Genomic DNA, 57671 nt, shown 5'->3' with positions numbered 1-57671 from the left:
AATACATAATCAAACGATCCATTCCAATTCCCATTCCGGATGTTGGCGGCATACCGTATTCTAATGCTCTTAGGAAATCCTCATCAATAACTCCGTTAGCTTCATCATCACCTTTTTCAGCCAAACGCATTTGTTCTTCAAAGCGCTCACGCTGATCAATAGGGTCGTTTAACTCAGAATAAGCGTTTGCAATTTCTTTACCGCAAACCATTAATTCAAAACGCTCAGTAAGTTCCGGATTATCACGGTGTTCTTTACACAAAGGCGACATTTCTTTAGGGTAATCCGTGATGAAAGTGGGCTGAATATAATTTCCTTCACATTTTGCTCCAAAAATTTCATCAATCAATTTTCCTTTTCCCATCGTTTTATCAACGTCAATTCCCATGCCTCTGGCAGCGTCAAATAATTCTTCTTCTGTTTTACCTGAAATATCAAAACCAGTAAAATGTTTGATAGAATCTGTCATGGTTACACGGGCATACGGCGCTTTAAAGTTAATTTGGTGTTCACCAAAAGTAACTTCGCTGGTTCCGTTTACTGCAACTGCACAATGCTCAAGAAGGCCTTCTGCAAATTCCATCATCCAGTTGTAGTCTTTGTAGGCTACATATATTTCCATTGCGGTAAATTCAGGATTATGGGTTCTGTCCATACCTTCATTTCTGAAGTTTTTCGAGAATTCATAAACACCTTCAAAACCACCAACAATTAATCTTTTCAAATACAATTCGTTTGCAATACGCATATAAAGCGGAATATCAAGCGAATTATGGTGTGTGATAAAAGGTCTCGCTGCAGCTCCACCAGGAATCGATTGTAAAACCGGTGTCTCGACTTCAAGATATCCTGCATCGTTAAAATAACCACGCATTGCAGTATACAATTTTGTACGTTTGATAAAGTTTTCTTTCACCTGTGGATTCACGGTTAGATCTACATAACGCATTCTGTAACGTAATTCAGGATCATTAAAAGCATCGTGAACGTTTCCGTCTTCATCTACTTTTGGTAAAGGTAACGGACGTAATGTTTTACTTAAAAAAGTAAATCCGTCAACACGAATACATTGCGCGCCAACTTTAGTCGTAAATAATTCACCTTCGATACCAATAAAGTCACCTAAATCAGTCAGTTTTTTAAATACTGTGTTGTATAAAGTTTTATCATCGCCTTCGCACAAAACATCGCGATTCACGTACAATTGTATACGGCCTTCACTATCCTGCAATTCAGCAAAACAAGCTTTACCCTGATCTCTCACGCTCATCAAACGTCCGGCAACAATAACCTTCTTACCTTCTTCAAAAGACTCCTTTATTTGCTTTGAAGTATGATTTACTGGAAAAAGATTAGCAGGATAAGGATTGATTCCTAAGTTGCGTAAGTTTTGAAGTTTTTCTCTTCTGATGATTTCTTGTTCTGATAATGCCATTTTGTGCTCTTTTTTAAGTGTGCAAAGATAAAGAAAAGAATGTAGATTTTAGAATGCTGGTTTTAGATTTTTTGTAGCAGCAATTTATTGCATTTCAATCACCTTTTGTCCCACTATTCGTTTGTATCTTTTTTGCAGAAAAAGCAAAAAAGGATACCACTTCTATCGGGGCTAGAGTAGAGGTTTTGGTTTTTAAAAGACATTTTGGTTGGATTCGTTCTACTAAATAAATAACAAATGAAATGTTTTTGTAAGAAATTAAATAAAAACCTCAGTATCTTAGCCTCTCAAAAACTCAGAGCCTTTTAAAGAAATGAAATACATATCTGCCTTAATAATTCTAATTCTCCTAACAAGTTGTCAGATCACAGAAACCCTCACAATCAAACAAGATGGAACCGGAACTATTGAAGTCGTCGAACTTCGGGATGAAAATAGTTATATGCAGGTGGCGGGAGAAAACTATTCCCGAGAAGAAGCATTTCAGGATACTACTTATGTCTTTCAGGAATATATCGCAAAATACAACAAGACATTTCTAAAATATACGCCTGAGGAACAGCAATTATTTAAAAGGTATGCGAATGTAAAAGCACATCTTAAAAAAAATTCGTTCGAAAAAGAATTCCGAAATGCATTTACTCAAAACTTCAATAAAGTTGCAGAAATTGCAGATTTATACAAAACCGAAGATTATGCAAATGATCTTAAAAACAACTATGCTTTAACTGCTGAAAATCATTATTACAAAATAGATTATTCTTTTGACGGAAAAGTTTTTAAACGTTTGGTTTCGATCACAAATCCAGGGCAGCTTCAAAAAGAAAAAGATCAGGTTAAAAATATTGATCCTAAATATGTCTCCTTAAAACTGACACAATCGTATGTTTTACAATATCATTTTCCTCATAAAATAAAATCAGTTTCAAACGAAAAAGCTGTTCTTAGTTCAGATAGAAAAACAATGACAGTAGCATTTAAGCTTTCAGATTGTATGCAAAATCCTGAAACAACAAATCTGGAAGTGGTTTTAGAGTGAAAATTATTATGGGCCACAGATTCGATGGATTTAAACACGCTAACCACAGGTTATTTCAGGCTAATCATTATCAAAAGTTTCAAAGTTTGATAAGATGCATCAATTCAAAAATAAATTTAGTGTTGAATCTGTTTCAACCCGTCAGATCCTTGGACCATTTTAGCGTAAGCAATTAAACAAACCAGCAATAAAAAAATAAAAATAGTCTTCGTATCTTTGATAAAAATTAGCCCTATGAAATTATACAAACTACTTAGTTTTTCTTTTTTGTTAGCAACACTAACGAGTTGCACTTTAACCGAAAATATTTATGTAAACGATAACGGAAGCGGAAAGTTTTCTGTTGATATGGACGGTTCCTCTTTAATGGCGATGGCTGGAGATCAACTGGGGGCGGATGCCAAAAAAAATATAGATTCAACTTTTACCTTCAAACAATTATTTGAAGAGAAAAAAGACAGCATTGCAAAATTGTCTCCCGAAGCCCAAAAAGAGCTTAAAAAACTGGAAAATTTTGTAGTAAATACAAAAATGAATGCGGATAAAAAAGAGTTTTTAATGACAGTTTCTACTGATTTTAAAAATGTAAATGAATTACAAGATGCCTTGCAATCCTTAAACGCGCTTCAAAAATTAGAAGGAGGAACAAATAGTTCTACCCCTTTTGCAAAAGGATTAGGAGATAATAATAGTAAATTAAGTTACGCTTACGACGGAAAGAAATTTACACGTAAAGCAGTAATCGATAAGCAAAAATTAGCTGCAAAAGCAAAAGATTCGACAGCAGATATGTCTAAAATGATTTTTGCGTCTTCTACCTATACTATAAAATATCATTTTCCTAAGAAAATTAAAAAAGTATCGAATCCAAATGCTTTGTTCAGCGAGGATCGAAAATCAATTACAATTCAATACCCTTTTACGGATTATATGGAGAATCCTGACAAACTTAACTTTGAGGTTGAGTTTGAAAAATAATTAAAATGAATAAAACAATTCAACTTCAGGATTTAGGAAGTAAAGATTATAAATCGACCTGGGAATATCAGGAAGAACTTTTCAAAGACATAGTCGACTTAAAAATCAAGAACAGAAGAGAGGAACTTGATGTACCAACCCCTAATTATTTGCTTTTTGTAGAACATCCGCATGTATATACTTTAGGTAAAAGTGGTGATCTGAAAAATTTATTATTAAACGAGAAACAGCTCGAAGCCAAAGGAGCTACTTTTTATAAAATCAATCGTGGTGGGGATATTACATACCATGGCCCAGGACAAATTGTTGGGTATCCAATTCTGGATTTAGAAAACTTCTTTACAGATATTCATAAGTACTTGCGTTTTCTCGAAGAAGCAATTATTCTTACTTTAGAAGAGTATGGTTTGAAATGTGGAAGAAGTGAAGGCGAAACCGGAGTCTGGCTGGATGCGGGAACTCCCTTTGCCAGAAAAATTTGTGCACTTGGCGTGCGTGCTTCACGCTGGGTAACCATGCACGGATTTGCCTTAAATGTAAATGTAGATTTAGGTTACTTTGATAATATTATTCCGTGTGGAATTCGCGGCAAAGGTGTTACCTCATTACAGGTAGAACTTGGTGTCGAAAAAGTGGATGAAGCCGAAGTAAAAGCCAAAATAGTAAAACATTTGACCCATTTGTTTGAAGCAGAATTTATTTAAACAATCCTCAAAAATATAAATAGTATTAAAAATGCTGAAGGAAATATCAATTTTATAATTGTTTTTCTTCAGCTTTTTTTTAATCTCTATATTATAGACTGGTTTTAAAAATCTAAAGAAAGTTGTTCTGGCAGAAGTCTAAAACTCATCCTATGGTATTTTGTTGTGCCATATTTTTTGATGGCTTCGCGATGCTCTTTGGTTGGGTAGCCTTTATTTTTTTTCCAGTTGTACATTGGGAATTCTTCATGAATTTGGTCCATATATTCGTCACGATATGTTTTTGCCAAAACAGAAGCTGCGGCAATACTAATATATTTTGAATCTCCTTTTATGATACTTTGATTGGGAATAGATTTTAGCAATTCGATTTCTGTTGCAGAGAATTGTTTGCCAAAATTATTTTTCATGCCCAGTTTAGCATTCAATAAACGGTTACCGTCAACAATAATAAATTCAGGAATCTGATTTAATTTTAGGATACATTCCTGCATTCCTTTCATCGATGCGTTTAGGATATTTATTTCGTCAATTTCGTTGGGATGCAAATGCGTAACCGAAAAACAAAGCGCATGTTGTTCAATAATTGGTTTTAAAAATACTCTTGTTTTTTCAGACAGTTGTTTGCTGTCATTTAAAATTAAGTTCTCAAAATCAGCAGGTAAAATTACAGCCGCTGCTGTTACAGGACCGGCTAAACATCCTCTTCCGGCTTCATCTGTTCCTGTTTCTAAATTAAAACCTGAGAAATTTTTTGCAAGCATCTTCTTTTTTTTTCTTTGATGTACAAATATTATAAAATTTTTTAAAACAATTTTTGGAGATTCTTTGATAATAGTTTTGGATTTGTCAAAAAAATAAAAAAGCTATTAATTTTAATGATGTTCGTAAAAGTAGATGTTGTTTTTTATGAGGTTTATCATTTGTTTTGTGTAATTGTTAAAATAGTGTTAAGTGTTGAATTTGCGTAAATTTAAATTTTGAGCAAATTTTAAGGAATATTGCTATTAAAATTGAGGAAAGTAATGGTTTTTAGGATAGATATTAATAGATGTTTAATAATTTAGATTAAAATTAAGTTAAAATATTTTGGTGTTTTAAGAAATAATTAAGATGTTTGCCGCATACTAATTCAAAATAAATTAAAATGAAATTAAAATTACAATGGATTTGTACGCTCTTAGTAGCGTTGTCTATGCAGTTTTCTTTCGCTCAGGAGAGAACTGTCACTGGAAAGGTCTCTGATAAAACAGGCGTCATTCCAGGAGTAAATGTTGCTGTGAAAGGATCAAAGACAAATACTCAAACAGATTTCGACGGAAGTTATTCTGTAAAAGCAAAAACAGGAGATGTGTTAGTGTTTTCATACGTTGGTATGAATAACAAACAAGTAACTGTTGGTACTTCAAACACAATAAATGTTGCATTGGAGTCTGAGGCCCAATTAATGAATGAGGTTGTGGTTGTTGGTTACGGTGTGCAAAAAAGAAAGGAAGTAACCGGTTCTATTTCTAAAATTGCCGGAAAAGACATTGCTAACTTGGTAACTCCAAGTTTCGAGGGTGTTTTAGCTGGTAGAGCAACTGGGGTTCAGGTATTAACTAATACTGGTATTCTTGGTGTTGCGCCAAAAATTAGAATTAGAGGTGTTGGATCTATTTCTGGAAGCACAGAACCGTTAATCGTTGTAGATGGTGTGCCTATTTACTCTGGTGATATTGGAGGAGTTTCTTCTACAAATGGTTTAGCAGATATTAACCCGGAAGATATCGAATCTTTTGACGTATTAAAAGATGGTGCTGCAACCGCTATTTACGGTTCCAGAGCTGCTAATGGAGTTATCTTAATTACTACTAAAAGTGGAAAAAAAGGTTCTTTAAAAGTATCATATTCAAGTGTTTTTGGTGTTGCTAGTGCTGCTAAAACGTATGATTTATTACAAACGCCTGATTTCTTAACTATTTCTAACGAAAAAAGAACTAATAGAGGTCAAACTCCTTGGGCTGTTGGAAATGCATATAATACAGATTGGCAAGCTGCAATTTTTAGAAATGCTCCACAGATTACGCATAATCTTAATTTTAGCGGTGGATCAGAAAAAACAAAATATTATTTGTCTTTAGGTTACTCTGATTTAGATGGTATCAATTTAGCTAACGATATGAAAAAATATTCTGTTAGAACTAATATTGATCAGGAAATTAACAAATGGTTAAGTGTTGGTACAAATTTAAGTGTAAGCAGAACTGAATATAACGGATTGAATGTTAGTCCAAGTGGTTTATCAGGTAACGTTTTTAATGCAATCAGACAATTGCCAAATACACCAATTTATGATGCTCTTGATCCAACTGGATACAACCTTTCCGCAAATAATGCGACTGTTGGTCAATGGGATAATACAGATCCTGCAGGAGATAATATTACAAATATTCTTTATGTTCTTGATCATAATAAATACAAATCAACAACAACCAGAATATTGTTAAGTGCATTTGCAAATGCAAAAATTACTTCTGATTTGAGTTATAAATTGCAAGTAAGTGGTGATAACGCTATTACAGATGGTTATCAATATTGGAATCCAATTCACGGTGATGGTCGTGGAACAAACGGATATTTGTACCAGGATAATACAAATCTTTTGAGATGGAACTGGCAAAATATCCTGAACTATAAGCATACTTTTGCTGAAGATCATAATTTTGGTGTAACAGGTGTTGCTGAATACCAAAAATCAAAATCTAAAAATTTCTGGGGTAGTGGAACTGATATCTTAAGTGATTTCTATGATCAAAATTTAGTTACAGGTACTTATAGTACTAAAGATTCTGGTGGTGGTGCTTCTGAAAAAGGAATTATCTCTTACCTGGGACGTTTTACATACAACTTTAAAGAAAAGTATTTTATACAAGCTTCTTTAAGACGTGACGGAATTTCTCAATTCGAGAAAGATGTTAGATACCACAACTTCCCTGGAGTTTCAGCTGGTTGGACAGTTTCTAAAGAAAGTTTTATGGAAGGAATCAGCAACACAATTTCTGATTTGAAATTTAGAGGTTCTTACTCTGAGGTTGGTAACGTTGATATTTTAAATTCGGCACCTTACCCTTCAAAAGGTCTTTTGGTTGGATCTCCTTATGGTCCTAACAATGGTCTTGGTTATTATCAATTTGGTAACGAAACATTACAATGGGAAACAAGTAATAAAATTGACTTTGGTGTAGATTTAGGCTTGTTCAACAATCGTTTAACTCTAGCTTTTGATTATTATAAAAATGATATCGATGGATTAGTTTTAGCAGCTCCAGTTGCTCCGTCTTTAGGTATTCCTAACAGTATAGTTAACTCAAACGTTGCTAAAATGTACAACCAGGGTTACGAATTTTCTGTTAGTTTTAAAGCAATAAATACAGCAAACTTTTCTTGGGATGTTTCTTCTAACTTAACACTTACTAAAAACGTTGTTACTGGTTTAGTTCAAGGACAAGATATTGTAGGAGGTTCATCAGCTTTTGGCTCATCTACCGATATTGCTAACATTGCACCAAATATTATTATCAGGCAAGGTGAATCTATCAACTCTTTATACGGATATAAATATTGGGGTGTTAACAAAGCAAATGGTAACCCGGTCTATTACAAAGCAGATGGTAGTTTAGTACAAGGTAATATTAATACGTCAACCTATGCTGTATTTGACCCTAGTAATCCAGCAGCAGCTGGTGCAGCAGCATCATTAGGGGCTGCTGACAAGGCTATCTTAGGAAATACTTTACCAACATATTACGGATCATTTACATCTACTATGAAATATAAAAATGTTGATTTTGGTTTCATGTTTAGATTTAGTGGAGGAAATGAAATTTTCAATGCTACAAGAAGAGAGTTAATGAACCAAAACTTTAACAATAACGGAACTGAGATTTTAGGAAGATGGCAAAGTGTTGATAATCCTGGAGACGGATGGACACCAAGATTATACGCTTCTTCGAATACATTTACAAACCTTTCAGGAAGTGCATCTTCTCGTTTTGTTGAAAAAGGAGATTTTATCTCACTTGATAATATTAGTTTAGGGTATACATTGCCTAAATTAGTATTGGATAAATTAGGAGTTGATAACTTTAGAATTTTTGCTCAGGCACAAAATATCTGGTTAATTTCAGACTATAAAGGTATTAATCCTGAAATGGAAACAAATGGAGTAGACATTAACGGTACTCCACGTTCTAAAGTGATCTCAATGGGAATCAATGTAAGTTTATAAAAAAACATATGAAAAATATAATAAAATCAATTTTACTTTCTGTAGTTGTACTCGGGATGAGCTCATGTACAGAGGAAAAGCTATTGGATTTGAAACCAATAAATAATATTTCTGATGCAGATGCATTTACAACTCCTGCTTATATAGCTGCTTATATGAATGGTGTTTATAATGCTGCTGGAATTGGACAGTATAACGCTGCATCTAATAGTCCAAATGGTGGTAGAGGTTACGTTTGGGGAGCTGCTTTTATTGAGCAAGGAGAAACTAGAGGTGAAGATGTTGTTAACATGGCTACTTTTTACCAGTTAACTTATACTGCTACTTATGATCCAACAACTGCTAATAACGTTTATTACTGGGTTGATGGTTACAGATTAATCAACAGATGTAATCTTATGATCGAAGGCGCTACTAGTGCAGTTGCGAATAAGGTTATTACACAGGCAGTTGCAGATGATTATATTGGACAGGCTAAGTTTTTAAGAGCAATTACTCATTTTGAGATACTTACCAATTTTGCAAGACCATACAATTTTACTGCGGGTGCTACACATCCAGGTATACCTTACAGAGAGGTTGGTGTTAATACAGTTGCAGAAATAAATTCTGAACTTTTAAAACCAAGAAATACTGTTGCTGAAGTTTATACAAAAGTTTTAGCAGATTTAACAGATGCTGAAAAGTTAATATCTTCAAATGGTTTTGCTGGTGGTAGAGTTGTTGCTAAAGCAACAAAATCTGCTGCGATAGCTTTCAAAACAAGAGTTTATCTTCAAAAAAGAGACTGGGCAAATGTAATTGCTGAAGGAATTAAATTAAATGGTCTTTATGCTTTAACGACTGATCCATATGGTCCTTTTGTATTGGCTAGTAATTTAACAAATACAGAGTCTATTTTTTCTATTCAGCACTCTTCTACCTCTAATCCAGGTGTAAATGCGTCTTTAGCGAGTGTGTTAAAAAACAGAGCCTTAGTTTGTATTAGCCCAATTCTTTGGAGAGATCCACAATGGTTGGCAGATGATAAAAGAAGAGAAGATGGGAAATTTATTTATACTGCAGCAGGTATTAAATATACAAATAAGTACACGGATGTTGTTAATCAGTCAGATGCTGCACCAGTTATCAGATATGCTGAAGTAGTATTGAATATGGCAGAGGCTCAGGCACGTTTGTCAAATTTACCAACAGCTTTAACTTTGTTAAACTCGGTAAGAAATAGATCTTTGGCTTCTCCGACTACTCAGGCATATACTGCTGCATCTTTCCCTACTGATGCAACTATGGTCGCTGCTATTCTTAAAGAAAGAAGAATTGAGTTTTTACAAGAAGGACGCAGATGGTCTGACATTCATAGATTGCAAGGAGATCCAATAGCAGCTGTAGCTATTGATGGAATTCCTGCAAAAGTGGCTAATGCTACACCTACTGTAACTGCTTTTGTTTTGGGAAATAGTTATGTTATAACTACTCCTGTTGCTGCTGTTCCGGGTACTGATTATAAATTCTTATGGCCAATACCACAAACTGAAATAAATACTAATCCAAATGTAGCTCAAAATACAGGCTGGAATTAGAGAAAATAAATATTTTGATTTTTTTTGAAAACCCTCAATCACTTTTCTGGTTGGGGGTTTTTGCTTCTATGATGTGGTCTGAAAAAACACCTCAATAACAATGATTTGTTTTTTTATACGTTTTTATCTTTTACCTTTGCTGGACAAATTTTGCCAAAATAATTCTATATAAAGCGATCAAATGAGAATATTCTTTTTTCTATATCTATTAGTTGTACCAACTTTATTGTTTTCTCAGGAAAAAACTACTTCTAAAAAAAGTTTAGATATGAATACTAAATATTCAAGTATTACAGATACATTAAAAAAGAAAAAAGCAAAAATTGCCACCATTGATCAATATCAGATTATTACGCTGGAACATGATACGACCTATGTTGATACTTCGTTAACCATAAAAAGCGCCTATAAACAAAACCATATCAGAAAGGATGATTTCGGGCTTTTACCTTTTTCAAATATTGGACTACCATTTAATACTTTACAATACAGTTTAACTAATTTTTCTCCTTATCCCGAAATTGGTTTTAGCGGGATGCATTATAATTATATAGAGGCGGATCAAATTCATTATTATTCAGTAGCTACTCCTTTTACAGAATTGTTTTTTAATACCACAATAAATAAAGGTCAAAATGTTGATTCTTTTATTACATTAAACACTTCAAAAAATCTTAATTTCTCTATTGCTTACAGAGGTTTACGTTCAGAAGGGGATTATATAAATCAGTTGGTTAGTTCGGGAAATTTTAGATTTACAACGAGTTACGCTACAACAGACAGGCGGTATGCTATAAATGGACATTATACGTATCAGGATAATTCAAATGAAGAAAATGGAGGAATTACCTCGCCACAAGATTTTGAAAGTGATAATAAAGATTATAAAAACCGTCAGCGATTACAAGTTTATTTAACAGATGCAAAAGCATTTTTAAAAGGAAGACGCTTGTTTTTTGATCATGCTTTCAGAATAAATCCAACTGATGGTAATAATAATTTGTATGTTACACATCAATTTAATTACGAGAGTAAATTTTTCGAATACAATCAGGCAACGGTACTCTCTACTGTTGGTACTACTCCCGTACAACGATTTGGAGATTCGTATGTGACAAGTGGTATAAATGACCAGACAAAATATGAAAGACTATATAATAAGGCAGGGGTTGCATATGAAAATTCGCTTTTAGGAAAATTTAATTTTTTTGTAGATGATTACAGATCAAATTATGAGTATGGAAGGGTTATAGTAGGTACAGAAAAAGTTATTCCGAATAATTTATATCTTCAAATTAACAATTTTGGAGGACAATACGAATATCAGAAAAACAAGTGGAACGGACGTTTTCTCTATTCGCGATCCATCACAAATCAATCACTTTCAAATTTAGATGCTAAATTGAAATATGATTTTAGTGATAAAATTCAGTTTGATTTCAGATACCGTAACATTAATAAGTTACCCAATAATAACTACAATTTATACCAAAGTAGTTATGTGCAATATAACTGGTCGAATAACTTTAAAAACGAAAAGATTAACTCGCTTAGTGCAAGTGTTGCTACTCCGTGGTTAAATGCTGAAGTACAATATACGGTTTTAAATGATCATTTGTATTTTGCAGATGCTTCATCACCGGCGCAGATTGCGGCCAACACACAAATTATAAATCCTGCTCAATACGGAAATGCAATTAATTACCTGGAAATAAAAGCAAGTCGTGAATTTAAGTTTGGTCATTTTGCATTAGATAATACACTTTTGTATCAAAAAGTAGATCAATCAGATTTAATTTTAAATGTCCCGGATTTTGTTACAAGAAATACATTTTATTATACAGGATATTTGTTTAAGAAAGCATTGTTTATGCAAACCGGAATCGTTTTTAATTACTTTACAAAATATTACGGAAATGATTATAACCCGGTTGTCGGAGAGTTTTTTGTGCAAAATAATAAAGAAATTGGTGGTTATCCATTATTCGATTTATTCGTTAATGCCAGAATTCGCCGAACCCGAATTTATTTTAAAGCCGAACACATAAATGCTATTTTCTCTAAAAGCGATTATTATGCGGCACCTAACAATCCTTATCGTGATTTTGTTATTCGATTTGGTTTAGTTTGGAATTTCTTCCAATAAAGATTAGGAGACTTTATTTATATAAAAAATCAAATATTAAAATTTAAATAGAAATGGACTTTTCAAATAACATTTTAGAAACAATTGGTAATACACCATTAGTAAAACTCAACAAAATTGTTGCTGAAATTGATGCGTTAGTATTGGCAAAAGTCGAAACTTTTAATCCTGGAAATTCTGTAAAAGACAGGATGGCCGTAAAAATGGTTGAAGATGCAGAGGCAGATGGCAGATTAAAACCCGGAGGAACTATTATTGAAGGTACTTCTGGTAATACAGGTATGGGATTAGCGCTTGTGGCTATCATTAAAGGATACAAATTGATCTGTGTAATATCAGACAAGCAATCTAAAGAAAAAATGGATATTTTGCGTGCAGTTGGTGCCAAGGTTGTAGTTTGTCCTACAGATGTTGAGCCAACAGATCCACGTTCATATTATTCTGTTTCTAAACGTCTGGCTGAGGAAACGCCTAATTCATGGTATGTAAATCAGTATGATAATATGTCCAATTCTTTGGCACATTACGAGCAAACAGGACCGGAAATCTGGAAACAAACTGACGGAAAGATTACTCATTTTGTGGTGGGAGTAGGGACTGGAGGAACTATTTCAGGAGTTGGAAGATATTTAAAAGAGAAAAACCCAAATATTAAAATTTGGGGAATTGATACTTATGGTTCTGTTTTTAAAAAATACCATGAAACTGGAATTTTTGACGAAAATGAAATCTACTCTTATATTACGGAAGGAATTGGAGAAGATATTTTGCCTAAAAATGTTGACTTTTCTTTAATTGACGGATTCACCAAAGTAACAGATAAGGATGCAGCTGTTTACACCAGAAAGATTGCTCTCGAAGAAGCTATTTTTGTTGGGAATTCTGCCGGAGCTTGTATAAAAGGATTGTTGCAACTTAAAGAGCATTTTAAGCCTGATGATGTTGTTGTAGTGCTTTTTCATGATTCAGGAAGCCGTTACGTAGGTAAAATGTTCAATGATGACTGGATGCGTGAACGTGGATTCTTAGAAGAGAATATTACAAAAGCAGAAGATGTTATCAAAGATCATATTGATAAGGAATTGATTGTGGTTCGTACAGAAGAATTAGTTTCGCACGCAATTGAACGTATGCGTAAATATAAAATTTCACAAATTCCGGTTGTAGACATTAACGGATTTGTTGGTTCTGTTGACGAAACAGATTTGTTTAGAAGTTATGTTGCAGATAAAAATGTAGCCGAAAAACCAATAAAAGAAGTAATGGGAAAACCTTTCCCTATCGTAAAGTTAGGAACACCAATAGAAGAAGTTTCTAAATTATTTACAAAAGAAAATGATGCTGTTTTAGTTGATCTTGGAAATGGAAACCATCATATTATTACGAAATATGATATCATTGGATCTATAAAATAAAAGAGTTTTAGTAATTTACAAATCCATAAATCTAGTTAGAAGAAATTAGATTTATGGATTTTTTAGCTTAATATATTTAAAAATGAATTTTACCGCAATAGATTTTGAAACTGCCACAGGGTATCACCCTTGTTCTGTTGGAATTGTTACTGTAGAGAATGGAATTATTGTAGATGAGTTCGTTACTTTGATTAAGCCTCCTAAAAATGAGTACAATCCGTTCACGATTCGCGTTCATGGAATTTATCCGAGTGATACCGTAAATGCTAAATCTTTTGCACACGTTTATCCTGAAATCGAAAAAAGATTAAAAAATAAGGTAGTGGTCGCACATAACGAAAGTTTTGATCGAAATGTTTTAATTAAATCTATGGCACTTTACGGTTTGCAGTATGAAGATTTGAATATAGCACAAAAATGGGAGTGTACGGTTAAGATATACAAAGCAAAAGGATTTAAGCCGACCAAGTTAAGTGACTGCTGTCGTGAAATGAAAATTCAGTTAAACCACCATGAAGCACTATCTGATGCGAGAGCATGTGCAAAACTATATCTTTTGAGATAAAAAACAAAAAATATTTTGTAAGATTAGTATTATTTAATTATTTTAGACTTTTGTAAATTAAAAGTAAAAAGCCTAAAAATGAAAGAAGATTTTCTTCATTATCTCTGGAAGTTCAAGAAGTTTGATACATTGAATTTAAGAACTGCCCGAAAAGAACAGATCACCATTATCAAAACAGGAGATTATCCGGAACTTTCAGGGCCTGATTTTTTTAATGCTCAAATTACGATAGGAGATCAAAAATGGGCTGGGAATGTCGAAATTCATTTAAAATCTTCGGATTGGTATGTTCACGGTCATGAGAATGATAGTGCCTATGATAATGTGATTTTGCACGTCGTTTGGGAAAATGATACCGATATATTTGGTAAGGACAATAGGGAAATTCCAGTTCTGGTTCTTAAAGATTATGTCTCATCTGAAATTCTTTCCAGCTATAATTCTTTAATAGTTCCCAAAACCTGGATATTTTGCGAAAAAAATATTGCAGAAATTGATAGTTTTATTTTTAAGAACTGGCAGGAGAGATTATTTTTTGATCGCTTAGAACGCAAATCAAAATTTATTCACAACTTATTAGAAGAAACGAATCAGGATTGGGAAGCTGTTTTGTTTTGCCTACTAGCAAAGAACTTTGGTTTAAATACTAATGGTAACTCCTTTTTACAAATTGCGAAATCTATCCCATTTACAATTATAAGGAAAGAAAGTTTTGAAGTCGAAAATCTGGAAGCCTTATTTTTTGGTGCTTCGGGTTTATTAGATGAGGAAAAAGAAGATGTTTATTTTATCGATTTAAAACTAAGGTATTATTATCTTCTAAATAAATACCAATTAGAAAAACAGCATATAGATACAGTACAATTTTTCAAGCATCGTCCTGATAATTTTCCAACTATTAGAATTTCACAATTGGCTAATTTATATCATAAGCATCAAAATTTATTTTCAAAAATAATTACATTAAAATCAGTTAAAAGTGTGTGGGAACTATTAAGCATTTCTTCAAGCTTGTATTGGCAAAATCATTATCAGTTTGATAAAGAGAGTGTGAAAAAGCCAAAATCTTTGTCAAAATCTTTTATAGATTTAATAATTATCAATACTATAATTCCAATTCAATTTACGTATTCAAACATCATGGGTGAATGTATTGCTGAAGATTTGATCGCATTTATGAATGAGGTTGTTCCTGAGAAAAATGCGATTATAGATAAGTTTGAATCTTTTGGAATTTCTTGTAAAAATGCTTTTGAAACACAAACATTATTAGAACTTAAAAATGAGTATTGTAATCAAAAGGCATGTTTAAAATGTGCTTTAGGAATCGAGTTGCTTAAGAATAAGTAGAATTAGATAATTAGAAAATGTGACAATGATATAATTTTGTATTTTTGTGTTCCTATGTAAAGGCGAATGTCTTTCGAAGAGGAGTTGAATGTTATTCTGAGTGAATTCAAAGGACAAATCTAAAATCTTAAAAAATGTCGGCAATCTTAAAACTTAAGTTTTTCTTCGAGAAATATGGATTTCATGTTTCATCACGTCTCGCTGATAAACTAGGGATGCGGGTAACGAGTGTGCGATTATTTTTTATCTACATTTCATTTGTTACTGCAGGTTTGGGTTTTGGAGTCTACCTGACTTTGGCATTTTGGATTCGATTAAAAGATTTAATTCGTGCAAAACGCACTTCGGTTTTTGATTTATAAAAGTAAATTTTAATCATAAAAAAAGGGGATGTAAAGTAGTTAGTTACTTTACATCCCCTTTTTTTATAAGGTGATATTTATCTTGACTTATTAAAACTATAAGTAAATATTAATGCATGAATAGCTGCAAATATTAAAGAGAAATAATATAAGAAAGTTCCATCAACGTTTGCATCTAAATGGTTGATATATGCCACAACTACCAATGCAATTACCATTGCGTATCCTGAATAAGCAATAGTTTTATAATTACCTACGCTAAAAGTACCTTTATTTAATACACTGTTTTTCATTCCGTAGAATAAGTATAAATCAAAACCAATCATCATCCAGGCAATTAGCCTGATCCAGGTATCTAATGGTAAGAATACCATCATAAATAAGCATACTAATACTCCTGCAATAGGTACAAAAGGTACAAGTGGTGTTCTGAAAGCTCTTGGAGCATCCGGCATTTTTTTACGCATGATTAATACACCAATACAAACAAGAATAAAAGCGAATAACGTACCAATACTAGTCATTTCTCCAACTACTCTCGCAGGAACAAATGCAGCAAAAAGGCTCACAATTACCATAAACAGTAAGTTGTTTTTTGCCGGCGTTCTGAATTTAGAGTGCACTTCAGAGAATACTTTTGGCATTAAACCATCTTTACTCATAGAGAAAAATACCCTGCTTTGTCCCATTAACATTACTAAAATTACAGAAGCATAACCGCCTAAAATAGCAAGTAGAATAGCATTATTTAACCATGGATAAGCCGGAGTAATCATCCCGTTTGCTCCCACATGTCCCATTGATTCAACAGCAATTGCTACAGGTGCAATTCCGTCTTTACCGGCAAAAGCCTGATAATTTACAACTCCTGTCATTACGTGGGCAAAAAGAATATATAAAACAGTACAAATAGCTAATGACAATAAAATTCCAATAGGCATATCTCTTTTAGGGTTTTTAGCTTCTTGTGCTGCAGTAGAAACCGCGTCAAAACCAATGTAAGCAAAAAATACAATAGCGGCTGCTCTAATGATTCCGGAAAAACCAAATTCTCCAAATTTACCGGTATTTTCAGGAATATATGGAGTGTAATTTTCAGGTCTGATATATTGCCATCCTACGGCGATAAAAACCAAGACAACAGTAACTTTTAATAAAACAATAATACCGTTTACAAAAGCCGATTCTTTTGTTCCTCTAATTAATATTAATGACATTATCATTACAATTACGACAGCAGGAACGTTAATTATACCCCCTTCAAAAGGAGAGAGCATGTATGCCTCATTAATATGAATACCATAACCGCTGAGAAATTTGCCAAAATACCTGGACCAGCTTATCGAAACTGTTGCTGCTCCTACAGCATATTCAAGAACTAAATCCCATCCAATTATCCAGGCAACAAATTCTCCCATTGTTGCAAATGAATAGGTATACGCACTTCCTGCTACCGGAATCATTGAAGAAAATTCAGCATAGCATAAACCAGCAAAAACACATCCAAATGCCGCTACAAGAAATGAAATCGTTATTGCCGGACCTGCATTCATAGAGGCTGCAAGACCAGTAATCGAAAATAAACCAGCTCCAATAATAGCTCCAATTCCTAAAGCAACCAATCCGGGTGCTGTTAATGTTTTCTTTAATCCTTTTTCGGAATCAGCGGCTTCGGCCAAAAGCTGATTTAGTGGTTTTCTTTTCCAAATTGACATATATGTGGTTTTTATTATTATTAAGCTCCAAATGTATAGTTTTTTATAAAAAATAAAAACAATAATTGAGTTTTAAGTTATAAAAAAAGAGTTTTTAACTTTTTAAGACTAAATTCTCTTTTAATAGTAGGATTAGCGCCAAATATCGAATTATAAAATTGTAATTTAAGATGTAAATATTTTTTAACAATGCATAATTTGTAGTAAAATATTTATAAATTTATGTTATTAAAAAAGCTTCAATTAAAATAAATGCATTTCAAAACATGAATTTCAGCGCTACAAAATCGTATTTTAGATTTACAACTCAACAACGTACAGGAATTTTTTTACTTTTTGTAATTATAATAGTATTGCAGGCTATTTATTTTTTCGTCGATTTTAATTTGCCTGAAAAATCTTTTCCGGAAAAAGAGCAATGGATGTCTTTACAATCGGAAATAGATGCTTTGAAGCTTGCAAAATCAAATGTGAAACCCAAAGTATATTCTTTTAATCCAAATTTTATTTCAGACTATAAAGGGTATAAACTAGGAATGTCAGTCCAGGAAATGGATCGTTTATTGGCTTTTCGCAAAGAGAATAAATATGTGAGTTCTGCAAATGAGTTTCAGCAAGTAACAAAAATTTCAGACTCCTTATTGAATGTGATGGCTCCGCTTTTTAAATTTCCGGATTGGGTTCAGAATAAATCAAATGTCAAAACAGAAAGAAAAACATTTGTTCAGAAAGAAAGTTTTAAAAAAGAAAAAATAGTAGTTTTAGATATCAATCAGGCAACACAAGAAGATTTGGTTAAAATTTATGGTATTGGTGAGGCTTTATCTTTACGAATATTAAAACAAAAAGAAATTTTAGGATGTTTTGTTTCTATGGATCAAATGAATGAAGTTTGGGGACTTTCACCAGAAGTAATCAATGAATTAAATACCCATTTTAGAGTCATAATACCTTCCGGTTTTAAAAAGATTGCTATAAATGAGGCGTCCTTAAAAGAGTTATCTCAGTTTTCTTATTTCAGATATACCTTAGCAAAACAAATTGTAACCTACAGAAGTATGAATGGAAATATTAATAATATTGAGGATTTATCAAAAATTAAAGGTTTTCCTGTTGATAAAGCAAAAATAATTAGTTTATATTTGGAGTTCTAAAACAAAAGCAGTTAACAATGAATTTTGAATATAACGAAACGCAGTCAATGATTGCTCAGTCTATAAAAGATTTTGCCGAAAAAAATATCAGACCAAATATTATGGAATGGGATGAGGCTCAAATTTTTCCAATTCCCTTATTTAAAAAATTAGGCGAAATGGGATTTATGGGAGTTTTAGTTCCCGAAGAATATGGAGGGTCAGGATTGGGCTATCATGAATATATTACAGTTATTGAGGAAATTTCAAAAGTAGATCCATCAATTGGTTTATCTGTCGCGGCTCATAATTCATTATGTACCAATCATATTTTAACTTTTGGAAATGAAGAACAAAAGCAAAAATGGCTGCCTAAATTAGCTACTGCTGAATATATAGGAGCTTGGGGCTTAACTGAGCATAATACAGGATCTGATGCTGGCGGAATGAATACCACAGCAGTAAAAGATGGGGATCATTGGATTGTAAACGGAGCTAAAAACTTTATAACGCACGCAATCTCTGGAGATATTGCAGTTGTAATTGTGCGTACCGGAGAAAAAGGAGACTCAAAAGGAATGACCGCTTTTGTTTTCGAAAAAGGAATGAAAGGCTTTACATCAGGAAAAAAAGAAAATAAGTTAGGAATGCGTGCCAGTGAAACCGCAGAGTTAGTATTTGATGGTTGTCGTGTTCCGGATGCAAATAGATTAGGAGATGTAGGGCAGGGATTTGTTCAGGCAATGAAAATATTAGACGGAGGCCGAATTTCAATTGGAGCACTGTCATTAGGAATTGCAAAAGGGGCTTATGAAGCAGCTCTTAAGTATTCAAAAGAAAGACATCAGTTTGGGCAACCTATTAGTAGTTTTCAGGGAATTTCATTTAAATTAGCTGATATGGCTACTGAAATCGAAGCGTCAGAACTGCTACTGCACAAGGCTGCTTTTTTAAAGCAACAACATAAACCGGTTACAACGCTTGGAGCAATGGCAAAAATGTATGCTTCAGAAGCTTGTGTGAAAATTGCAAACGAAGCTGTTCAGATTTATGGTGGCTATGGTTATACAAAAGATTATCCGGTAGAGAAATTCTACAGAGATTCTAAGTTGTGTACTATAGGAGAGGGAACTACCGAGATTCAAAAGGTAGTGATTTCCAGGAACTTATTAAAAGAGTAAAATGATAATTTGGGCGTGCCCTTAAAAAAGTAAAAAAAAGCCATTCACTAAACGTTGATTGGCTTTTTTTACTTTTTTAAGGTCGGGCTTTACATTTCAATCTTTTATGTTCTTAAAGAAAGAACATAAAAGGATTTCCATTGCAATCCCTCACGCGCTCCCCGGTAATATAGAAGTTTAGTGAATTGGTAAGTTCTTTTTTTATTAATATAATTGATTTATTGTACAGGTTTTGCGAGTGCAAGACATTATAAAGTCTATTTTCTATACTCTTTTCTCTATTCTCAAAAAAAATATATAATTCATAACTGATAATCCATAATTAATATATACTTTTGCAGCCTTAACGAGAGGAGGTGTCAATATTATGTTAATTATACCAATTAAAGACGGAGAAAATATCGATAGAGCATTAAAGCGCTATAAAAGAAAATTTGATAAAACAGGAACTGTTCGTCAACTAAGAGCACGTACTGCTTTTATTAAACCTTCTGTTATCAAAAGAGCACAAATTCAAAAAGCTGCTTACATCCAAAACATGAGAGATGGTTTAGAGAGTTAGTATTAGCTTTTCAAAAATAATGACCGTTAGTTATCAAAATTTGATACTAACGGTTTTTTTATGCTTAATTTTGAAATAAATAATATTCTTTAATGTAATATAAATGGTGTGTGAGTTTGTGTTAATGAAAAGTGTGTATTCTTATGAAGTCAAATAAAGAAGCATTTCGTGATTATCTTCAGTTAGAAAAAAAATATTCCCCGCATACGGTCAATGCTTATTTGAATGATATTTTGTTTTTTGAAATATTCAATAAAGTTCATTTCGAGCAGGAAAATATCGAGCACGTCAATTATAGTCAAATCAGGAGTTGGATTGTTTCTCTTGTGGATGAGGATATTTCTAATGTCTCGGTGAACAGGAAGATGTCTTCTCTGAAAGCATTTTATAAATTCCTTTTAAAAACCAAACAAATAGAAGTTAGTCCCATGTTGAAGCATAAGGCATTGAAAACGCCTAAAATTGTTCAAATTCCATTTTCTGAAAAAGAGCTGTCGGATTTAATGCAGCAGTTCGCTAATCCTTCTGGATTTGAAGAGGTAAGGGATAAGCTTATTGTAGATCTTTTTTATACAACAGGAATGCGTCGGGCAGAGTTGATACATCTTATGAGGTATAATGTCGATTTATCGTCTAATATAATTAAGGTTTTAGGAAAACGAAATAAAGAACGTATTATTCCTGTATTGCCAATTGTTGCTGAGCAGTTTAATTTGTATTTGCAGGAAAGAGCTTCAGTTGAAAATATAGTAGATGAAGATTATTTCTTTATTTCAGGAAAAGGGTTAAAATTGAGTGAATCTTTTGTGTATCGATTAATAAATTCATACTTTAGTAAAGTCTCCGAAAAGGTAAAAAAAAGTCCTCATGTGCTTCGGCATACTTTTGCGACTCACTTATTAAATAACGGAGCAGATTTAAATTCAGTTAAAGAATTATTAGGACATTCAAGTTTGGCGTCTACGCAAGTTTATACTCATAATAGTTTGGCAGAGCTTAAAAAGGTATATGGTAATGCGCATCCGAGAAATAAATAATAGTTCTGAAATGTTTAACCCTAAAATTTGTATTATGAAGGTAGATGTTCATGCAGTTAACTTTACTGTTGACAGAAAATTAGTGGATTTTATTCAGGAAAGAATGGATAAATTAGAAAAGTATTATGATCGGGTTGTTTCGGCTGACATTTTTTTAAAAGTCGAACGAACAAGTGATAAGGAGAATAAGGCAGTAGAGATTAAGATTAATGTTCCTGGAGATGATTTTTTGGTTAAGAAACAATGTAAAACGTTTGAAGAAGCGGTTGAGCTTTCGGCAGAATCTTTAGAACGTGTATTGGTAAAAAGGAAAGAAAAAATAAGAGCACACATATAATTGAAAATTTTTTTGAAAAAATGTTTTGATTAAAAGATAAAATAGCTACATTTGCAGTCCGTTAGAAATAGCGGACTTTTTTATTGATATTGCCAGCGTAGCTCAGTTGGCTAGAGCAGCTGATTTGTAATCAGCAGGTCGTGGGTTCGAGTCCCTCCGCCGGCTCTAAATATTTCAAATGCGATTTGAAATTGTTCATGTAATTATTGATAAGAAAAATGGGGAGATACTCAAGCGGCCAACGAGGGCAGACTGTAAATCTGCTGTGTGAACTTCGCAGGTTCGAATCCTGCTCTCCCCACAAAAAAAGAAGTTAAGGTTTTGGATTGTAGATTTTAGTTTTAAACTAAGATTTAAATTCAAGAATCTAAAATCAGAACTCTCTGCCGGTGTAGCTCAGGGGTAGAGTGCTTCCTTGGTAAGGAAGAGGTCTCGGGTTCAATTCCCGACATTGGCTCAAGTAAGTAGGAAATTGAAAATTAATATATAACTAAGATTAAAAATTAAGTAAAATGGCAAAGGAGAATTTTAATCGTTCCAAACCGCACTTAAACATAGGTACAATTGGACACGTGGATCACGGGAAAACTACATTAACTGCAGCAATTACAAAAGTATTGTCTGATGCTGGTTACTGTCAAGCAAAATCTTTTGATCAAATCGATAACGCTCCAGAGGAGAAAGAAAGAGGTATTACTATTAATACATCACACGTAGAGTATGAAACAGCTAATCGTCATTACGCTCACGTTGACTGTCCAGGTCACGCGGATTACGTAAAGAACATGGTTACTGGAGCTGCTCAAATGGACGGAGCTATCTTAGTAGTTGCTGCTACAGATGGTCCAATGCCACAAACTCGTGAGCACATCCTTTTAGGTCGCCAGGTTGGTATTCCTAGAATGGTAGTTTTCATGAACAAAGTAGATATGGTTGACGACGCTGAGTTGTTAGAGCTTGTTGAAATGGAAATTAGAGATTTATTATCTTTCTACGAATATGATGGAGATAATGGTCCTGTTGTTCAAGGTTCTGCTTTAGGAGGATTGAATAATGATCCTGCTTGGGTTCCTAAAATTATTGAATTAATGGAAGCTGTTGATGCTTGGATCGAAGAGCCAATCCGTGATACTGCAAAACCATTCTTGATGCCGGTTGAAGATGTATTTACAATTACTGGTCGTGGAACTGTTGCTACAGGTCGTATCGAAACGGGTATTGCTAATACAGGAGATCCAGTTGAAATCATTGGTATGGGAGCTGATAAATTAACTTCTACTATTACAGGAGTTGAGATGTTCCGTAAAATTCTTGACAGAGGAGAAGCTGGAGATAACGTAGGTTTATTGTTAAGAGGTGTTGATAAAGAATCTATCAAAAGAGGAATGGTTATCATTAAGCCAGGATCAGTAAAACCACACGCTACTTTCAAAGCTGAGGTTTATATCTTGAAAAAAGAAGAAGGTGGACGTCATACTCCATTCCATAATAACTACCGTCCACAGTTCTACGTACGTACAACTGACGTAACAGGAGTTATTACTTTACCAGAAGGAGTAGAGATGGTAATGCCAGGAGATAACTTGACAATCAATGTATCTTTATTAAGCCCAATCGCGATGAGCGTAGGTTTACGTTTCGCTATCCGTGAAGGTGGTAGAACTGTAGGTGCAGGTCAGGTTACTGAAATCGTAGGATAATCCTATAAATATTATAAAAGCCAGTTGGTTTTCTTAACTGAAATCACTGGCTTTAATTACGGGCGTAGTTCAAGGGTAGAATAGCGGTCTCCAAAACCGTTGATGGGGGTTCGAATCCCTCCGCCCGTGCAATAAAAAATATATCAAATGACAAAAGTTACGAATTATTTATCAGAGGCTTTCGAAGAGTTAAAGTCAAATGTTACTTGGCCTGCTTGGGCTGAGGTTCAAAAATTGACAATTGTTGTAGCTGTATTTTCGGTTTTATTCGCTTTGGCAACATGGGGAGTAGACGAATTTTTTGCAAAAGCTTTGGCTGGATTTTTTAACTGGTTAAAAGGATAATTTTTTTGTGATGGCAGATAATAATGTGAAAAAATGGTACGTAGTTAGAGCGGTAAGCGGACAAGAAAATAAAGTCAAAGCTTACATCGAAACTGAGATTGCCAGACTAGGTATGGGTGATTATGTTTCCCAAGTTTTAGTGCCTACAGAAAAAGTAGTTACTGTAAAAGAAGGAAAGAAAATGTCTAAGGATAAAGTTTATTTCCCTGGGTATGTTATGATCGAAGCCAACTTGGTTGGTGAGATACCTCATATTATTAAGTCTATTACTAGTGTAATTGGATTTTTAGGTGAGATCAAAGGTGGTGAACCTGTTCCTTTGAGACTTTCTGAAGTAAATAGAATGTTAGGTAAAGTAGATGAGCTAGCTGTAAATACAGATACTCGTGCTATTCCTTTCAACTTAGGTGAAACTGTTAAAGTGATCGATGGTCCTTTTAACGGATTTAATGGTACAGTTGAAAAAATCAATGAAGAAAAGCGTAAACTTGAAGTGATGGTTAAGATTTTCGGAAGAAAAACACCATTAGAATTGAGCTTTATGCAAGTTGAAAAAGTATAATTTTTGTTACATCTATAATAACCACTATAATCGCTTCCTATGATTATGGTGTTAAATTTTTTAAAAAATGGCTAAAGAAATTAGTAAGGTAGTTAAACTACAAGTTAAGGGAGGTGCTGCGAATCCGTCGCCACCGGTTGGACCTGCTTTAGGAGCTGCTGGGGTTAATATCATGGAGTTCTGTAAGCAGTTTAATGCTAGAACACAAGATAAACCTGGCAAAATATGCCCAGTACAAATTACTGTGTATAAAGACAAATCATTTGATTTTGTTGTAAAAACTCCTCCAGCTGCTGTCCAATTATTGGAAGCTGCAAAGCTAAAGTCTGGATCAGGTGAACCAAATCGTAAAAAAGTAGCTAGTGTTACTTGGGACGTTATCAAAGCGATTGCTGAAGATAAAATGGTAGACTTAAATGCATTTACAATCGAATCTGCAATGAGCATGATCGCTGGAACTGCTAGGTCTATGGGTATAACTGTATCAGGAGATGCTCCTTTTTAATTAAGAGAAAGAAATGGCAAAATTAACAAAAAAGCAAAAAGAGGCTGCTTCAAAAATTGAAAAGAACAAACTATACTCTTTAAAAGATGCAGCTGCATTAATTAAAGTTATAGCTTCTGCAAAATTTGATGAGTCTGTTGATATCGCAGTTCGTTTGGGTGTAGATCCAAGAAAAGCGAATCAAATGGTTAGAGGTGTAGTTACATTACCTCACGGAACAGGTAAAGATGTTAAAGTATTAGCATTAGTTACTCCGGATAAAGAAGCGGAAGCTAAAGAAGCTGGAGCTGATTATGTAGGTCTTGACGACTATTTACAAAAAATTAAAGATGGTTGGACGGATGTTGATGTAATCATCACTATGCCAGCTGTTATGGGTAAATTAGGTCCATTAGGTCGTATTTTAGGACCTAGAGGTTTAATGCCAAACCCTAAAACAGGTACTGTGACTATGGATGTTGCAAAAGCTGTTGCAGAGGTTAAAGCTGGTAAAATTGACTTTAAAGTTGATAAAACTGGTATCGTACATGCAGGAATTGGTAAAGTTTCTTTTGGAGCTGAGCAAATTTATGACAATGCACACGAAATTATTCAAACATTAATCAAACTTAAACCAACTGCTGCTAAAGGTACCTACATTAAAGGTATTCACCTTACAAGCACTATGAGTCCTGCAATTGCATTGGACCCTAAAGCAGTATAATTGGTAGTTAATAATTTTTAGTATGACTAGAGAAGAAAAATCAATCGCGATTGAAGATTTAACTGCACAGTTAGCTGGTACAAATATTATTTATGTATCTGATATTTCTGGATTAAATGCAGAAACAACTTCAAACTTGAGAAGAGCTTGCTATAAAGCAGGTATTAAATTAGAGGTTGTAAAAAATACTTTGCTTGCAAAAGCAATGGAAGCTTCTGCTAATGATTATGGTGATTTACCTTCAGTATTGACTGGTAATAGCGCTATATTTATTTCAGATGTTGCAAATGCACCTGGAAAAATAATTAAAGATTTCAGAAAAAAATCGGCTAAACCTGTATTAAAAGGAGCTTACATTAACTCTGAAATTTATATTGGGGATGATCAATTAGATGCATTAGCAACTATTAAATCTAAAGAAGAACTTCTTGGAGAACTTATTGGATTATTGCAATCACCAGCACAAAGAGTTATCTCTGCTTTACAAAACCAATTCGCAAACAGCGAAGAGGCTGAGACTGAAGCATAATAACAAATGCAAGGAGGTTTATTTCCTTGCTGCTTAAATAGCGCACAATAAATAAATTATATTTTACAAATCATTTTAAACGATAGAAAAAATGGCAGATTTGAAACAATTCGCAGAACAATTAGTTAACTTAACAGTTAAAGAAGTTAACGAATTAGCAACAATATTAAAAGATGAGTATGGTATCGAGCCTGCTGCTGCAGCGGTTGTAGTTGCTGCTGGTGGTGGAGAAGGTGCTGCTGAAGAAGCACAAACTGAATTTACAGTTGTATTAAAAGAAGCTGGAGCTTCTAAATTAGCAGTTGTAAAATTAGTGAAAGAACTTACAGGTTTAGGACTTAAAGAAGCTAAAGATGTAGTTGACGGTGCTCCAAGTAACGTTAAAGAAGGTGTTTCTAAAGAAGAGGCTGAAGGTCTTAAAAAATCATTAGAAGAAGCTGGAGCTGTAGTTGAACTTAAATAAGTTTACTCGGTTTTAAGAACTAGGTTTAGGTCTTGAGTTAACACTCAATGGCCTAAACCATTTTTCGTATAATAAAATAGATCAAGTTTTATTATCAAATAGTTTAAAATACGAAAAAGTTTTTGATCAATACGAAGAAAAAAAATTAAGCCAATTTTACCGGATTATTTTTAAAGATGTATTGATTACAAAAAGAAGGTATCAATTAAACATTGTGTTTTTACACAAAAAACTACTTTTTTTTAATCAAAATTTTGTCCATTGATGATAACAAATCAGACTGAAAGATTGAATTTTGCCTCTACAAAAAACATACCTCAATATCCGGATTTTCTTGATGTTCAGGTAAAATCGTTTAAAGATTTTTTTCAATTAGAAACAAAATCTGACGAAAGAGGCGACGAAGGGTTGTACAACACCTTCATGGAAAATTTTCCAATTACAGATACAAGAAATAACTTTGTATTGGAGTTCCTTGATTATTTTGTAGATCCTCCACGTTACACCATTCAAGAATGTATAGAGAGAGGTCTTACTTATAGTGTGCCTTTAAAAGCCAGGTTAAAACTATACTGTACAGATCCAGAACACGAAGATTTTGAAACTATTGTACAAGATGTTTATCTTGGAACAATACCTTATATGACTCCAAGCGGTACTTTTGTTATCAATGGTGCTGAGCGTGTGGTAGTATCTCAACTACACCGTTCTCCTGGGGTTTTCTTTGGACAATCATTCCACGCAAATGGAACAAAACTTTATTCTGCCAGAGTAATTCCTTTTAAAGGATCCTGGATAGAATTTTCTACAGATATCAATAGCGTTATGTACGCTTATATCGATAGAAAGAAAAAATTACCAGTTACTACTTTGTTCCGTGCAATTGGATTCGAAAGAGACAAGGACATCCTTGAAATTTTCGACCTTGCTGAGGAAATTAAAGTTTCTAAAACAGGAATTAAAAAATATATTGGAAGAAGACTTGCTGCGCGTGTATTGAACACTTGGCACGAGGATTTCGTTGATGAAGATACCGGTGAGGTAGTTTCTATCGAACGTAACGAAATCATCCTTGATAGAGATACTATTATCGACAAAGATAATGTTGAAGAAATCATTGATGCTAACGTAAAATCAATTTTGTTGCATAAAGAGGATAATAATCAGGCAGATTATGCTATTATCCACAATACGTTACAAAAAGATCCAACAAACTCTGAAAAAGAAGCTGTTGAGCATATCTACAGACAATTGCGTAATGCAGAACCGCCTGATGAAGAAACTGCTCGTGGTATTATAGATAAATTATTCTTCTCTGACCAACGTTATAACTTAGGTGAAGTTGGTCGTTACAGAATGAATAAAAAACTTGGTTTAGATATTCCAATGGAAAAGCAAGTGCTTACCAAAGAAGATATCATTACCATTGTAAAATATTTGATCGAATTGATCAACTCTAAAGCAGAGATTGATGATATTGATCACTTATCAAACCGTCGTGTTAGAACAGTTGGAGAACAATTGTCTCAACAATTCGGTGTTGGTTTAGCACGTATGGCAAGAACTATTCGTGAGAGAATGAACGTTAGAGATAACGAGGTGTTTACACCAATCGATTTGATTAATGCTAAAACATTATCGTCGGTTATCAACTCTTTCTTTGGTACGAACCAGTTATCTCAATTTATGGATCAAACGAATCCATTAGCTGAGATTACGCACAAAAGAAGACTTTCTGCACTTGGACCTGGTGGACTTTCGAGAGAGAGAGCTGGATTTGAGGTTCGTGACGTTCACTATACACACTATGGTCGTTTATGTCCGATTGAAACTCCAGAGGGACCAAACATTGGTTTGATTTCATCTCTTGGTGTTTATGCAAAAGTTAACGGAATGGGTTTCATCGAAACTCCTTACCGTAAAGTTACAGATGGTGTAGTTGATTTAGTTAGTACACCTATCTATTTAAGTGCTGAAGAAGAAGAAGGAAAAATGATTGCTCAGGCAAACATTGAAATGGATGAGACTGGTAAAATCACGGCAACAAATGTTATTGCCCGTGAGGAAGGTGACTTCCCGGTTGTTGAACCTTCTGCAGTACATTATACAGACGTTGCACCTAACCAGATTGCTTCGATTTCGGCTTCATTAATTCCTTTCCTGGAACATGATGATGCGAATAGAGCCTTGATGGGATCTAACATGATGCGTCAGGCGGTTCCTTTGATCCGTCCGGAAGCACCTATTGTTGGTACAGGTTTAGAGCGTCAAGTGGCTTCAGATTCCAGAGTATTGATTAATGCTGAAGGAGATGGAACTGTAGAATATGTTGATGCAAACATCATTACTATCAAATACGACCGTACTGAAGACGAAAGAATGGTAAGTTTTGATGCTGATGAAAAAACATACAACTTAATTAAATTTAGAAAAACCAATCAGGGAACAAGTATCAACTTGAAACCAATCGTAAGAAAAGGTGACAGAGTTGTTCTTGGACAAGTATTATCAGAAGGATATGCGACTCAAAATGGTGAATTAGCTTTAGGTAGAAACTTAAAAGTTGCGTTCATGCCATGGAAAGGGTATAACTTTGAGGATGCGATTGTAATTTCTGAGAAAGTAGTTCGTGATGATATTTTTACTTCTATCCACGTTGATGATTATTCATTAGAGGTTAGAGATACTAAGTTAGGAAATGAAGAGTTAACAAACGATATTCCTAACGTTTCTGAAGAAGCTACTAAAGATTTAGATGAAAACGGTATGATCAGAATTGGAGCAGAGGTTAAACCTGGCGACATTCTAATCGGAAAAATTACACCAAAAGGAGAGTCAGATCCTACTCCGGAAGAGAAATTGCTTCGTGCAATCTTCGGGGATAAAGCAGGGGATGTAAAAGATGCTTCATTAAAAGCTTCTCCATCTTTACACGGTGTAGTTCTTGACAAAAAATTATTTGCAAGAGCCGTAAAGGATAAACGTAAACGTACTCAGGATAAAGATGCTTTAGGCGCTTTAGAAATGGAATTCGAAACTAAATTTGTTGAATTAAAAGACAGATTGGTTGAGAAATTATTCCTGATCGTGAACGGAAAAACATCTCAGGGTGTAATGAATGATTTGGGTGAAGAAGTTTTACCAAAAGGTAAAAAATATACTCAGAAAATGCTTTACGCAGTAGAAGATTTTGCTCACTTAAGCAAAGGTCAATGGGTTGCTGATGATGCTACTAATAAAATGGTTAATGATTTAATTCATAACTATAAAATTAAGCTGAACGACTTACAAGGGGCTTTAAGAAGAGAAAAATTCACTATTACAGTTGGAGATGAATTGCCATCTGGAATCTTGAAATTAGCGAAAATTTATATCGCTAAAAAACGTAAACTAAAAGTAGGGGATAAAATGGCAGGACGTCACGGTAACAAAGGTATTGTTGCAAGAATCGTTCGTCATGAAGATATGCCTTTCCTTGAAGACGGAACACCGGTAGATATCGTACTGAATCCACTTGGGGTACCTTCACGTATGAACATTGGTCAGATTTATGAAACTGTTCTTGGATGGGCTGGACAAAATTTAGGTAGAAAATTTGCTACTCCAATTTTTGATGGTGCTTCTTTAGACCAAATCAATGCTTTGACTGATGAGGCTGGAGTACCGCGTTTCGGACATACACACCTTTATGATGGTGGTACTGGAGAGCGTTTCCATCAAGCAGCAACTGTGGGTGTAATTTACATGCTTAAATTAGGACACATGGTTGATGATAAGATGCACGCACGTTCTATCGGTCCATACTCGTTGATTACTCAACAACCACTTGGAGGTAAAGCTCAATTTGGAGGTCAGCGTTTTGGAGAGATGGAGGTTTGGGCACTTGAGGCTTATGGAGCATCAAGTACACTTCGTGAAATCTTAACAGTTAAGTCGGATGACGTTATTGGTAGAGCTAAAACTTACGAGGCTATCGTTAAGGGTGAGTCTATGCCAGAACCGGGATTACCTGAATCATTCAATGTATTAATGCATGAATTGAAAGGTCTTGGACTTGACATTCGTTTAGAAGAATAATAAGTATTAGGTAGTTTTCAGTCCCGATTTTTATCGGGGCTGATTACTCATTTATAAAAGTTTTTAGGATTTATACCCGTAAACCGTTCCGATTTTTTACTTAAACCTTAAGGTTTTGTAATTAGCACTTCAAAATTGACGTTTGAAGTTTAGAGAAGTAATCCGTGGTAGCGACTTGATGGTTTTACTCTTTTTAAAGAGGAAGTTATAAGTTAAAATCAATTTTTTAATTGCAGATAAATCAATAGTAAAAACTATGATGAATAATAGAAATAATAATAAAGATAAAAATCCGGTTAAAAGATTTAATAAAATCTCAATTGGATTAGCTTCACCAGAATCTATCTTGAAAGAATCAAGAGGAGAGGTGTTGAAACCTGAAACTATCAACTACAGAACGCACAAACCAGAACGTGACGGACTTTTCTGTGAAAGAATCTTCGGACCTGTTAAGGATTTTGAGTGTGCTTGTGGTAAATATAAAAGAATTCGTTACAAAGGTATCATTTGCGACCGTTGTGGTGTTGAAGTTACAGAGAAAAAAGTACGTCGTGACAGAGTAGGACACATCAATCTTGTTGTGCCAATTGCTCACATCTGGTACTTCCGTTCTCTTCCAAACAAAATTGGTTATATCCTTGGTCTTCCATCTAAGAAATTAGATATGATCATTTACTACGAAAGATATGTAGTAATTCAGGCTGGTATTGCTAAAAATGCAGATGGAGAATCATTACAAAGATTAGATTTCTTAACTGAAGAAGAATATTTGAATATTTTAGATACTCTTCCACAAGAAAATCAATATTTAGATGATATGGATCCTAATAAATTTGTTGCCAAAATGGGAGCAGAGTGTATTATGGATTTATTAGCACGTATCGACTTAGATGAGTTGTCTTACCAGTTGAGACACAGTGCTAATAACGAAACATCTAAACAACGTAAAACTGAAGCTTTAAAAAGATTACAAGTTGTTGAGTCTTTCCGTGAGTCTAACTTAAACCGCGAAAATCGTCCTGAGTGGATGATTATGAAAGTGGTTCCTGTTATTCCACCAGAATTACGTCCGCTTGTGCCACTTGATGGAGGTCGTTTTGCAACTTCAGATTTAAATGACTTATACCGTCGTGTAATCATCCGTAATAACCGTTTGAAAAGATTAATGGAGATTAAAGCTCCAGAAGTTATCTTAAGAAACGAAAAACGTATGTTGCAGGAATCTGTAGATTCATTATTTGATAATACTCGTAAAGCTTCTGCTGTTAAAACAGAATCTAACAGACCATTAAAATCATTATCTGATTCCTTAAAAGGTAAGCAAGGACGTTTCCGTCAAAACTTACTTGGAAAACGTGTGGATTATTCTGCTCGTTCGGTAATTGTTGTTGGTCCCGAATTAAAATTATTCGAATGCGGATTGCCAAAAGATATGGCATCTGAATTATACAAACCTTTCGTAATCCGTAAATTGATTGAAAGAGGTATTGTTAAAACAGTAAAATCTGCTAAGAAAATCATAGACAAAAAAGAGCCTGTAGTTTGGGATATCCTTGAAAATGTAATTAAAGGTCACCCAGTATTACTTAACCGTGCTCCTACGTTACACAGACTTGGTATTCAGGCTTTCCAACCAAAATTAATTGAAGGAAAAGCGATCCAGTTGCACCCATTAGTATGTACGGCTTTCAACGCCGATTTTGATGGGGATCAGATGGCGGTTCACTTGCCATTAGGACCAGAGGCTATTTTAGAGGCACAATTATTAATGTTGGCTTCTCACAATATCTTGAACCCTGCAAATGGTGCTCCAATTACTGTACCTTCTCAGGATATGGTCTTGGGTCTGTATTATATGACCAAAGAACGTATCTCTACACCAGAACATGTAATTTTAGGTCAAGACTTAACATTCTATTCTGCTGAAGAAGTAAATATTGCATTAAACGAAGGAAGATTAGAATTGAATGCTCGTGTAAGAATCAGAGCAAAAGATTTTAATGAAGCCGGAGAATTGGTATACAAAATTATCCAAACAACTGCAGGACGTGTATTATTTAACGAAGTAGTGCCTGAAGCAGCCGGATATATCAATGATGTACTGACTAAGAAAAACCTTAGAGATATTATTGGACACATTTTAAGTGTGACTAATGTACCTACTACAGCAGCTTTCTTGGACAACATGAAAGATATGGGGTACAAATTTGCATTTAGAGGAGGTTTATCATTCTCTTTAGGTGATATTAGAATTCCAGAACAAAAAACAAAATTAATTGCAGATGCCAGAGAGCAAGTTGAAGGTATTTCTGTAAATTATAACATGGGTCTTATTACCAATAACGAGCGTTACAACCAGGTTATTGACGTATGGACTTCAGCAAATGCTCAGTTAACAGAATTAGCAATGAAAAATATTAGAGAAGACCAACAAGGTTTTAACTCTGTATATATGATGCTTGACTCTGGGGCGAGGGGTTCTAAGGAACAGATTCGTCAGTTAACTGGTATGCGTGGTTTGATGGCTAAGCCTAAAAAATCTACTGCCGGTGGTGGAGAGATTATTGAAAACCCGATTCTTTCTAACTTTAAGGAAGGTCTTTCGATTCTTGAGTACTTTATTTCTACTCACGGTGCTCGTAAAGGACTTGCGGATACGGCTCTTAAAACTGCCGATGCCGGATACTTGACAAGAAGGCTTCATGACGTATCACAAGATGTTATTGTTAACATTGAAGATTGTGGTACTCTTAGAGGTGTTGAAGTATCTGCTTTGAAGAAAAATGAGGAAATTGTTGAATCTTTAGGAGAAAGAATTTTAGGACGTGTTGCATTGCAAGATGTTATTAATCCTCTTACTAATGAAGTTCTGGTTGAGTCCGGGCAACAAATTACTGAAGCAATCATGAGAGTTATCGAAGCTTCTCCGATTGAAAGAGTAGAAGTTAGATCTCCATTAACTTGTGAGGCTTTAAAAGGTATTTGTGCGAAATGTTACGGTAGAAACTTAGCTACTGGTAAGATGACACAAAGAGGTGAAGCTGTCGGAGTTATTGCAGCTCAGTCTATTGGAGAGCCAGGAACACAGTTAACACTTCGTACGTTCCACGTTGGAGGGGTTGCTGGAGGTATTTCTGAAGAGTCTAGTATTGTTACAAGATTCAACGGTAGACTTGAGATTGAAGATTTAAAAACTGTAAAAGGTGAAGATAGTGAAGGTAATGCGGTAGATATCGTAGTATCACGTTCAACTGAATTAAAATTAGTTGATGAGAAAACTGGAATCGTCTTAAATACACACAATATTCCTTACGGATCTAGTATTTTTGTTAAGGATGGTGAAGTAGTTACTAAAGGATCTGTAATCTGTAAGTGGGATCCATATAATGGTGTAATTGTTTCTGAATTTACTGGTAAGATTGCTTACGAGGATTTAGAGCAAGGACAATCGTTCATGGTTGAAATTGATGAGCAAACAGGATTCCAGGAAAAAGTAATTTCTGAAGCAAGAAATAAAAAATTAATTCCAACTTTATTGGTTTACGGTAAAGAAGGTGAATTGATTCGTTCGTATAACTTACCAGTAGGAGCCCACCTTATGGTTGAGAATGGAGAGAAAATTAAAGCAGGTAAAGTATTAGTAAAAATCCCACGTCGTTCTTCTAAAGCAGGAGATATCACGGGAGGTTTACCAAGAATTACTGAGTTGCTTGAGGCTCGTAACCCTTCTAACCCAGCGGTTGTTTCTGAAATTGACGGTGTTGTATCTTTTGGAAAAATCAAAAGAGGTAACCGTGAAATTGTTATCGAATCTAAATTTGGTGAGATTAAAAAGTATTTAGTTAAACTTTCTAGCCAAATCTTAGTACAGGAAAATGACTTCGTAAGAGCAGGAGTACCATTGTCTGACGGTGCAATTACACCAGATGACATCTTAAGAATTCAAGGACCAGCTGCTGTTCAACAGTACTTGGTAAATGAAATTCAAGAGGTATATCGTTTACAAGGAGTAAAAATTAATGACAAGCACTTTGAGGTAGTTATTCGTCAAATGATGCGTAAAGTAAGAGTTCAGGATCCAGGAGATACATTATTCCTAGAAGATCAATTGATTCACACTAAAGATTTCATCGTTCAAAACGATAAATTATACGGTATGAAAGTAGTTGAAGATTCAGGAGATTCTGCGGTATTGAAACCAGGTCAGATTATTTCGCCTCGTGACTTACGTGATGAAAACTCATTGCTTAAACGTAATGATAAAAATCTAGTAGTAGCAAGAGATGTAATTACTGCAACTGCAACGCCAGTTTTACAAGGTATTACAAGAGCTTCGCTACAAACTAAATCATTCATCTCTGCTGCTTCATTCCAGGAAACAACAAAAGTACTTAACGAAGCTGCTGTAGCTGGTAAAGTAGATAATCTGGAAGGATTGAAAGAAAATGTAATTGTTGGACACAGAATTCCTGCGGGAACTGGTATGAGAGAATACGATAATACAATCGTAGGATCTAAAGACGATTACAATGAAATGATGGCTAATAAAGAAGAATATATCTATTAATTAGGAAACTATGAGTAATCCGAAACAACAACAGGAGCAAATTAATATTGAGTTAGACGAAACTATTGCAGAAGGAATTTATTCTAATCTTGCGATTATCAATCACTCATCATCAGAGTTTGTTTTAGATTTTGTGAGTATTATGCCAGGTATTCCTAAAGCCAAGGTAAAGTCAAGAATTGTCCTGACACCACAACATGCTAAAAGATTATTAAAAGCAATTGGAGAAAATATTCATCGTTTTGAAGCCGCTCATGGCGAAATCAAAGAGACGGAACAAGCACCAATACCGCTTAATTTTGGTCCGGCAGGACAAGCATAAATTATTAAAGCCCCATTAAAAATGGGGCTTTTTTTATTTCAAAAAATAAATTCGAAAATGCAGTTCAACTGATTTAATGTTACTTTCGTCGGCTAAATTTCTTGTTTGGAATTTATTATTCTAAATTGCTACCTCCTAATAAAAGGGATTAATTTGTTGAATATAATAACTATTAAGGTTGAATTAATTCAAATTAAAAAAAAGCGCTAATGATGAATTAGCGCTTTTTTTATGCTTTTCTGTGTTGTTTTTATTGAGCAATAATATTCAGGCTTAGAATTAATTTACGCTCTTCCCAACCTTTTTATAAAAAATGTACTCTATATATCTAATAAGTATCTGTAAAAGATTTTAACCTGATATAATATAGTATGAAAAAGAAATTCACCTTAGAGATAGCAAGCCCTTGTTCTGAAAATTTTGATAAAATGATTCCCAATGCAACGGGTTCGTTTTGTAATTCATGCGCGAAAAATGTAATCGATTTGAGTAAAAAATCGAATGCAGAAGTGGCTAGATTTATTGTCGAAACGAAAGATGTAACTATTTGTGCACGCCTGAGAATGAAACAGTTAGAGCAGGAATTTGCACATAATGAAACTTCTAAGATCAATAATCTGAAATATGCAGCAGTAGCAGCTTCAATCTTATTAGCTTCGAATGTTTCAGGACAAGAAAAAACGGCGGTTAAAACTGAAATAAATTGTCCAAAACCTAACGATCATTTAATGGGTAAAGTGGCCTATAATCATATCGTTGAGAGGGAATTGTTGATAACCGTTAAAGGGAAATTATTAGATGCTAAAACGAATAAGCTATTTAATCTTAAATACTACCCAAACCTGGTGCTTACAATTAATGGTTCAGAAAATACATTTAGAATAAATTCTAAAACTGGAGAATTTTCTATTCCCGTAAAAGTTTTAAGAAGCGGCAAAATACTTGTGGTTACTATTACAGGAGATGATTATTATCTTTCAAAAGAGATACCTTTTGCTATAGAATCTGTCAAGAATAAAGTATTACAACAAGATATAATTATTGCAGATGGAGAGCTTACTAAAGTTATGATTGCTGGTGGATTAGGGATTAACTATAAATAATGTTTTTGAATTTAATGAAGATAAAAAGGCCTTCTAAAGTAATTTAGAAGGCCTTTTATGTTTTTTTTAAGAAAGTATTAATCAAATTCTGAAGTAAAGAATAATTTCACAGTTGGATATTTACTTTGTGTCATTTGAATTGTAAAGTCAGAATCAGCTAAGAAAACCAATTGACCGTATTTATCATGAGCAAGGAATTTTTGCTTGATACGTTTAAATTCTTTGAATTCATTGTTTTTAGCATCGTCAGGTTTTACCCAGCAAGCTTTATGAACCGGGAAGTTTTCATAAGTACATTTTGCGCCATATTCATGTTCTAATCGGTATTGAATAACCTCATATTGAAGTGCTCCAACAGTTCCGATTACTTTACGGTTGTTCATTTCTAATGTAAACAACTGTGCAACACCTTCATCCATTAATTGATCAATACCTTTGTCCAATTGCTTGGCTTTCATAGGATCAGCATTGTTAATGTATCTAAAATGTTCCGGAGAGAAACTTGGAATTCCTTTGAAACTCATGATTTCACCTTCGGTTAAAGTATCTCCAATTTTGAAGTTTCCTGTATCGTGTAAGCCAACTATGTCACCCGGATACGAAATGTCTACAATTTCTTTTTTCTCTGCGAAAAAGGCATTTGGGCTCGAAAATTTTAGATTTTTCTTTTGACGTACGTGGTAGTAAGGTTTGTTTCTTTCGAAAGTTCCCGAAACAATTTTAATAAATGCTAAACGGTCTCTGTGTTTTGGATCCATATTTGCGTGGATTTTAAACACAAATCCGGTCATTTTTTCTTCAGTAGGATCTACTAAACGAGTTTCAGAATCTTTTGGTCTTGGAGATGGAGCGATCGTAACGAAGCAATCTAACAATTCGCGAACTCCAAAATTATTTAAAGCTGAACCAAAAAATACCGGTTGTAATTTTCCGTCTAAATAATCCTGACGATCAAATTTTGGATAAACTTCATCAATTAATTCTAATTCTTCACGTAATCTATCTGCTGGTTTTTGTCCAATTATTTTTTCTAATTCAGGACTTTGCACGTCAGAGAATGCAATGGTTTCTTCGATGTTTTTACGACTGTCCCCACTGAAAAGATTAATGTTTTGCTCCCACAAATTATAAATTCCCTGAAAGTCATAACCCATACCAATTGGGAAACTCAAAGGTGTAACCGTTAGACCCAATTTTTGTTCTACTTCATCCATTAAGTCAAAAGCATCTTTTCCTTCACGGTCTAATTTGTTGATGAAAACAATCATCGGAATGTTTCTCATTCTACAAACAGCAACTAATTTCTCTGTTTGTTCCTCAACCCCTTTTGCAACATCAATAACAACAATAACGCTGTCAACAGCCGTTAAAGTTCTAAAAGTATCTTCGGCAAAATCCTTGTGTCCCGGAGTATCAAGAATGTTGATTTTTTTATCTTGATAATTAAAAGCAAGTACAGAGGTTGAAACCGAAATACCTCTCTGGCGTTCGATTTCCATGAAATCACTCGTTGCTCCTTTTTTAATTTTATTGTTTTTTACAGCACCCGCTTCCTGAATAGCTCCTCCAAACAACAATAATTTCTCCGTTAAAGTTGTTTTACCGGCATCGGGATGCGATATAATTCCAAATGTTCTTCTGCGTTGTATTTCTTTTAAAAAGCTCATATTTCGTATAAATAGGTTGCAAAAGTACTATTAATTACCGCTTAATAAAAATATTCACTTCTTAATTTGGGAAGTCTTTTTTAGGTAAAGATTCTTTTTTGAAAAAAAATAAGGCTGTTTTGCAACAGCCTTAAATAGTCATTTTAAAATTACTGATTAATTGACCAAATTGAATATCCTTTTGGAGGACATTGTATTTTTACCCATTTGTCTGCCTGAGTTGTTGGATACCAGCTTGATGCTCCTGTAAAATCTTTAATTTGAGCATTTGCCCAATTCGTCTGAATCCATCTTTCTTGCCAAGAGTTAGAATTATTAATGTAAACGACTAATCCCGGGTTTCCGTTGTATCCATTTCTTCTCGCAACATATTCATCATCATCAGCATATAAAATAGAAGTTGTACCTGTAGCTTTATTGTTATGAATCCAGATCAGATTGTTTAATTTGTTTTTATCCAGCCATTCTTCGTAATCTCTGTAGAATATGGTTGGATATCCTTCGTGAGTTAAAATATAAGAATAGGCTAGTAATTTGTTCGAAATTTCATCAGTATCATGATTTGTAACAAAAGTTACCGCTTTGTACGGATTTCTTTTCCACATCATATCGTCGTTTAATAAAGCAAGATTATTTCCGTCGAAAGCGTCGTTCATTTTGTAATAACATGCAAAATCAAAAACAGAACTATTAGCATTATTAGCCCAGTCATTTAATACGTTTACATTCGAATCCCATAATTCACCAACAGAAAAACCGCCTACATTGGCATTCCATGAATTTACAACCCAAGCACCAAATCCTTTTACGTAATCAAATCTCCAGCCATCAAATTTCATGGTATTTTTATAATATTTACCAACTCCGTCAGCTCGTAACCATAACCAATCTTGTACATGAGGATTTGCGTGGCATAAATCCGGGAAACCGCCAAAAGCACCTTCGTCATTATTACCGTAGCTGTTTTTATAAAAATCATTATAATTACGCGTAAATTTTCCTGAAGCAACTCCGCTAAAGTTCGTCCAGGTATTGGTTCCTGTAAACGGATTCGCTTCGGATTGTCCGCCACTATTATGATTAATCACGATATCTGCATATACTTTCATGTTTTCAGCATGAGCATTAGTAATCAAACTTACCAATTCGGTTTTTGAACCAAAACGGGTTTCAACAGAACCATTTTGATTATAATCTCCAAAATCGAAATAATCTGTTGGATCATATCCCATAGAAAAAGCACCGTTTTGAGCCTTAGAAGCAGGCGGAAGCCAAATCGACCCAATTCCGGCATTCGACCAGGCAGTTACTTTGCTGCTCACAGTGTTCCACCAATTTCCTCCGGCAGGAACATCCCAGTAAAAAGCCTGCATCATTACTCCGCCTCCAGGATTATCAACGTATTTTCCCGTTAGAGATGAACTGGAGGTTCCTGTACTAAATGGCTTTCCGTCGTGATGGGTTACATTGATAATTTCAAATTGCTGACTTTGAGCTTTTGAATCTACTTCATTTGTTTCATTTTGCGAGCACGAATAAAAAAATGCTGTCATTGCTGCAAATAAATAAATTTTAAGAATAGGTTTCTTCATAATTAAATTTGGTTAAGGTTTAGATAAATAAAGTTTGTAATTTGATATTTATGACGTTTTAAAAAACAATAATTCGCAATTTTAATAGCTGTAAATTATCAATTACGCATCTAAAGTATATATTTTTTGATTCGATCTTTTTCTATAAGAAAATAGTTATACAACGAAAACGTTGTAGTGTCAATAACTTTTTTTTATTTGACTGTTTACTAATTATTTGAGTTTTCAATAAAATAGTACAGATATTTGTCTTTGATTGGAGTTTCGGAAGTATTTTATGCCTTTATTTTTAGGACTTAATCTCTTAGGTAGAGGTTCCTTTTATTAATTTTAAGTGTGTTCCATATAATTTTTTGTTAATAGTATGGACGATAGTTGTATTATGTAATTGAATTGTTATTTTTGTTCGTTATAAGTTAAAAAGAACTAGATCTTAATTATTTAGTGTTTCCGGTATAATAGTCTGGAAATACATTTTAAAATGATTTTAGTTTAAAACGAAATTCTAAGGCAAGATCTTTACATTCAAATTAAATTTAAAATAATGTTATTAAAAAAATTACAGTTAAAAACAATTGATTACAAGTTAGTGTTGACAATGTGTTTTTTATTTTTTTTCACTTCAATTATCTCGGCTCAGGAAATTATTAAAGATACTGTGATGCAGAAACCAGTCACTGCGCCTTCAGGTCATAAGCAAAAAATTGATGGTATTATTGCCAATGTTGGAGATTATATTATTTTAGATTCGGATATTGATAAAGGATATTTGGAGATTACTGCATCAGGAGGTTCGACAAAAGACATTACAAGATGTCAGATGCTGGGTAAGCTTTTAGAAGATAAATTGTATGCACACCAGGCAATTCAGGATAGTATTGTGGTTAGTGATGCTGAAGTAAGAAGTATGATGGATGACCGATTGAACTATATGATTCAACAAGTTGGAGATATCAATAAGGTTGTTGCTTATTATAAAAAGAATTCAGTAGAGGAGTTTAAGACTTATTTTGCGGATATATTAAAAGAACAAAAATTAGCGTCAGAAATGACTAAAAAAATTGTTGATGCTGTAGAAATTACTCCGGAAGAGGTTCGTAATTTCTTTAAGAAAATACCAAAAGATGAATTGCCAACTTTTGGAGCTGAAATGGAAGTAGCGCAAATTGTCGTAGAGCCTAAGGTTTCTGCAGAAGACGAACAAAAGGTAAAAGACAGATTAAATGCTATTAGAAAAGATGTTTTGGAAGGTTCCAGTTTTGCAACAAAAGCCGTTTTGTATTCACAAGATCCAGGGTCTTCACCAAATGGAGGTTTTTATAAAATGACCCGAAAAACTCCTTTCGTAAAAGAGTTTAAAGATGTAGCTTTTAGTTTGGGAGAAGGAGAAATTTCAGAGCCTTTTAAAACCAATTTTGGATATCATATTATTATGGTAGATAAAATAAAAGGCCAGGAAGTTGAATTGCGCCACATCTTAATTGCACCTACAGTTTCTGAAGATGCTCTAAAAGATGCTAAAGAAAGAATTAACAATATCAGAAATAAGATAATAAACAAAGAAATTACTTTTGCTGAGGCTGCCAGAACAGAATCTGATGAGAAAGAAACGAGAGCGAACGGAGGAACTTTAGTAAATCCTAATACGCAGGATACCCGTTTTGAGTTGACCAAAATGGATCCTACTTTATACAGTCAGGTTTCTAACTTGAAGGATAATGAAATTTCTCAGCCCATTTTAAACACAGACGATAAAGGTAAAAAAACGTATAAGTTAATTACGATTACCAATAGAATTGATGCACATACTGCCGATTACGCTAAAGATTATACTAAAATTAAAGAATTAGCACTAAAAGAAAAACAAATCACAACAATCTCAAAGTGGTTTGATACTAAAATAAAAGATACTTACATTAAAATTATTGGAGAGTACAGAGATTGTAACTTTGTGTACAACTGGTTGAAAAAATAATTTTTATTAAATAAATAAAAAGAGTTAGTTTTATGAATTCATAACGCTAACTCTTTTTAATTTTAAAAACATATCTAAATGTCTGACGTAGCAGCAATTCATAATTTAGTTCAAAAAAGAAATGAACTAAAAACCGAAATAGCAAAAATCATTGTAGGCCAGGATGAAGTTGTAGACCAAATTTTACTTTGTATCTTTTCTGGAGGACACGCATTATTAATAGGTGTTCCGGGATTGGCAAAAACCTTAATGATAAATACTTTGGCGCAAGCTTTAGGTCTAGATTTTAAAAGAATTCAGTTTACACCGGATTTAATGCCTTCGGACATTTTAGGAAGTGAGATTTTAGATGAAAACAGACATTTTAAATTTATAAAAGGACCTATCTTCTCGAATATTATTCTAGCTGATGAGATTAACAGAACGCCACCTAAAACGCAAGCGGCTTTGCTTGAAGCAATGCAGGAACGTTCAGTTACTATCGCGGGACAAAATTATAAACTGGATTTACCTTATTTTGTGTTAGCAACTCAAAACCCAATTGAGCAAGAAGGAACATATCCTTTGCCAGAAGCACAATTAGACCGTTTTATGTTTGCTATTAAACTGGAATATCCAAGTTTTGAAGAAGAAGTTCAGGTCGTAAAACGTACCACATCTGACGTTAAAACGGCTATTAATCCGTTATTTACTGCGCAGGAAATTATCGATTTTCAGCATTTGATTCGTAGAATTCCTGTAGCTGATAATGTGATTGAATATGCAGTAACTTTGGTAAGTAAAACGCGTCCGGATAATGTTCTTTCGAATGATTTTGTAAAGAATTATTTAGATTGGGGAGCAGGACCAAGAGCATCTCAAAATTTAATTTTGGCTGCAAAAGCCCACGCTGCTTTTAGTGGTAAATTCTCACCGGATATTGAAGATGTTAAAGCGGTTGCAACCGGAATTTTACGTCACAGAATTATTAAAAACTACAAAGCTGATGCTGAAGGAATCACAGAAGAGATTATCATTCAGAAGTTGATGTAAGTAAATTATAGAAATCTAAAAAAAGCCTGACACAATTTTGTATCAGGCTTTTTTTAGATCAATTTTGTACTGCTGGTTTCGTTTACTAAACGAACAGATTTATTGTGAAATAGTTTTATTAAAAGGACTTCTGCAAGCGAAGTATATTTTTTATTATCGCATTCGTACCACCAATATGAGTAATACTCAATGTTGTTTTTCTCCATTCGAACAAAACAAATTTCTTCATTATCTTCTCGAATCACTTTTGACTCGATTATTTTATAACCGTTTCCTGTCCAGCAAATCAAAGGATTGTGAGATGGGGTTTTAATATAAATGAGCTTTTTAGGTGTTACCATTTTAAAAACTTCATTATTAATCCAGATTCCCTTTTTGATATTATATGATGGATTTAGGTTTTCGAGTAAATCATGTTTCAATTCTTTTTTGATCTCTAAACTAGTTATCAATACTATTGAAAAAGCGATTAGAATAGTAAACAAACTAAATTTATTAGAGGTTTGATTGGATGTTTCGTCTAAATTAGGTTTAAAAAAACATATTAAAAACAACATGGGTATAATTTGATAGAAAGCAAAACAAAGTAAACCAATGGTATGATGTAAAGTATTTTCTTCGGTACAATTAAATACAATCAAAGTTATGATTCTGAAATAATTCGAAACGATATTCAATAAAATCATTACAAAGCAGAACAAGAAAATTTGTTTTACATTGAAAAATTTATGCTGTTTTCGTTCTTCGAGAGTCAATAAAAAAGCCCCAACAAGTAATCCGGTTTTAAACATTGACAATCCCATGCAAGCAGTGTCAATGGTAATTTTTGCATGATGAATGTAAAAATTGACGCCTTCTATTTTTGTAATCGGAATGAAATTTTTTAAAGTCAAATAAACTCCGTAACAAAGTGTTTGTTTGATTTCTACCGTTAAATAATCAAAGAATGTATTAAAAATCGAAGAGAATAAAAAGATACAGATAAAAGCTATGAACGAGAATTTTTGCGTGAGACTATAATAGAGAAAACAAGCCAATAGGGCCAAAGCCAGAAAATGCAAAGATTTGGTATGCAAACGATAACTTATAAGTTCTAATAGAAAAATCATTCCTAAAAGAGGGTAGTTCATATTAAATGAAGTTTTTCTACCCCCGATAAGAAATAACACGATTGAAAATACAATCCCGAAAAGATTGCTATCAAGACCAGACCATACTACATTGGAGTTTAACGCCAATAAGCAAATGAGAATAAGTATCGCAATCGCGTTTTTATATTGAAATATAAGCTTCATTAATTAGTTTGCTTTTTGTGTTTTCTGTAATAAAAGAAAAGTATTGTCGATCCCAGGATGATTAATAACCATTCGTGTGGTTCAGGAACAGCACCGTCATTATTGATAGAAGCATTTTCTAAAGTATTGACGTTTTTCTCAATTCCGTTATTTTTGTAATCTTTATCGGTTTCAAGAACAATTAAAGAGGATATTGGGGTTACAATATTGGCGTCTTTTGCTAAATCTACATATTGGTTTTGAACCAAAGAATCATTTTGAATTTTTACTTGTTCTTCAAGCACTTTTCCAAAAGCATACATTCTGTAAATATGATCCGGTCCATTGCCTTTTGCTATATTGGTTTGCAAACTTTCTGTAATAGCGATATTAGCGGGTTCGATATTTATGGTATTGGTTTCTGTTTTAAATAAAACGAATTGTTTTGTATGAATGAGATCTAAACTGTTTTTTAGACTGGTCTGAAAGTAATCGACATATTTTTGCTCTTTTATCGTTTGCCAAAACGGATTGATTTCAGACGAGATATTAATTACTTTTAGATTTCTCTGTTTGGTTTCGGTTCTTATTTTTTTTAAATAATCAGAATCTTCAAGTTCTTCGAAGTTAGCAGAGAATGTTCCGGATTTGGTAATGATTAAACTGTTTGGGGAAATTTTATAAAGAGGTAATAAAGAGTATTGTAGATCTTCAAACTCTAATGCAATTGCTCTATAGTTTTCCTTATTGATTTCTTTCTTTTTTCCATTTATAATGACAAATAAGTTTAGTTTATTTAGATCCACAAAAGATTCTATTTGTTTGCTAGTCCAACTATTATTCAGGTCTAATATAATTTCTGAAGGACTAAACGGAATAGTCGCTCTCTGAATGTCTTTAACTTCATAAATTTTGTTTTTCCATGCAAATGAACTTGAGATTTTGGTTAGTGGCAGGTAAGCTTCCCAACTGTCTAATCCTTTTGATTGGTTGATGTAATACTCTTTTTTAAGTTCAAAATCTTTGCTGGTTTCAATTTTAGTGTTTCCAGCAGTTTGAATTCTTGATATCGTTTCGGCGTTCGAAATATTCGGGCCTTTTATAGAAAGACTTTCGTATTTCATTTGATTGTCTGCCACTTTTAATGGTGTTGTAAAACCGCATTTAAACGTTCTTGGAGTTTTAGAGTTAATAGGGAAAACTCTAACGACAACTTTGTTTCCTTCTTTCCATTGCATTAAAGACGGATCGCGGTATTCTACACCAACAATTTGATTGTATGCTGCTTTCGCTTTTTCTTTGGTAGTCAAGACTCCTTTTCTTTCAATACCGTTTACCCATAAGGATAAAGAGGTTGCAACAGAGCCTTCCGGTAGTTGAAAAGAATAAATAGCCTCATGGTTTCTCCATGAACCTTCTGCAGCGGCAATATTCATGGTAATTTCTGTATACGCTAAACGCGATTGAGGGTAAATTTTTACATCTTCCTTAATGCTTTTGGTAAATAAGTCTTCGCCGCTCCACAATTGTTCCTCGGCTTCTAATCGTTTATCAAAGTTTGATTTTAAAATATTGATTCTGTCATCATTACTAATATTAAGATCTGTAGAGAATAGATAAGCAATAGATATCAACGGATTATGGATCTTTTTTTCGTTAAATTGTTTGGTGCCAAAAGAATCAAAACTTCCAAAAGAAAAAATGTCATGAAGCGGAATGTAGACAATATCTTTTTTTAGTAGAATTTCATTAAAAAAGTTAGGCTTTAAATGCTGAGAAATCGAAATATAGCGAGGTAAGTCATCATTTTGGTCAAATGAATTGATTGTAGTTGATTGCTCTATTTTATTGCTTTCAATACGTAATCCAATTGTAAAAAAGGTTAGACTTATTAAAACAACTAAAAAACCGGCACTAAAAGAGAGGGTATAATTTTTATTGCTACTTATATATCGAAGAATTGTTGCAATATGAATAATAATGACCAATGCAGGAACCAAACCATAAAAGCCTAATCCTAAAGCCAGAATTGCCACAAAAGAGATTGGCATAATAGGGATCAGGTATATGGCAAAATACAGGATGATGCTAAGTGATAAACCGTTTATAAAAAAGGCAATAGAAGTATTTCGGCTTTCGTCTGAATTTTGGTAAATAAAAAAATTAGACAAGCAAAAAAATAATGTTGCCAAATAGACCCATATAGGTAAATCATGAAAAACAGGAATAAAGATGTTTAAACAAAAACAACCAATAAGCCAGTTCAGGATTAAGAATGGGGTTAGGTGAACATAAGTTTCTTTCTTTTTTAAAATTAAAAAAGAAAGGCCAACTCCATACAAAAATTCAAAGATAAGGCTGAATAAAGCAATTGATTCAAAATCATGAAATCGGAATTCTTTACAGAGAAGAGCGCCAATTAAAAAAAGGCTGCTGAATAGGGTAACAATTAAACCAATTATCACTCCTGGTTTTTGAGAGTAATTTTCTAAAATATCTAATTTGTGTTTCATAGTTGTATTTATTTAAAAGAACTTTGAATTACAAAGTTATAAAAGAATTTGAATTACAGGTTTTTTATTTTGCTTTTTTTTGAATCGCAGAAAAGGGCAATAACCGGAAGAATGATTTTTATAAAACGAAGAAGAAAAAGAGAGGTTATAATGTAACTACAACGTTATAATTGTTTATTTAGAAAGATTCTTTGTTAAAACAGAGGTAAAATCTGACTTCATTTGTAACAGCAAATTCCGACTTTGTTAAAGAAAAGATTTTAAAATATCAATAATTCATTTTTTTAATGCAAAATTAATATTTTGACAAAAACAACCAGTCAAAATCGTTTTTTAACAATAATAATTTTTGAAAAGCTGACTTCTATTATATTATTTTTAATTATCGGCTTTAATGTTTAAATTTGCGTAAAAAAATAAATCTGCCTTAATTATGAATATTTACAAGGATTATATCCAAGAGATTGAAGAAAGAAAAAATCTGGGACTTCACCCAAAACCAATTGATGGCGCTGAATTATTAAGCGAAATTATTGCACAAATTAAAGATTTAGATAACGAATATAGAGAAGATTCGATTAAGTACTTTATTTATAATACTATACCAGGAACTACAAGTGCTGCTGGTGAAAAAGCTAAGTTTCTAAAAGAGATCATTCTTGGAGAATCTGTAGTAAAAGAAATAACTCCTGCTTTTGCATTTGAGTTATTATCACACATGAAAGGTGGACCTTCAATCGAAGTATTGTTGGATTTAGCTTTGGGTGATGATGCTGCTATTGCTAAAGAAGCAGCAAATGTTCTTAAAACACAAGTTTACCTTTACGAGGCAGACACAGATCGTTTAAAAGAAGCATTTAAAAATGGTAACCCAATTGCTATAGAGATTATTGAAAGTTATGCGCAGGCAGAGTTTTTTACGAAACTTCCGGAAATAGCTGAAGAAATTAAAGTAGTGACTTATATCGCTGGAGAAGGGGATATTTCAACTGACTTACTTTCTCCTGGTAACCAGGCGCACTCACGTTCTGATCGTGAACTTCATGGTAAATGCATGATTACTCCTCAGGCACAAGACGAAATCAAGATGCTGCAAGCGCAACATCCTGATAAAAGTGTAATGTTGATTGCAGAAAAAGGAACAATGGGCGTAGGTTCGTCCAGAATGTCAGGTGTAAACAACGTGGCGCTTTGGAGTGGTAAACAAGCAAGTCCATATATTCCATTCGTTAATATTGCTCCGATTGTTGGAGGTACCAATGGTATTTCTCCAATTTTCCTGACAACAGTTGACGTTACGGGTGGTATTGGCTTAGATCTTAAAAACTGGGTTAAAAAACTGGATGCTGACGGGAACATTATTCGTAATGAAAATAATGAGCCTATTCTGGAGGAAGCGTACTCAGTTGCTACCGGAACTGTACTTACTATCAATACAAAAACTAAGAAACTTTATAACGGAGATCAAGAGCTAATTGATATTTCTAAGGCATTTACTCCTCAGAAAATGGAATTTATAAAAGCTGGAGGATCATATGCAATTGTATTTGGTAAAAAACTTCAGACATTAGCAGCGAAAATTCTGGACATCGAGGCTCCTCTTGTATTTGCCCCGTCTAAGGAGATTTCTATTGAAGGACAAGGTCTTACGGCAGTAGAGAAAATCTTTAACAGAAATGCTGTTGGTATACCTGCCGGTAAAGTTTTACATGCTGGTTCAGATGTTCGTGTAGAAGTTAATATTGTGGGTTCACAAGACACAACTGGTCTTATGACTGCTCAGGAATTGGAGTCTATGGCTGCTACAGTTATTTCTCCAATTGTTGATGGTGCATATCAGTCTGGCTGTCACACAGCTTCAGTATGGGATAAAAAAGCTCAGGCAAATATTCCAAAATTGATGAAATTTATGAACGAGTTCGGTTTAATCACTGCTCGTGACCCAAAAGGGGTTTACCATGCCATGACGGATGTAATTCACAAAGTTCTTAATGATATTACAATAGACGAGTGGGCTATCATTATTGGTGGTGACTCTCATACAAGAATGTCAAAAGGTGTTGCTTTTGGTGCGGATTCAGGAACAGTTGCTCTTGCGCTTGCTACCGGTGAGGCTTCAATGCCAATTCCTGAATCAGTGAAGGTAACATTTAAGGGAGAGATGAAGAGTTATATGGACTTCCGTGATGTGGTTCATGCTACACAAGCTCAGATGCTTAAAAAATTTGGTGGTGAGAACGTATTCCAAGGAAGAATTATTGAGGTTCATCTTGGAACTCTTAATGCTGACCAGGCATTTACATTTACAGACTGGACTGCAGAAATGAAGGCAAAAGCTTCTATCTGTATTTCTGAGGATGACACTTTGATTGAATCACTGGAAATTGCAAAAGGCAGAATCCAGATCATGATTGACAAAGGAATGGATAATCAAAAACAAGTTCTTCAGGGATTGATTAATAAAGCTGATAAAAGAATAACAGAGATTAAGTCTGCAGAGAAACCAGCCTTGACTCCGGATGAGAATGCTAAATATTATGCTGAAGTTGTTATTGATCTTGATCAGATTGTAGAGCCAATGATTGCGGATCCAGATGTAAATAATATTGATGTTTCTAAAAGATATACTCACGATACAATCAGACCTCTTTCTTTTTACGGAGGAGAGAAAAAAGTAGATCTTGGATTTATTGGTTCTTGTATGGTTCATAAAGGAGATATGAAAATCCTTGCCCAGATGCTTAAAAATATAGAAGAGCAACAAGGTAAGGTTGAATTCAAGGCACCTCTTGTAGTAGCGCCACCAACTTATAACATTGTAGATGAGCTTAAAGCTGAAGGTGACTGGGAAGTTTTACAAAAATACTCTGGTTTCGAATTTGACGATAATGCTCCTAAAGGTGCTGCACGTACTGAATACGAGAACATGTTGTATCTGGAGCGTCCGGGATGTAATCTTTGTATGGGTAATCAGGAAAAAGCGGCAAAAGGAGATACTGTAATGGCAACTTCTACACGTCTTTTCCAGGGAAGAGTTGTAGAAGATTCTGAAGGTAAAAAAGGAGAATCATTGCTTTCTTCAACACCTGTAGTAGTTTTGTCTACCATTCTTGGAAGAACTCCTACCCTGGATGAATATACAGCTGCAGTAGACGGTATCAACCTGACTAAGTTTGCACCTTCTAACAAGCAATTAGTGATGTAATTTACGATTAGTTATAATCATTATATATAGAAAGCCTGAGTGATAAACTCAGGCTTTTTCTTTTACAGCTCCTCTATTTTTTGTAACTTGTGATGTTCAAAATAAAAAAAACAAAAACAAGTATACTTATGGCTTTTGATATTGAAATGATTAAAAAAGTGTATGAGAACATGCCAGGTCGTGTTGATAAAGCACGCGAGATTGTTGGTCGTCCACTTACCTTAACTGAGAAAATTTTATACAATCACCTTTGGGATGGAAATCCATCTCAGGCGTTTGGAAGAGGGGTTGATTATGTTGATTTTGCACCGGATCGCGTGGCATGTCAGGATGCAACTGCACAAATGGCATTATTACAATTTATGCACGCAGGAAAATCAAAAGTTGCAGTTCCTACAACAGTTCACTGTGATCACCTGATTCAGGCAAAAGTAGATGCTGTAACTGATTTGGCCAGAGCAAAAACACAAAGTAATGAAGTTTTCGATTTTTTATCGTCAGTTTCTAATAAATACGGAATTGGTTTCTGGAAACCGGGAGCTGGGATTATTCATCAGGTTGTACTTGAAAATTATGCTTTTCCCGGAGGAATGATGATTGGTACCGATTCTCACACTGTAAATGCAGGAGGATTAGGAATGGTAGCTATTGGTGTTGGTGGAGCTGATGCTGTAGACGTTATGTCCGGTATGGCGTGGGAATTGAAATTTCCTAAATTAATTGGAGTAAAACTAACCGGTAAATTATCCGGATGGACTGCTCCTAAAGATGTTATCCTTAAAGTAGCCGGTATCCTTACTGTAAAAGGTGGTACTGGTGCTATCGTTGAATATTTTGGCGAAGGTGCAACTTCTATGTCTTGTACCGGTAAAGGAACTATTTGTAACATGGGTGCTGAAATTGGAGCAACAACTTCAACTTTTGGTTATGATGATTCTATGAGTCGTTATTTACGTTCTACCAACAGAGCTGATGTTGCTGATGCAGCAGATAAAGTAGCTTCTTACCTAACAGGAGATCCGGAAGTTTACGCTAATCCTGAACAATATTTTGATCAGGTTATCGAAATTAACTTAACAGAATTAGAGCCACACTTAAATGGTCCTTTTACACCGGATTTAGCGACTCCAATTTCTAAAATGAAAGAAGCAGCAATCAAAAACAACTGGCCTTTACAAATTCAGGTGGGTTTAATTGGTTCTTGTACCAACTCCTCTTACGAAGATATCGCTCGTGCAGCTTCCCTGGCGAGACAAGTAAGTGCTAAAAACTTAAAAACTAAATCCCAATTTACAATTACTCCCGGTTCTGAAGTAGTTCGTTATACAATCGAACGTGATGGTTTTATCGATACGTTCGAAAAAATTGGTGCTACTGTTTTTGCTAATGCGTGCGGACCATGCATTGGTATGTGGGACAGAGATGGAGCAGAGAAAGAAGAAAGAAATACTATTGTTCACTCTTTCAATCGTAACTTCTCAAAACGTGCAGATGGTAATCCAAACACTTTAGCTTTCGTAGGTTCGCCGGAATTGGTTACCGCTATGGCTATTGCAGGGGATTTAGGTTTCAACCCATTAACAGATACTTTAATCAATGAAGATGGAGAAGAAGTAAGACTTGATGCTCCAACAGGAGACGAATTGCCACCAAAAGGATTTGATGCTAAAGATCCTGGTTTTCAGGCTCCGGCTGCAGATGGTTCGGGAGTTCAGGTTGCTGTAAGTCCAACATCTGAGCGTTTGCAGTTATTAGCTCCGTTTGAAGCTTGGGATGGTAAAAACATTACTGGTGCTAAATTATTAATCAAAGCCTTTGGAAAATGTACTACAGATCATATTTCTATGGCCGGACCATGGTTACGTTTCCGTGGACACTTAGATAATATCTCTAATAATATGTTGATTGGTGCCGTAAATGCATTCAACCAAAAAACAAACTCTGTAAAAAATCAACTTACAGGTACTTACGATGCAGTCCCTGCTGTAGCTCGTGCTTATAAAGCAGCTGGTATTCCATCTGTTGTTGTGGGAGATCACAATTACGGCGAAGGTTCATCTCGTGAGCATGCGGCTATGGAGCCACGTTTCTTAGGCGTTAAAGCGGTATTGGTAAAATCTTTTGCCCGTATTCACGAAACAAACCTTAAAAAACAAGGACTTTTAGGATTGACATTCGCAAACGAAGCGGATTACGATAAGATTCAAGAGGATGATACTATTAATTTTACTGATTTAACGGAGTTCGCTCCGGGAAAACCATTAACATTAGAGTTCGTTCACGTTAATGGTACAAAAGATGTTATCCTTGCAAACCATACGTACAACGCTGGTCAAATTGGCTGGTTCGTTGCCGGTTCAGCATTAAACCTAATTGCTGCCGGAAAAGCTTAATCATTTAAGATTCTAATATATAGTAAAAAACGCTCTGTTTAAACAGGGCGTTTTTTTATTTGTAGCTATTTCTCCCGATAGCTATCGGGACCGCCATAAAAGGATGCCGCTCCCATGTGGGCTAAGGCAATCGTTTTTATCACAAGTTTTTGTCTCTTAATGTTTTTTTTTATACTAACCTTCCTATATAATCCATCTTCAAAAGAATAATGATTATAAAAAAAGAATCTACCCGTTATTTTTGGTTGTGTGTACTTCTTGTGATAAAGTTTTAGTTCTGGTAGGTTTTGTAATTTCGAATTCGTTTAAATCAATACTATATACTTTTGAAGAAGGTAATTTAGAAAAGCTATTGTCAATACGTCCTCCTAAAATATATAGTTTATTATCGTAATAATGCATTGCTGAATATTTCAGAGGTAATCCAATCTCATATTCTTTCAATTGTTTTGTTTTTAGATCATATACGCACATTTTTTGATCCTCAAAAAAATAAATAATATTGTCGTGATGAGTTATGGCAGGTCTTTCTAATGCAGAGAATAATTCTCCTTCAGTTTGCCATTTTTCTGTTGCTAAATCAAAAGATTCTATTTGTGATATTGGTTTTCCATTGTTGCCACCAATAAGATAAATTTTATCATCAACCAAAATTCCTGAGGCTTCTTTTGCTATTGGCATGTGGGCAAGTTCATACCAATAACCTGAAGAAATGTTGTATAAATGCGCTTTATCCGTAAAATCCTTTACACCGCTTTCGGTCGATTTTATGGAGCCTCCCATTACAATAATATTATCTTTATAAGTAAAGGATGCAAAATCAGCAGCCTGATGCGGATTTGTATGATCTGTTTTAATTGCTTGCTTTTCCAGGTCTATAACTTCAATTTGATCCTGCAGGTATTCCCAACTGCTTATTTTATTTACAAACATTTTTTTTCCGCCTATGATATAAATCAAATTGTTATAAAAATGAATGTTGTGATAAGCTCTGTTTTGAAGTTTTAATTTCGGAATCTCCCATGTATCAGTTTTGATATCATATATACAAAGATCTTGTTTATAATGTCGTTTTGCCGAAGTATATTGTGGTTCATTTAAAAATTTTACCATATCCATATCGGCTTTTTCTGATCGCGCTTTTTCGAGATGGCTGATTTCAGGATAAGCATCTCCGCCACTAACATAAATTTTGTCATCTTGTAAAGAAGAGCCAAATGAAAATATAAGATGTTTTAAAGAAGTCAATTTAGTAAACGAAAGTTTAGATTGTAGTTTTTGATCAGCAGGAATAATTACGTCTGACAGATTTTCAATATTTTCTTCAAGCATAACTATAAAGTTTTGCTTTATGAGATAGCTTAAAGAAATTCTTGTAGTAGTGTAACCAATATGAGAAAACTCTAAGATTTCATCGCTATTATATTTTGCAAGAAGTTTTAAGGAAAACGAACCATTTTCATCTGATATCGTTCCAACTTTGCTTGATAACGCAAAGATATTGGTGTTTTCTAGTGGAAGATTAGTAGTTGTAGAAACTATCGTTCCGTTTATAGTTTGAGCAAGGGATAATATAGGAAAAAGAATAAAAATTAAAAGTAGTTTTTTTACACTGTTTTCGTATTAAGGTTAGTTTTAGTAAAGAAAGTCAATTGTTTTTCTAAAAATATTCCCACAATTTTTATGCCGAGACTATGGTCTGAAAGAAAATTAGTTTAAAATTTTGCTACATTATTATAAGAAAAATATAGCATGTGTAGAAAAGAAAGCACTTCGGGCCAAATAATTTTTTTTATATTATTTTCCCATTTCAACTGACTTTTACTAAAAAGAAGTCATTATTTATAAAAGACCTTATTTCAAAGAGTTGGACCAATTTTTATCCCAAGAGGGTAAATTCAAGGTAAATTTGTTGTTAAAAAACGTGTATCTTTTACATTAAAAGGGTAAATTCGCTTTTTACATAATATATTTACATTTTTCTAGTTTATATTATTCAGGCGAAAAGTTATATTATTTAAACTTAAAGAAGTATTCATTAAACTTTAATAGGTATGGTTTTTAGATTAATTATAGTGTTGTTTTTTTTCAGTGTTGGAGCATTTTCTCAGGAAAAGTTTATCAGGCACAAAATATCAAAAGGAGAAAATCTATCTGTAATTGCTAAAAAATATGGTTTAAAAACTAAAGATATTGAAGAAGCAAATCCCGACGCTCCTAAAATTTTAAAATTAAATTCGGTTCTCTTAATTCCGAACACCAATAAAAAGGTGACAGCAAAAAAAACTGAAAGTGTTGCCAATATAACTTCCGCAACGACTTCAAATTCTGGTCAGCACGAAGTACAGGAAAAAGAAAATCTTTGGGTAATTTCAAAAAAATACAATGTTTCTGTTGATGATTTAAAAAAAGCAAATCCATCACTCGAAAGCGAAGATCTGAAAATAGGACAGAAGCTTAATATTCCGTCTAATGCTATGGCAGCGACTGAAAAGAATACAAAGAAAAATCAGAAGACAGAAAAGCCGGAAATTATTTCTTCAACAGATGTAGAAGTTGTTGTTGAGGTGAAACCAAAAGAAACAAAATATCTTATTGCCAAAAAATATGGAATAACCGTTGCAGAATTAGAGAGGCAAAATCCATTTATTAAAGGAAAATTACCAGTAGGTTATCTTCTAAAAATTAGAACTTCAAAAGAAAAAGCAAATCAGGAAATAACGGATGCTACTATTGCATCGCAAACTCAGGTTACTGATAAAGCTGTCGCAACTTCAGAAAATGGCGCTAAAACCGATGAACTAAAACCTGAAATTGTACCTGCACAAAATGTAGAAGTAGTGGTTGAGGTACAGCCAAAAGAAACAAAATATGCCATTGCAAAGAAATACGGAATAACTGTTGCAGAATTAGAGCGACAAAATCCATTTATCAAAGGGAAGTTGCCTGTGGGTTATATGTTGAAAATCAATACATCAAAAGATAAGGCAGATGCAGCACAAGCAATAAATTCAGTTCCTGAATTAGAAAGTAATAGTTCATCTTCCTCTCAGGTTGCTGATAATACAGAAATTAAAAGAGATACAACTTCAGTTTTTCACGTCAGCAATCATTCCGAATTAGTCAATCAATTGATTGATAATGCAACCGAAAATATTGGAACCCGCTATCGATCGGGCGGAACCACAAAGGCAGGTTTTGATTGTTCAGGATTAATGATTTGTACTTTTAATAATTTCGACATTAAATTGCCAAGAAGTTCTATAGAGCAGTCGCGGGTTGGTGTCAAAGTTGGTACAGAGGAAGCTCAAAAAGGAGATTTGATTTTCTTTAAAACAAATGGAAGACGTCATATCAACCATGTTGGAATGGTCGTTGAAGTGGTTGACGGAGAAATTAAATTTGTTCACTCTTCTACTCATGGAGGTGTTATGATTTCTTCTACAAAAGAGCCTTACTACCAAAGAAGTTTTTCACAGGTAAATCGTGTCTTGCAATAGTTTTAGCTCTTTAAGCTAAGTCTGTTTTTAAATTCTTCAACCGGAAAAGGTTTGCTTAAAAAACCGGTTACGCAATTGTTTCCTTTTATTCTCAGGATTTCATCAGGATCTAAAGTTGACGAAAGAACGTAAATCTGAGTTTGTTTTTTAATTTCTTTATTGAGTTTATCAAATTCATCTAGAAATTCAAATCCATTCATTACTGGCATCTGAATATCCAGTAAAATGATTAAGCATTGTTGTTTTTTATTTTCATGAATCCATTGAATTCCCTCTCTGCCATTATTGGCAATTGAAATTTGATCAATATTAAGTGCTTTCTTAAATGATTGTTTTATAATAAGCTGATCAATCAAGTTATCTTCAATTAATAAGAAGGTTGTGTTAGATTCCATGTGAGTTTGGGATTGTTACAATGAACTTACTTCCAATAGTACTTTCTGAGAATACAGCAATATTTCCTTTGATGTTCTCCACAGCTTCTTTTACGATATAAAGTCCTAATCCTGAGCCTTTGTTCTTATTGGTTCCAAAGTACATTTCAAAAATAGAATCTTTGAATTCATCGTTAATTCCAATTCCGTTATCAGCAACTTCAATTTTATTACATCCATCAGAAAAATAGGTTTTTATAGAAATAAACATTTCAAGCTTGCTATTATCAGCATATTTTATGGCATTAGAAATTAAATTGCTAATGATAATCTTTAAACGTAAACCGTCGCTCTGAATTTGATCAACAAGTATTTCTTGTGTAAAAGTTATTCTGTTTGCATTTTCGATATGCATTAATTGAGAAATAGCTTCTTCAAATAATTCCCGTAGACTAACCGGTTCAATGATGACTTGTTTGCGCTTGTTTTTAGAATAATCAATAATGTCATTAATAAATTGATCTTGTTTGGCAAGGCTTTGATGCATTAAACGCAAGTAATCTTTAATTTGGTCAATATCATCTTCCAGTTGTGTAATTTCAATTAAGCCTTTTAATGAAGTTATAGGTGATCTTAAATCATGGGATGCGCTATAAACGAAGCGATCTAATTCACGGTTCACTACTAGTAAATCTTCATTTTTGATTTCAATTTCTTTTTTAGAAGCCAAAAGTCTTTTTACCATTATAGAGTAGTAAGTGCAAACACTTAAGATAATAATTAAGATAAAAACAATATTAGTGATGATCAAAAGGCTCTTGATCTTTCTTGTTCCTTCTCCCAAAGTATTGGAGAAGTTGCGTTCATTGATAGTGAGTTTATCGCTGATGTTACTAATTTGAGAAAGAAATTTTTGCTGATCAGTTGCTGTCAATGCATCGTATTTGATTTTAGCATCAATTTGTGTTCCGATAACAAAAAGTTCATGGATTAAATTATCGCCTTCTTCCCATTCGTGAATGGCTTTTGCCAAAAAGGATATATTTTTAAAATTTACAAATAACCAAACAAGATCGTCTAAGTCATCTTTATGGTTACGACCGATTGTAAAACCTTGTCTTGCAACTTTATTATCTCCAACCGCTAAAAGTGTTTTTCGGGCGATACCATCACCTTGCGGAACTTTTAGTTCTTCGGTATATAGTTTCCATTGATTTGGTTCTTTAGTGTACAAATAAGTAATAAGATGGCGGGAAGCGTCTTTTTGACCTTTAGAATAGTGGGATTCACCATTAACATAAGCTCTGTTGGCCGATAGTATTTTAATAGTGAAAAAATTGATGCAAATTAGTAAGGCACAAGAGATAAAGACAATTATTAAAAGGATAAAAACATTAGGAAGACGAAAATTTTTTAAAAACTGACTTTTAGACATAATTTTCGGGTTTGTAGGTTAATGAT

At 33.9% G+C, this 57671-nt stretch carries 41 protein-coding genes and 4 tRNA genes (1 of these 45 running past the window's edge); 35 read left to right on the top strand and 10 right to left on the bottom strand.

Annotated features, from left to right (window positions below; genetic code table 11):
- On the bottom strand, positions 1-1435 hold the 5' portion of the coding sequence (gene lysS, locus ACQY44_RS20170; RefSeq protein ID WP_428232072.1) for a lysine--tRNA ligase. The gene continues 266 nt to the left of window position 1, outside the view; 1435 of the gene's 1701 nt are visible here — the first part of the coding sequence; its start codon is at positions 1433-1435; the stop codon falls past the left edge of the window.
- A 313-nt stretch (positions 1436-1748) separates the two neighbouring features.
- Here lysS and ACQY44_RS20165 point away from each other — a divergent pair, with 313 nt between their 5' ends.
- From ACQY44_RS20165 to lipB, 3 genes are all read left to right on the top strand, one after another.
- Positions 1749-2474: a hypothetical protein gene (locus tag ACQY44_RS20165; RefSeq protein ID WP_428232071.1), complete on the top strand. Its 726-nt coding sequence runs from the start codon at positions 1749-1751 to the stop codon at positions 2472-2474.
- A 234-nt stretch (positions 2475-2708) separates the two neighbouring features.
- On the top strand, positions 2709-3452 hold the full coding sequence (locus tag ACQY44_RS20160; protein WP_428232070.1) for a hypothetical protein: 744 nt from the start codon (positions 2709-2711) through the stop codon (positions 3450-3452).
- Positions 3453-3457: 5 nt separating this feature from the next.
- Entirely contained in the window at positions 3458-4156 is a 699-nt protein-coding gene (lipB, locus tag ACQY44_RS20155) for a lipoyl(octanoyl) transferase LipB (RefSeq protein WP_428232069.1), read from the top strand.
- A gap of 104 nt (positions 4157-4260) precedes the next feature.
- Here lipB and ACQY44_RS20150 read toward each other — a convergent pair whose 3' ends face one another.
- Complete coding sequence (locus ACQY44_RS20150; RefSeq protein ID WP_428232068.1) at positions 4261-4920, bottom strand: ribonuclease HII; 660 nt, start codon at positions 4918-4920, stop codon at positions 4261-4263.
- A gap of 383 nt (positions 4921-5303) precedes the next feature.
- Between ACQY44_RS20150 and ACQY44_RS20145 the strand changes: the two genes are divergently transcribed.
- From ACQY44_RS20145 to ACQY44_RS20115, 7 genes are all read left to right on the top strand, one after another.
- Positions 5304-8426 (top strand): SusC/RagA family TonB-linked outer membrane protein, encoded by a 3123-nt coding sequence (locus ACQY44_RS20145; protein WP_428232067.1) that lies wholly within the window; start codon positions 5304-5306, stop codon positions 8424-8426.
- 8 nt (positions 8427-8434) lie between these two features.
- On the top strand, positions 8435-10006 hold the full coding sequence (locus ACQY44_RS20140) for a RagB/SusD family nutrient uptake outer membrane protein (protein ID WP_428232066.1): 1572 nt from the start codon (positions 8435-8437) through the stop codon (positions 10004-10006).
- 181 nt (positions 10007-10187) lie between these two features.
- Positions 10188-12152, top strand: coding sequence for a putative porin (locus ACQY44_RS20135; protein WP_428232065.1), 1965 nt, complete (start codon positions 10188-10190; stop codon positions 12150-12152).
- Between the two features lie 53 nt (positions 12153-12205).
- Positions 12206-13567, top strand: coding sequence for a pyridoxal-phosphate dependent enzyme (locus ACQY44_RS20130; protein WP_428232064.1), 1362 nt, complete (start codon positions 12206-12208; stop codon positions 13565-13567).
- A gap of 82 nt (positions 13568-13649) precedes the next feature.
- The gene (locus tag ACQY44_RS20125) at positions 13650-14132 is read left to right on the top strand and encodes a 3'-5' exonuclease (RefSeq protein WP_428232063.1); all 483 of its coding nucleotides are present in this window, start codon (positions 13650-13652) and stop codon (positions 14130-14132) included.
- 78 nt (positions 14133-14210) lie between these two features.
- Entirely contained in the window at positions 14211-15482 is a 1272-nt protein-coding gene (locus ACQY44_RS20120) for a DUF2851 family protein (RefSeq protein ID WP_428232062.1), read from the top strand.
- A 134-nt stretch (positions 15483-15616) separates the two neighbouring features.
- Complete coding sequence (locus ACQY44_RS20115; RefSeq protein WP_007810860.1) at positions 15617-15844, top strand: PspC family transcriptional regulator; 228 nt, start codon at positions 15617-15619, stop codon at positions 15842-15844.
- Between the two features lie 77 nt (positions 15845-15921).
- Here the strand turns inward: ACQY44_RS20115 and ACQY44_RS20110 are convergent, their stop codons facing one another.
- On the bottom strand, positions 15922-17559 hold the full coding sequence (locus tag ACQY44_RS20110) for an amino acid permease (protein WP_428232061.1): 1638 nt from the start codon (positions 17557-17559) through the stop codon (positions 15922-15924).
- Between the two features lie 266 nt (positions 17560-17825).
- On the opposite strand from ACQY44_RS20110, the gene ACQY44_RS20105 reads away from it, so the two are divergent.
- The 20 genes from ACQY44_RS20105 (at position 17826) to ACQY44_RS20010 (ending at position 36685) form a co-directional block, all read left to right on the top strand.
- Complete coding sequence (locus ACQY44_RS20105) at positions 17826-18713, top strand: ComEA family DNA-binding protein (RefSeq protein ID WP_428232060.1); 888 nt, start codon at positions 17826-17828, stop codon at positions 18711-18713.
- A gap of 17 nt (positions 18714-18730) precedes the next feature.
- Complete coding sequence (locus ACQY44_RS20100; protein ID WP_428232059.1) at positions 18731-19873, top strand: acyl-CoA dehydrogenase family protein; 1143 nt, start codon at positions 18731-18733, stop codon at positions 19871-19873.
- Between the two features lie 367 nt (positions 19874-20240).
- Complete coding sequence (gene rpsU, locus ACQY44_RS20095; RefSeq protein ID WP_026985791.1) at positions 20241-20435, top strand: 30S ribosomal protein S21; 195 nt, start codon at positions 20241-20243, stop codon at positions 20433-20435.
- Positions 20436-20578: 143 nt separating this feature from the next.
- Positions 20579-21472: a tyrosine-type recombinase/integrase gene (locus ACQY44_RS20090; protein ID WP_428232058.1), complete on the top strand. Its 894-nt coding sequence runs from the start codon at positions 20579-20581 to the stop codon at positions 21470-21472.
- Positions 21473-21506: 34 nt separating this feature from the next.
- A complete protein-coding gene (gene hpf, locus ACQY44_RS20085) occupies positions 21507-21809 on the top strand; it encodes a ribosome hibernation-promoting factor, HPF/YfiA family (protein ID WP_056245753.1) in 303 nt (100 codons plus the stop codon).
- Positions 21810-21900: 91 nt separating this feature from the next.
- A tRNA-Thr gene (locus tag ACQY44_RS20080) sits at positions 21901-21974 on the top strand.
- 55 nt (positions 21975-22029) lie between these two features.
- Positions 22030-22110, top strand: a tRNA-Tyr gene (locus ACQY44_RS20075).
- 84 nt (positions 22111-22194) lie between these two features.
- Positions 22195-22266 (top strand) — tRNA-Thr (locus tag ACQY44_RS20070).
- A 55-nt stretch (positions 22267-22321) separates the two neighbouring features.
- The gene (tuf, locus tag ACQY44_RS20065; protein ID WP_428232057.1) at positions 22322-23509 is read left to right on the top strand and encodes an elongation factor Tu; all 1188 of its coding nucleotides are present in this window, start codon (positions 22322-22324) and stop codon (positions 23507-23509) included.
- A 58-nt stretch (positions 23510-23567) separates the two neighbouring features.
- Positions 23568-23638 (top strand) — tRNA-Trp (locus tag ACQY44_RS20060).
- 18 nt (positions 23639-23656) lie between these two features.
- Positions 23657-23854 (top strand): preprotein translocase subunit SecE, encoded by a 198-nt coding sequence (secE, locus tag ACQY44_RS20055; protein WP_041517377.1) that lies wholly within the window; start codon positions 23657-23659, stop codon positions 23852-23854.
- 10 nt (positions 23855-23864) lie between these two features.
- Positions 23865-24416 (top strand): transcription termination/antitermination protein NusG, encoded by a 552-nt coding sequence (gene nusG, locus ACQY44_RS20050; RefSeq protein WP_029273444.1) that lies wholly within the window; start codon positions 23865-23867, stop codon positions 24414-24416.
- 67 nt (positions 24417-24483) lie between these two features.
- On the top strand, positions 24484-24921 hold the full coding sequence (rplK, locus tag ACQY44_RS20045; protein ID WP_007807442.1) for a 50S ribosomal protein L11: 438 nt from the start codon (positions 24484-24486) through the stop codon (positions 24919-24921).
- 13 nt (positions 24922-24934) lie between these two features.
- Positions 24935-25624 (top strand): 50S ribosomal protein L1, encoded by a 690-nt coding sequence (gene rplA, locus ACQY44_RS20040; protein ID WP_007807440.1) that lies wholly within the window; start codon positions 24935-24937, stop codon positions 25622-25624.
- A 22-nt stretch (positions 25625-25646) separates the two neighbouring features.
- A complete protein-coding gene (gene rplJ / locus ACQY44_RS20035; protein ID WP_428232056.1) occupies positions 25647-26153 on the top strand; it encodes a 50S ribosomal protein L10 in 507 nt (168 codons plus the stop codon).
- Positions 26154-26244: 91 nt separating this feature from the next.
- The gene (rplL, locus tag ACQY44_RS20030) at positions 26245-26616 is read left to right on the top strand and encodes a 50S ribosomal protein L7/L12 (RefSeq protein ID WP_007807437.1); all 372 of its coding nucleotides are present in this window, start codon (positions 26245-26247) and stop codon (positions 26614-26616) included.
- Between the two features lie 264 nt (positions 26617-26880).
- Entirely contained in the window at positions 26881-30693 is a 3813-nt protein-coding gene (rpoB, locus tag ACQY44_RS20025) for a DNA-directed RNA polymerase subunit beta (protein ID WP_428232055.1), read from the top strand.
- A 256-nt stretch (positions 30694-30949) separates the two neighbouring features.
- On the top strand, positions 30950-35260 hold the full coding sequence (gene rpoC / locus ACQY44_RS20020; protein ID WP_428232054.1) for a DNA-directed RNA polymerase subunit beta': 4311 nt from the start codon (positions 30950-30952) through the stop codon (positions 35258-35260).
- A gap of 10 nt (positions 35261-35270) precedes the next feature.
- Entirely contained in the window at positions 35271-35582 is a 312-nt protein-coding gene (locus ACQY44_RS20015) for a DUF3467 domain-containing protein (RefSeq protein ID WP_072959407.1), read from the top strand.
- A gap of 371 nt (positions 35583-35953) precedes the next feature.
- The gene (locus ACQY44_RS20010) at positions 35954-36685 is read left to right on the top strand and encodes a hypothetical protein (RefSeq protein ID WP_428232053.1); all 732 of its coding nucleotides are present in this window, start codon (positions 35954-35956) and stop codon (positions 36683-36685) included.
- A 77-nt stretch (positions 36686-36762) separates the two neighbouring features.
- Here the strand turns inward: ACQY44_RS20010 and ACQY44_RS20005 are convergent, their stop codons facing one another.
- Both ACQY44_RS20005 and ACQY44_RS20000 read right to left on the bottom strand, forming a co-directional pair.
- Positions 36763-38352: a peptide chain release factor 3 gene (locus ACQY44_RS20005; RefSeq protein WP_428232052.1), complete on the bottom strand. Its 1590-nt coding sequence runs from the start codon at positions 38350-38352 to the stop codon at positions 36763-36765.
- Positions 38353-38501: 149 nt separating this feature from the next.
- A complete protein-coding gene (locus ACQY44_RS20000; protein WP_428232051.1) occupies positions 38502-39944 on the bottom strand; it encodes an alpha-amylase in 1443 nt (480 codons plus the stop codon).
- Between the two features lie 544 nt (positions 39945-40488).
- Here ACQY44_RS20000 and ACQY44_RS19995 point away from each other — a divergent pair.
- The gene (locus ACQY44_RS19995; protein WP_428232050.1) at positions 40489-41919 is read left to right on the top strand and encodes a foldase protein PrsA; all 1431 of its coding nucleotides are present in this window, start codon (positions 40489-40491) and stop codon (positions 41917-41919) included.
- Between the two features lie 78 nt (positions 41920-41997).
- On the top strand, positions 41998-42951 hold the full coding sequence (locus ACQY44_RS19990) for an AAA family ATPase (RefSeq protein ID WP_428232049.1): 954 nt from the start codon (positions 41998-42000) through the stop codon (positions 42949-42951).
- A 53-nt stretch (positions 42952-43004) separates the two neighbouring features.
- Here the strand turns inward: ACQY44_RS19990 and xrtN are convergent, their stop codons facing one another.
- Together xrtN and ACQY44_RS19980 are read right to left on the bottom strand one after the other, a co-directional pair.
- Entirely contained in the window at positions 43005-44246 is a 1242-nt protein-coding gene (gene xrtN / locus ACQY44_RS19985; protein WP_428232048.1) for an exosortase N, read from the bottom strand.
- Positions 44246-46738: an XrtN system VIT domain-containing protein gene (locus ACQY44_RS19980; protein WP_428232047.1), complete on the bottom strand. Its 2493-nt coding sequence runs from the start codon at positions 46736-46738 to the stop codon at positions 44246-44248. The genes xrtN and ACQY44_RS19980 overlap by 1 nt, the downstream gene beginning before the upstream one ends.
- A 433-nt stretch (positions 46739-47171) precedes the next feature.
- Here ACQY44_RS19980 and ACQY44_RS19975 point away from each other — a divergent pair, with 433 nt between their 5' ends.
- Both ACQY44_RS19975 and ACQY44_RS19970 read left to right on the top strand, forming a co-directional pair.
- On the top strand, positions 47172-49943 hold the full coding sequence (locus ACQY44_RS19975; RefSeq protein ID WP_428232046.1) for a bifunctional aconitate hydratase 2/2-methylisocitrate dehydratase: 2772 nt from the start codon (positions 47172-47174) through the stop codon (positions 49941-49943).
- Positions 49944-50071: 128 nt separating this feature from the next.
- Positions 50072-52336 carry an aconitate hydratase gene (locus tag ACQY44_RS19970; RefSeq protein ID WP_428232045.1) on the top strand — a complete coding sequence of 755 codons (2265 nt, stop codon included), beginning with the start codon at positions 50072-50074 and terminating at the stop codon, positions 52334-52336.
- A 228-nt stretch (positions 52337-52564) separates the two neighbouring features.
- Here ACQY44_RS19970 and ACQY44_RS19965 read toward each other — a convergent pair whose 3' ends face one another.
- Positions 52565-53878 carry a Kelch repeat-containing protein gene (locus tag ACQY44_RS19965; RefSeq protein WP_428232151.1) on the bottom strand — a complete coding sequence of 438 codons (1314 nt, stop codon included), beginning with the start codon at positions 53876-53878 and terminating at the stop codon, positions 52565-52567.
- Between the two features lie 512 nt (positions 53879-54390).
- Here ACQY44_RS19965 and ACQY44_RS19960 point away from each other — a divergent pair.
- Positions 54391-55836 carry a LysM peptidoglycan-binding domain-containing protein gene (locus ACQY44_RS19960; RefSeq protein ID WP_428232043.1) on the top strand — a complete coding sequence of 482 codons (1446 nt, stop codon included), beginning with the start codon at positions 54391-54393 and terminating at the stop codon, positions 55834-55836.
- 2 nt (positions 55837-55838) lie between these two features.
- On the opposite strand, the gene ACQY44_RS19955 is transcribed toward ACQY44_RS19960, so the two are convergent.
- Together ACQY44_RS19955 and ACQY44_RS19950 are read right to left on the bottom strand one after the other, a co-directional pair.
- On the bottom strand, positions 55839-56231 hold the full coding sequence (locus tag ACQY44_RS19955; RefSeq protein ID WP_428232042.1) for a response regulator: 393 nt from the start codon (positions 56229-56231) through the stop codon (positions 55839-55841).
- Positions 56221-57645 carry a sensor histidine kinase gene (locus ACQY44_RS19950; protein WP_428232041.1) on the bottom strand — a complete coding sequence of 475 codons (1425 nt, stop codon included), beginning with the start codon at positions 57643-57645 and terminating at the stop codon, positions 56221-56223. Before ACQY44_RS19950 ends, ACQY44_RS19955 begins: the two co-directional genes overlap by 11 nt.
- Positions 57646-57671: the final 26 nt, after the last annotated feature.

The organism is Flavobacterium sp., assembly GCF_965277525.1.
Taxonomy (GTDB): Bacteria; Bacteroidota; Bacteroidia; order Flavobacteriales; family Flavobacteriaceae; genus Flavobacterium.
This window is presented reverse-complemented; position numbering and strand designations above follow the sequence as displayed.

Coding starts and splice junctions, on each gene's coding strand:
- ACQY44_RS20165 (WP_428232071.1), top strand. CDS start 1,749: ATGAAATACATATCTGCCTTAATAATTCTAATTCTCCTAACAAGTTGT.
- ACQY44_RS20160 (WP_428232070.1), top strand. CDS start 2,709: ATGAAATTATACAAACTACTTAGTTTTTCTTTTTTGTTAGCAACACTA.
- lipB (WP_428232069.1), top strand. CDS start 3,458: ATGAATAAAACAATTCAACTTCAGGATTTAGGAAGTAAAGATTATAAA.
- ACQY44_RS20150 (WP_428232068.1), bottom strand. CDS start 4,920: ATGCTTGCAAAAAATTTCTCAGGTTTTAATTTAGAAACAGGAACAGAT.
- ACQY44_RS20145 (WP_428232067.1), top strand. CDS start 5,304: ATGAAATTAAAATTACAATGGATTTGTACGCTCTTAGTAGCGTTGTCT.
- ACQY44_RS20140 (WP_428232066.1), top strand. CDS start 8,435: ATGAAAAATATAATAAAATCAATTTTACTTTCTGTAGTTGTACTCGGG.
- ACQY44_RS20135 (WP_428232065.1), top strand. CDS start 10,188: ATGAGAATATTCTTTTTTCTATATCTATTAGTTGTACCAACTTTATTG.
- ACQY44_RS20130 (WP_428232064.1), top strand. CDS start 12,206: ATGGACTTTTCAAATAACATTTTAGAAACAATTGGTAATACACCATTA.
- ACQY44_RS20125 (WP_428232063.1), top strand. CDS start 13,650: ATGAATTTTACCGCAATAGATTTTGAAACTGCCACAGGGTATCACCCT.
- ACQY44_RS20120 (WP_428232062.1), top strand. CDS start 14,211: ATGAAAGAAGATTTTCTTCATTATCTCTGGAAGTTCAAGAAGTTTGAT.
- ACQY44_RS20115 (WP_007810860.1), top strand. CDS start 15,617: ATGTCGGCAATCTTAAAACTTAAGTTTTTCTTCGAGAAATATGGATTT.
- ACQY44_RS20110 (WP_428232061.1), bottom strand. CDS start 17,559: ATGTCAATTTGGAAAAGAAAACCACTAAATCAGCTTTTGGCCGAAGCC.
- ACQY44_RS20105 (WP_428232060.1), top strand. CDS start 17,826: ATGAATTTCAGCGCTACAAAATCGTATTTTAGATTTACAACTCAACAA.
- ACQY44_RS20100 (WP_428232059.1), top strand. CDS start 18,731: ATGAATTTTGAATATAACGAAACGCAGTCAATGATTGCTCAGTCTATA.
- rpsU (WP_026985791.1), top strand. CDS start 20,241: ATGTTAATTATACCAATTAAAGACGGAGAAAATATCGATAGAGCATTA.
- ACQY44_RS20090 (WP_428232058.1), top strand. CDS start 20,579: ATGAAGTCAAATAAAGAAGCATTTCGTGATTATCTTCAGTTAGAAAAA.
- hpf (WP_056245753.1), top strand. CDS start 21,507: ATGAAGGTAGATGTTCATGCAGTTAACTTTACTGTTGACAGAAAATTA.
- tuf (WP_428232057.1), top strand. CDS start 22,322: ATGGCAAAGGAGAATTTTAATCGTTCCAAACCGCACTTAAACATAGGT.
- secE (WP_041517377.1), top strand. CDS start 23,657: ATGACAAAAGTTACGAATTATTTATCAGAGGCTTTCGAAGAGTTAAAG.
- nusG (WP_029273444.1), top strand. CDS start 23,865: ATGGCAGATAATAATGTGAAAAAATGGTACGTAGTTAGAGCGGTAAGC.
- rplK (WP_007807442.1), top strand. CDS start 24,484: ATGGCTAAAGAAATTAGTAAGGTAGTTAAACTACAAGTTAAGGGAGGT.
- rplA (WP_007807440.1), top strand. CDS start 24,935: ATGGCAAAATTAACAAAAAAGCAAAAAGAGGCTGCTTCAAAAATTGAA.
- rplJ (WP_428232056.1), top strand. CDS start 25,647: ATGACTAGAGAAGAAAAATCAATCGCGATTGAAGATTTAACTGCACAG.
- rplL (WP_007807437.1), top strand. CDS start 26,245: ATGGCAGATTTGAAACAATTCGCAGAACAATTAGTTAACTTAACAGTT.
- rpoB (WP_428232055.1), top strand. CDS start 26,881: ATGATAACAAATCAGACTGAAAGATTGAATTTTGCCTCTACAAAAAAC.
- rpoC (WP_428232054.1), top strand. CDS start 30,950: ATGATGAATAATAGAAATAATAATAAAGATAAAAATCCGGTTAAAAGA.
- ACQY44_RS20015 (WP_072959407.1), top strand. CDS start 35,271: ATGAGTAATCCGAAACAACAACAGGAGCAAATTAATATTGAGTTAGAC.
- ACQY44_RS20010 (WP_428232053.1), top strand. CDS start 35,954: ATGAAAAAGAAATTCACCTTAGAGATAGCAAGCCCTTGTTCTGAAAAT.
- ACQY44_RS20005 (WP_428232052.1), bottom strand. CDS start 38,352: ATGAGCTTTTTAAAAGAAATACAACGCAGAAGAACATTTGGAATTATA.
- ACQY44_RS20000 (WP_428232051.1), bottom strand. CDS start 39,944: ATGAAGAAACCTATTCTTAAAATTTATTTATTTGCAGCAATGACAGCA.
- ACQY44_RS19995 (WP_428232050.1), top strand. CDS start 40,489: ATGTTATTAAAAAAATTACAGTTAAAAACAATTGATTACAAGTTAGTG.
- ACQY44_RS19990 (WP_428232049.1), top strand. CDS start 41,998: ATGTCTGACGTAGCAGCAATTCATAATTTAGTTCAAAAAAGAAATGAA.
- xrtN (WP_428232048.1), bottom strand. CDS start 44,246: ATGAAGCTTATATTTCAATATAAAAACGCGATTGCGATACTTATTCTC.
- ACQY44_RS19980 (WP_428232047.1), bottom strand. CDS start 46,738: ATGAAACACAAATTAGATATTTTAGAAAATTACTCTCAAAAACCAGGA.
- ACQY44_RS19975 (WP_428232046.1), top strand. CDS start 47,172: ATGAATATTTACAAGGATTATATCCAAGAGATTGAAGAAAGAAAAAAT.
- ACQY44_RS19970 (WP_428232045.1), top strand. CDS start 50,072: ATGGCTTTTGATATTGAAATGATTAAAAAAGTGTATGAGAACATGCCA.
- ACQY44_RS19960 (WP_428232043.1), top strand. CDS start 54,391: ATGGTTTTTAGATTAATTATAGTGTTGTTTTTTTTCAGTGTTGGAGCA.
- ACQY44_RS19955 (WP_428232042.1), bottom strand. CDS start 56,231: ATGGAATCTAACACAACCTTCTTATTAATTGAAGATAACTTGATTGAT.
- ACQY44_RS19950 (WP_428232041.1), bottom strand. CDS start 57,645: ATGTCTAAAAGTCAGTTTTTAAAAAATTTTCGTCTTCCTAATGTTTTT.